The organism is Streptomyces guryensis (assembly GCF_021261325.1).
GTDB lineage: Bacteria > Actinomycetota > Actinomycetes > Streptomycetales > Streptomycetaceae > Streptomyces > Streptomyces guryensis.
Map to the genome: position 1 here is coordinate 1 of NZ_JAJSBI010000031.1, position 57,671 is coordinate 57,671.

The window sequence follows — 57,671 nt, forward strand, 5'->3', positions numbered from 1 at the left end:
GTGTTTCGGTGGTTATAGCGTGAGGGAAACGCCCGGTTACATTCCGAACCCGGAAGCTAAGCCTTACAGCGCCGATGGTACTGCAGGGGGGACCCTGTGGGAGAGTAGGACGCCGCCGAACAATCATTCAATGGGTTGGACCCCGAACTTCGGTTCGGGGTCCAACCCTTTTTTGTTCTCCGTCACTTGAAGTTCACGTTGCGCAACCACCATCCGAAGCATGGGTACTGCTGCAATGCTCAGGGCCGCCGGCGTCGGAGTCGGTGACGAGGTTGTCGTGCCGGGCTTCGGGAACTCCGAGGTCGCCGGGGCCGTCGCCCTCGCCGGCGCACAGCCGGTGTTCGCCGACATAGATCCGCTGACGTACTGCCTCGACCCGGCCGCTGTCGAGGCAGCCGTAACTCCGCGGACTGCGGCGGTCGTTGTCGTACACCGCTTCGGTCGGCCCGCCGACATCGCGCGGCTGCACGGTGTGGGGCAGCGGCACGGGCTTCTGGTGCTGGAGCAGGGGGAGTCCGAGGCGCCGTACGACGAGATCGCTCAGCGGAGGGAGCGGGCCGCCTATCTCGACGCCAAGTTGAGGGGTGTGTGGACGCCCGACGGCGGTGACGGGCACACCTATCAGCAGTACGTCGTGCGGGTGCCGGGTAACGGGCGGCCGGATCGGGATGCCTTCGCTCGGGCCGTGCGGGCCAGGGGAGTTGACTGCCGGGTGCCGGTGAAGACGCCTGTGCACCGGCTGCCGGAATTCCGCCGGTGCGTGTCGTTGCCGGAGACCGAGCGGGCCGCCGACGAGACCCTCGCGTTGCCCGTGGACGCCGCGTTGACGAAGCGGGACATGCAGCGGATCGTGGGCGCGTGCAATGCGCTGGGCGGGCTGCTTCAGCCTGCCTTCTGATCAGGCGGTAGGCACTGGGCGACGCGGTTGGGAGCACGTGTCTGTTCGGGGTATGATCTATTCCGTTGCCGAGAGGGAAAACCTCCAAGGTGACAGGCCCCTATAGCTCAGTCGGTAGAGCGTCTCCATGGTAAGGAGAAGGTCAACGGTTCGATTCCGTTTGGGGGCTCCACTCGAAAGGCCCCGCCCAATTGGGCGGGGCCTTTTTCGTATTCGTGGGTTCCTCAGTCCTTGTGGAGGCCCGGGACCCGCATCGCCAGAATGGCCATGTCATCGGACGGGGCGTCGGACGCGAAGCGTTCCACCGCGCGCATGATGCGGGCGGCCACCGCGCCGGCGGTCAGGCCCGTACAGGTGGTGAGGACGTCGGTGAGGCCGTCGTCGCCGAGCATGCGGGTGCCCTCACGGCGCTCCGTGACACCGTCTGTGACGCACAGGAGGACGTCGCCCGGGTCGAGGGTGACTGTCTGCTCGTAGAGCTCCAGGTCGTCCATGACGCCGAGGAGCGGCTGGGGCTCGGCTGCCGGTTCGACCGTGCCGTCCTGGCGCAGACGGAGCGGGAGGGGGTGTCCGGCGCAGACCACCTTCAGTTCCGCGCTGCCGTCCTCCTGCGGCCGTAGCTCGCCGTAGAGGAGCGTCAGGAAACGGCTGCGGGCGCCCTCGTCGAGAATGGCCGAGTTCAGTCGCTCCAGGACCGCGGGGCCGCTGAGGCCCTCGCGGGCCAGGAGGCGGAGTGCGTGCCGGGCGAGGCCCGTGACGGCCGCCGCGTTGGGGCCCGTACCGCAGACGTCGCCGATGGCGAAGCCGTAGGCGCCGTCGCTGATCGGGAAGAGGTCGTAGAAGTCGCCGCCGACCTCGTTGCCCTCGCCGGCCGCGCGGTAGATGACCTCGACCTCCACGCCACCGATCTCCGGGAGTTCCGGGGGCAGGAGGCTGCGCTGGAGGGCCTGGCTGATGGCCGTGCGCTCCGAGTACAGGCGGGCGTTGTCGAGGGCCAGGGCGGCCCGGCGGCTCAAGTCCTCGGCCAGTTCCAGGATTTCCTGGCGGAAGTGTTCGTCGGTGGGCTTGCCGAGGGTCAGCATGCCGATGACTCGGTTACGCGCCACCAGGGGCAGCACGACCGTCTCGCCACCGACCGCGGAGGCGGTGGCGAGCGTGGGGCCGATGCCCGAGGCGATCTGACGGGTCGGGCCGCCGCTCAGGCCGAGGCTGCGCATGGAGCTGCGTAGGGCCGCCTGGTGCGCGACCTCGCCGGGGGCCGACCAGACGCGGGCGCCGGGGGTCGGTACCGGGTCGGGCGGCGGGACCTTCGAGAGCAGCGACTTGATGCCGTCGATGAGTTCCTCGTCCTCGTGCAGGACGTACGACAGGTACGGCTCGGAGGCCTGGTCGGCGATCGTGTAGACGGCGCACCAGGTGGCGAGGGTGGGGACCGTCATCTGGGCCATCAGGGCCAGGGTCTGGTCGCGGTCCAGGGTGCCGGCCAGGAGGTCGGAGGCCTCGACGAGGAAGCTCAGCGAGCCTCGGCGCAGGCGTTCCAGTTCGCCGAGGCGGGCCGACTCGACGGCCAACGCGATCCGGTCGGCCGCGAATTGGAGGCGCAGGGCCTCTTCGTTCGAGTATCTGCCGGGGCTCTCGGCCGCCACGCCGAGGGAGCCGGTGAGGCGGCCCTCGACCTTCAGGGGGACCGTGACGACCGAGCGCATGCCCGTGCCCCTGAGGAGCGGAACGGCGCCGGGTACGGCCGTGAGGTCGTCGTGGACGGCCGGCATGCGGGCCGAGCCGTAGCGGCCGGGGCCCGCCTCGACGGGCACGCGCGCGAAGCGCTGGCGGGCGGAGGGCAGGCCCGTGGAGGCACGGACCTCCAGCTCCGTTTCGTCGTCGGTCGCGAGGAGCAGGAAGGCGGAGTCGGCGTCGAGCATGTCGCGGGCGCGTTCCACCGTGCGCTGCAGGAGGCCGTCGAGGTCGTCCGGGGCCGGAGAGCCGATGAACACCTCGAAGGGGTCGGTGCTCTGGCCGTCGGCGGTGGGTGAGGCGTCGGAAGCCGGGATGCGCATGGGGGTCTGCAGCACGGCCCGCTCATGGTCCCGGACGAGGAGGCAGACGGTGGACGGCTCGCCGCCCGTGTCACGGACGCGGAGGTGGGAGGCGTACACGGGGGTGACGCGCCCGTTGGCGCCCCTTATGCCGTAACTGCCCTCCCAGCGGGAGAGCTGGAGTGCCTCAGCGATGCCGGTGCTGGTGCCCGGGGTGTGCGGCCAGGCGGCGAGATCGGTAAGAGGCTTTCCGATCACCTGTTCGGCGGGGTAGCCGAAGAGTTCCTCCGCGTCCTCGTTCCACGAGGTGATGGAGCCGCCGCGGTCGATCTGGACCACCGCGACACGGACCCGGCCGTCGGCGAGGGGGAGGAGGTCGGCGGGCAGGGACGGGCCGGCGGCGCGGGTGCCCACCGCGCGCTCGGGGAGGTCGAGCTGGAACCAGACCTGCTTGTGGGTGGGTGTGTACTCGACGCCCCAGCGGCTTGCGAGGGCGGCGCACAGCTGGAGTCCCCGGCCGCCCTCCCGGTCGGGGCTGCCCATGTTGACGGGGTGCCCCTGGAGGGGGATCTCCCGCTCGGGATACCGGTCGGCCACCTCGATCCGTACGCCTTCGTCGCTGCGCAGGCACAGGACGTCCGCGGAGGTGCCCGCGTGCACCACGGCGTTGGTGACCAGCTCACTGGTGAGGACCACGGCGTCGTCGACGATGTCGGCGAAGCCCCAGCCCTGGAGGGTGTCGCGGACGAAGGAGCGGGCGGTCGCTACCGATCGTCCGACAGGCTCGAAGCTGGCGGCCGCGCGCGCGGTGATCACAGAACTCCTCGTCCGGTTGTCGACGGGCAGGGCTGCCTGGCCGACCGGCTCGTGCCGCTGATGCGGCAGACCGCCCGTCGGCCGGGGGTCCGGGGGCTGTTCCCCCGGGATCAGTCCGGTGGTCATGTGTGCGGCCGCCCCTCCGATGCCCGCTCGTTCTCGTGCCACCGCCCAGGCCGGACGGACCGGCGTGGCTGGACAGCCGCATGCAAGGTTACTTACCTTCGACGGCCATGCGGATGCCGGTCTGCAGTGTTTCCGCCCAGAGGGTGTGCGGACGATGTGCGAAGCTGCCGAACTGTTATGGCCGGGTTCAGGCAGGGTGAAACACTGGGCAAGCTTCTTGTGAAGGTCCGGACAGGCCGAGTGGCTTCCGCGTGCAGTGGGCAGCAGCCCGTGGTGCGGCCTGGTACATCGGGCAGAGGCAAGCAGCAGTAACTGGTACGTCCAGCGGTAGTACCGGAGCACAGCAGTAACGGTCGACCCCTGCGGGAGGGACACAGTGGAGTCTGGCGCAGCGACGCGGGGCACTAAGACGCGCGCGAAAGGCGGACAGTCCCTGAACAACCAGCGCAAACCGCGTGGCGGGACCACCGCGGTGGACACGGCGTCTTTGAACCGACTGCTGGCGGCTCTCGTGGCGATGCGCGACGGGAACTTCCGGAAGCGGCTCACGGTGTCCGGAGACGGCGTGATGTCGGAGATCGCGGCGGTTTTCAATGAGGTGGCCGACCGCAATCTGCATTTGACGGGCGAGCTGTCGCGGGTGCGGCGCATGGTGGGCCGCGAGGGCAAGCTCACCGAACGGCTGGAGACGGGTGCTTATGAGGGCTCCTGGGTGGCCGCCATCGAGGCGTCCAACGCGCTCGTGGACGACCTCGTACGGCCCGTCTCCGAGGTCGGCCGGGTGCTGTCGGCGGTCGCGGAGGGCGATCTCTCGCCGCGTATGGAGCTGCGGACGCAGGCGCCGGACGGGACCGGGCATCCGCTGCGCGGGGAGTTCCTCAAGGTCGGACGGACTGTAAACAACCTTGTCGACCAGCTGTCGACCTTCACCGACGAGGTCACGCGCGTGGCCAGCGAGGTGGGCACCGAGGGCAAGCTGGGCGGGCAGGCACGCGTGCGTGGCATGTCGGGTTCGTGGAAGGACCTCACGGACTCCGTCAACACGATGGCGTACCGGCTGACCGCCCAGGTGCGGGACATCGCGCTGGTGACGACCGCGGTGGCCAAGGGTGATCTGTCGCGGAAGGTCACGGTTCACGTCGCAGGCGAGATGCTGGAGCTCAAGAACACCGTCAACACGATGGTGGACCAGCTGTCGTCCTTCTCCTCCGAGGTGACGCGAGTCGCCCGCGAGGTGGGCACGGAGGGCGAGCTCGGCGGCCAGGCCCAGGTGCCGGGTGTGGCCGGCGTGTGGAAGGACCTCACCGATTCGGTGAACCTCATGGCCGGCAACCTGACGGCCCAGGTACGCGGGATCGCCCAGGTCACCACCGCGGTCGCCAACGGCGACCTGTCGCAGAAGGTCACCGTCTCCGCGCGGGGCGAGGTCGCTCAGCTCGCGGACACGATCAATCAGATGACGGAGACGCTGCGGATCTTCGCGGACGAGGTCACGCGCGTCGCCAACGAGGTCGGCGCCGCGGGCCAGCTGGGCGGTCAGGCGAACGTGCCGGGCGCGGCTGGTACGTGGAAGGACCTGACGGACTCCGTCAACACGGTGTTCCGGAATCTGACCATTCAGGTGAGGGACATCGCTGCCGTCACCACGGCGGTGGCCAACGGTGACCTCTCCCAGAAGGTCACCGTGGACGTGGCCGGCGAGATGCTCGAGCTGAAGAACACCGTCAACGGCATGGTGGATCAGCTGTCGTCCTTCGGTTCCGAGGTCACGCGAGTGGCGCGCGAGGTCGGTGTCGAGGGTGAGCTGGGCGGTCAGGCGCAGGTGCCGGGCGCGGCCGGTACCTGGAAGGACCTGACCGACTCGGTCAACACCGCATTCCGCAACCTCACCGGACAGGTGCGCAACATCGCCCAGGTGACGACGGCGGTGGCCAACGGCGATCTGTCGCAGAAGGTCACCGTGGACGTCTCCGGCGAGATGCTCCAGCTGAAGAACACCGTGAACACGATGGTGGACCAGCTGTCGTCCTTCGCCGATCAGGTGACGCGGATGGCCCGGGACGTGGGTACGGAGGGCCGGCTGGGCGGCCAGGCTGTCGTACCGGGTGTGGCCGGTACCTGGAAGGAACTCACCGACTCCGTCAACGGGATGGCCGGCAACCTGACCGCTCAGGTGCGCAACATCGCCCAGGTGACCACGGCGGTCGCCCGGGGTGACCTCTCGCAGAAGATCGACGTCGACGCGCGCGGCGAGATCCTGGAGCTGAAGAACACCATCAACACGATGGTCGACCAGCTCTCCGGGTTCGCCGACCAGGTGACCCGGGTGGCCCGTGAGGTGGGCACGGAGGGCCGCCTCGGCGGTCAGGCGCAGGTGCCCGGTGTGGCAGGCGTGTGGCGCGACCTGACCGACTCCGTGAACGGTATGGCAGGAAACCTTACGGCCCAGGTGCGCAACATCGCCCAGGTCGCCACCGCGGTCGCCCGCGGTGACCTCTCGCAGAAGATCACCGTGGACGCGCGCGGTGAGATTCTGGAGCTGAAGAACACGCTGAACACGATGGTGGACCAGCTGTCGTCGTTCGCGGAGGAGGTCACCAGGGTCGCCCGTGAGGTGGGCACGGAGGGGCAGCTCGGCGGGCAGGCCGAGGTCCAGGGTGTCTCCGGCACCTGGAAGGACCTCACGCAGTCCGTGAACTTCATGGCGAACAACCTGACCATCCAGGTGCGCAACATCGCCGAGGTCACGACCGCCGTCGCCAAGGGTGACCTGTCCAAGAAGATCACTGTTGACGCGAAGGGCGAGATTCTTGAGCTCGTCACGACGGTCAACACCATGGTCGACCAGCTGTCGAGCTTCGCCGAGCAGGTGACCCGGGTGGCCCGCGAGGTGGGCACCGAGGGCATCCTGGGCGGCCAGGCGCACGTTCCGGGTGTCACGGGCATCTGGAAGGACCTCAGCGGCAACGTGAACCTCATGGCCAAGAACCTGACCATGCAGGTGCGGAACATCTCCCAGGTCGCGAACGCGGTGGCCAACGGCGATCTGACGCGGACGGTGACGATCGAGGCGCGCGGCGAGGTCGCGCAGCTCGCCGACACCTTCAACACCATGGTGAAGACGCTGAGTTCGTTCGCCGACCAGGTCACCAAGGTGGCCCGCGAGGTGGGCACGGACGGCATCCTGGGCGGCCAGGCGCACGTACCCGGTGTGGCCGGTACGTGGAAGGACCTCACCGAGTCCGTGAACCAGATGGCGTCCAACCTGACCGGTCAGGTGCGCAACATCGCCATGGTCACCACGGCCATTGCCAAGGGTGACCTGACCAAGAAGATCGACATCGACGCCCGCGGCGAGATCCTCGAACTCAAGACGACGATCAACACGATGGTCGACCAGCTGTCCAGCTTCGCCGAGGAGGTCACCCGAGTGGCCCGCGAGGTGGGCACGGAAGGACAGCTCGGCGGTCAGGCACGCGTGCGTGACGTCGACGGCACCTGGCGCGACCTCACCGAGTCCGTGAACGAAATGGCAGGAAACCTTACTCGGCAGGTGCGCGCCATCGCGCGCGTGGCGACCGCGGTGACCCGCGGTGACCTGAACCTGAAGATCGACGTCGATGCGTCCGGCGAGATCCAGGAGCTCCAGGACTACATCAACAAGATGATCGCCAACCTGCGCGACACCACGATCGCCAACAAGGAGCAGGACTGGCTGAAGGGCAACCTGGCCCGTATCTCCGCTCTGATGCAGGGCCGCCGCGATCTGCAGGACGTGGCCTCGCTCATCATGAGCGAGCTGACACCGGTGGTCTCCGCACAGCACGGCGCGTTCTTCGTGGCGATGACGCCCGTGGACGGCAAGGACCTGAGCGCCGACAGCGAGGACGCGTACGAGCTGCGCATGCTGGGGTCGTACGGCTACTCGATGGGCTCCATGCCGACGTCGTTCCGGCCGGGCGAGGCGCTGATCGGGACGGCCGCCGAGGAGAAGCGCACGATCCTGGTGGAGAACGCGCCCAGCGGCTATCTGAAGATCTCCTCCGGCCTCGGCGAGGCGCCGCCCGCACAGGTGATCGTCCTTCCGGTGCTGTTCGAGGGCAAGGTGCTCGGCGTCATCGAGTTGGCCTCCTTCAACCCCTTTACGCAGATCCAGAAGGACTTCCTCAACCAGATCGCCGAAATGATCGCGACCAGCGTCAACACGATCTCCGTCAACACCAAGACGGAGCAGCTGCTGAAGCAGTCGCAGGAGCTGACCGAGCAACTCCGGGAACGGTCGGCCGAGTTGGAGAACCGGCAGAAGGCCCTCCAGGCGTCCAACGCCGAACTGGAGGAGAAGGCCGAGCTGCTGGCCCAGCAGAACCGCGACATCGAGGTCAAGAACACCGAGATCGAGGAGGCCCGGCAGGTCCTGGAGGAGCGTGCCGAGCAGCTCGCCGTGTCGATGCGCTACAAGAGCGAGTTCCTCGCCAACATGTCGCACGAGCTGCGCACTCCGCTCAACTCACTGCTGATCCTGGCCAAGTTGCTCGCCGACAACGCGGACTCCAACCTCACCCCGAAGCAGGTCGAGTTCGCCGAGACCATCCACGGCGCGGGCTCCGACCTGCTTCAGCTGATCAACGACATCCTCGACCTGTCGAAGGTCGAGGCGGGCAAGATGGACGTCTCCCCGACGCGTATCGCGCTCGTCCAGCTCGTCGACTACGTGGAGGCCACCTTCCGGCCGCTGACCGCGGAGAAGGGCCTCGACCTGTCCGTACGGGTCTCTCCGGAGCTGCCCGCCACGCTGCACACCGACGAGCAACGGCTGCTTCAGGTGCTGCGGAACCTGCTGTCCAACGCGGTGAAGTTCACCGACTCCGGGGCCGTCGAGCTGGTCATCCGGCCGGCCGGCCGGGAGGTGCCGGTGGCGATCCGGGAGCAGCTGCTCGAGGCCGGGTCGATGAGCAACCCGGACGCGGACCTGATCGCGTTCTCGGTGACCGACACCGGCATCGGTATCGCCGCCAGCAAGATGCGCGTCATCTTCGAGGCGTTCAAGCAGGCTGACGGCACGACGAGCCGCAAGTACGGCGGTACGGGCCTCGGGCTGTCGATCTCGCGGGAGATCGCGCAGCTGCTCGGCGGTGAGATCCACGCGCAGAGCGAGCCGGGACGCGGTTCGACGTTCACGCTGTATTTGCCGCTGCATCCCAGCGAACTGCCGCCGCAGGGGTACCAGCAGGCCCTGCCCGCCCTGAACGCCGGCGATCTGGTGGCCGCCGCGGACCTGGCCCATCTCTCCGAGGTGGAGATCGAGACGCCGGCGGAGGTGAAGTCGTACCGGGAGACGCAGAACGGCGCCGCCGCGCTCTTCAGGCGCCGCCGCCGGCACGGTCTCGACGCCGATCAGCGCCTGGCGGCTCAGGAGCAGTGGTCGGCCCCGGAGCAGGACGCGGCGCCGCAGGTGCACCGCGGCATCCGGTTCGGCGGCCAGAAGGTGCTGATCGTCGATGACGACATCCGTAACGTCTTCGCGTTGACCAGTGTGCTCGAGCAGCACGGGCTGTCCGTGCTGTACGCCGAGAACGGCCGCGAGGGCATCGAGGTCCTGGAACAGCACGACGACGTGGCGGTCGTCCTGATGGACATCATGATGCCCGAGATGGACGGCTACGCGACCACCACGGCGATCCGCCGGATGCCGCAGTTCGCGGGCCTGCCGATCATCGCGCTGACCGCGAAGGCGATGAAGGGCGACCGGGAGAAGGCGATCGAGTCGGGCGCCTCCGACTACGTGACCAAGCCGGTCGATCCCGATCACCTGCTGTCGGTGATGGAGCAGTGGATGCGGGGGGAGTGACAAGAACCATCGATGTTCACACGGAGTTGCTGACTCAGTGTGCCCGAAGCCGTGTAGAAGTACGGGATTCGGGGAACCTTCTGGTCTCCCGCTACGTTTCTGCTACGTGCACAGTGACATCACGGTGACAGGGTGTGGCGACGGGCGGGGTACGGCTACGATGACCGGCACAAGGACGGGCGGCGAAAGGGAGTCGTCCCCAGGGGCGGCGCCCGGTGCACATCCGGGGCGAGGAGGGCGGGCCATGGTGCAGAAGGCCAAGATCCTCCTGGTCGATGACCGGCCGGAGAATCTGCTTGCGCTGGAGGCCATCCTCTCTGCGCTCGATCAGACGCTGGTGCGGGCATCGTCCGGGGAGGAAGCGCTCAAAGCACTGCTCACGGACGACTTCGCGGTCATTCTGCTGGACGTCCAGATGCCAGGCATGGACGGTTTCGAGACAGCCGCACACATCAAGCGGCGAGAACGGACCCGGGACATCCCGATCATCTTCCTCACCGCGATCAACCACGGCCCGCATCACACCTTCCGTGGGTACGCGGCGGGTGCGGTGGACTACATCTCCAAGCCGTTCGACCCGTGGGTGCTGCGCGCCAAGGTCTCGGTGTTCGTCGAGCTGTACATGAAGAACTGCCAGCTGCGGGAGCAGGCGGCGCTGCTGCGGCTCCAGTTGGAGGGCGGCGGCAAGACCGCGGTCGGCGAGACCAAGGAGCCCGCCAGCCTGCTCGCCGAGCTGTCGGCGCGGCTCGCGGCGGTCGAGGAGCAGGCCGAGGCCCTGTCGAAACAGCTCGACGACGAGTCGGCGGACGCGGCGGCGGTGGCGACCGCGGCCCATCTCGAACGCAAACTCACGGGCTTGCGGCGGGCACTGGACGCCCTGGAGCCGGGCGCCGGCAGCGCGTCCTCCGTGTCCTCGCAGAACTGACCTCCGGGCGCGGACCAGTTACCCATGAGGACGCGTCAGTTCCGCGCCCGCTACGGGGCGACACGAACGGGTGAAGCAGTAGGCACACGTGTCCGCTGTCGCCTCCACCGGTAACCTCACACCTATGGCCTCACGTCCCTCCGCTGCCAAGAAGCAGCCCGCGAAGAAGGCGGCGGCTCCGGCGAAGAAGGCCGCTGCGAAAAAGGCTCCGGCGAAGAAGGCGCCGGCCAAGAAAGCCGCGGCGAAGAAGTCGGCGCCCCCGCCGAAGCCTGCGCCGAACCCGACAGGTGGTATCTACAAGCTTGTCCGCGCCCTGTGGCTGGGTGTCGCGCACACTGTCGGCGCCGTCTTCCGCGGCATAGGGAACGGCGCCAAGAACCTCGACCCGGCACACCGCAAGGACGGTATCGCCCTGCTGCTGCTCGCCATCGCGCTGATCGTGGCCGCAGGCACCTGGGCCGATCTGCGCGGGCCCGTAGGTGACCTCGTCGAGATCCTGGTGACCGGCTCCTTCGGCCGCCTCGACCTGCTCGTGCCGATACTGCTCGCGGTGATCGCCGTGCGCTTCATCCGGCACCCCGAGCAGCCCGAGGCCAACGGCCGCATCGTGATCGGGCTGTCCGCGCTCGTCATCGGTGTGCTCGGCCAGGTCCACATCGCCTGCGGGGCGCCCGCCCGCAGCGACGGCATGCAGGCGATAAGGGACGCCGGCGGCCTCATCGGCTGGGCGGCGGCGACCCCGCTGAGATATGCGATGGGCGACGTCCTGGCCGTACCTCTGCTCGTGCTGCTGACGATCTTCGGGCTGCTCGTCGTCACGGCCACCCCGGTCAACGCGATCCCGCAGCGGCTGCGGCTGCTCGGTGTGAAGCTCGGCGTCCTTCACGATCCGGAGGAGGACGAGTTCACCGAGGACGAGCAGCGTTACGACGAGCAGTGGCGCGAGGCGCTGCCGGCGCGCACGCGCAGGCGCGGTCCGGCCCCGGAGGCCTACAACCCCGACAGCGCGGAGCAGGAGGCCCTCTCGCGGCGTCGTGGCCGCCCGCGGAGGTCCGCCGTCCCACAGCCCGACATGCAGCGCCCCATGGACGCCGTGGACGTCGCAGCGGCAGCTGCCGCCGCGCTCGACGGCGCCGTCATGCACGGCATGCCGCCTTCCCCGATCGTCGCGGACCTCACCCAGGGGGTGAGCGTCGGGGACCGCGAGGAGAGCACACCGACACCCACGCCGGCGCCGAAGGCCGTGCCGGCCGCCCGCCCGAAGCAGGAGAAGCTGAAGGTCGAGGTCGCGGATCTCACCAAGCCCGCGCCCGAGGCGCCGGGCGACCTGCCCGCCCGCGCCGAGCAGCTTCAGCTCGCCGGCGACATCACCTACTCCCTGCCGTCGCTCGACCTCCTCACGCGTGGCGGTCCCGGCAAGGCACGCAGCGCGGCCAACGACGCGGTGGTCGCGTCACTCACCAACGTCTTCACCGAGTTCAAGGTGGACGCTGCCGTCACCGGCTTCACCCGCGGACCGACGGTCACGCGGTACGAGGTGGAGCTCGGCCCCGCCGTCAAGGTCGAGCGGATCACCGCGCTGACCAAGAACATCGCGTACGCCGTCGCCAGCCCGGACGTGCGGATCATCAGCCCGATCCCCGGCAAGTCCGCGGTCGGCATCGAAATCCCGAACACCGACCGCGAGATGGTCAACCTGGGTGACGTGCTGCGCCTGGCGGCAGCCGCCGAGGACGACCATCCGATGCTGGTCGCGCTCGGCAAGGACGTCGAGGGCGGCTATGTGATGGCCAACCTCGCGAAGATGCCGCACGTCCTCGTGGCCGGGGCCACCGGTTCCGGTAAATCGTCGTGCATCAACTGCCTGATCACGTCGATCATGGTCCGCGCGACACCCGAGGACGTCCGTATGGTCCTCGTCGACCCCAAGCGGGTCGAGCTGACCGCCTACGAGGGCATCCCGCACCTGATCACACCGATCATCACCAACCCGAAGCGGGCCGCCGAGGCGCTCCAGTGGGTCGTACGGGAGATGGACCTCAGGTACGACGACCTGGCCGCGTTCGGATTCCGGCACATCGACGACTTCAACGAGGCCATCCGCAACGGCAAGGTGAAGCTGCCCGAAGGCAGCGAGCGGGAGCTGCAGCCGTACCCGTATCTGCTGGTGATCGTCGACGAGCTCGCCGACCTGATGATGGTCGCGCCGCGGGACGTCGAGGACGCGATCGTGCGCATCACTCAGCTCGCGCGCGCGGCCGGCATTCACCTGGTGCTTGCCACGCAGCGGCCCTCGGTCGACGTCGTCACCGGTCTGATCAAGGCGAACGTGCCCTCGCGGCTCGCCTTCGCCACCTCCTCGCTCGCCGACAGCCGCGTCATCCTCGACCAGCCGGGTGCCGAGAAGCTGATCGGCAAGGGCGACGGGCTGTTCCTGCCGATGGGGGCCAACAAGCCGACCCGTATGCAGGGCGCCTTCGTGACCGAGGACGAGGTCGCGGCCATCGTCCAGCACTGCAAGGACCAGATGGCGCCCGTCTTCCGGGACGACGTCACCGTGGGCACCAAGCAGAAGAAGGAGATCGACGAGGAGATCGGCGACGACCTCGACCTGCTGTGCCAGGCGGCCGAGCTGGTGGTGTCCACACAGTTCGGGTCGACATCCATGCTCCAGCGCAAGCTGCGCGTCGGTTTCGCCAAGGCCGGGCGGCTCATGGACCTCATGGAGTCCAGGGGCATCGTCGGACCGAGTGAAGGGTCGAAAGCTCGTGACGTTCTTGTGAAGGCTGACGAGCTGGACGGAGTGCTCGCGGTGATCCGCGGGGAGGCTTGAGAAAGAGGCTCGCGCAGGTGGGCCACCGATGTCCGATCGTGACTCACCCGTAAGGGATCATTGAGCAACCGTTTCCCTTCCCCGTACGTCAAGTTGAGGGAAGCGACAATCGCGCACCCCGCCATCGGCGTGTCCGGCCATTCCGATGGGCTACAAAGTCCGACCGCCCGGTTGCCCCACCCTTTCGCACCCCCCATAGACTGAACCTCCAGCACAGGTGGCTTAAACGCTCGAAAGGCGCCCCCGTGTCCATCGGCAACTCCCCTGAAGACGAGCGTCCGTTCGAAGACGATCGCGAGGCAGCCCGCTTCTCCGTCGGCCATGCCCTCCGGCAGGCACGCATCGCGGCCGGGTTGACCGTCGACGACGTCACCAATGCCACCCGGGTCCGCATCGCCATCGTGCACGCCATCGAGGCGGACGACTTCGCCCCCTGCGGCGGCGACGTCTACGCCCGAGGCCACATCCGGACCCTGGCCAAGGCTGTCCACCTCGATCCGGCCCCGCTGCTCGCGCGGTACGACGCCGAGCACGGCGGCCGCCCGGCCCCGACCCCGGCAGCCCCCCTCTTCGAGGCGGAACGCATCCGACCCGAGCGGCGCGGGCCCAACTGGACCGCGGCCATGGTCGCCGCGATCGTCGCCGTGGTCGGCTTCGTCGGCTTCACCGCCTTCAAGGGGAGCGACGACGGCGGCACGAAGACGCAGGTCGCCGAGGGATCCACGCCCTCGACCAGCAAGTCTGCCTCGCCCGCGCCCAAGAGCAGCAAGTCCGACAACCCGAAGTCCAACCCCTCGGACAGCGCCATCGCGGCCGCGCCCCAGGACAAGGTGACCGTCCAGGTCAGCGCTGCCGACGGGCGCAGCTGGATCTCGGCCAAGGACCACAACGGCCGGCTCCTCTTCGACGGACTCCTCAAGCAGGGTGACTCCAAGACCTTCCAGGACAGCGAGAAGATCAACCTCGTCCTCGGCGACGCGGGCGCGATCCAGCTCTACGTCAACGGAAAGAAGATCGACGGCAACTTCCAGCCCGGCGCGGTTGAGCGCCTGACATACACGAAGGGCGACCCCCAGGCCGGGTGACGCCGACCGGCAGGTACGCAGGTCCATACGGGGTTGGCCAAGATCGGCCAACCCCGTCGACGTGGGCTGTCAGTGAGACAAAGTAGTCTTGAGCGCATGCCTGAACGCCGTACCGTCGCACTCGTCACCCTTGGTTGCGCCCGTAACGAGGTGGACTCGGAGGAGCTCGCAGGCCGCTTGGAGGCGGACGGCTGGGACCTCGTGGAGGATGCCGCGGAAGCGGACGTCGCCGTCGTCAACACCTGTGGCTTCGTCGAGGCCGCCAAGAAGGACTCCGTCGACGCCCTCCTGGAGGCCAACGACCTCAAGGGCCACAGCAGAACCCAGGCCGTCGTGGCGGTGGGCTGCATGGCCGAGCGGTACGGCAAGGAGCTCGCCGAAGCCCTCCCCGAGGCCGACGGCGTACTCGGCTTCGACGACTACGCGGACATCTCCGACCGTCTGCAGACCATCCTGAACGGCGGCATCCACGCCTCCCACACCCCGCGCGACCGGCGCAAGCTGCTGCCGATCAGCCCCGCGGAGCGCCAGGAGTCCGCGACCGAGGTCGCACTGCCCGGCCACGCTCCGGTGGATCTGCCGGACGGGCTGGCGCCCGCTTCCGGCCCCCGTGCGCCCCTGCGCCGCCGGCTGGACGGTGCCCCGGTCGCCTCGGTGAAGCTCGCCTCCGGCTGTGACCGGCGCTGCTCCTTCTGCGCCATCCCGTCCTTCCGAGGCTCGTTCATCTCCCGCCGCCCGAGCGACGTGCTGAACGAGACCCGGTGGCTGGCCGAGCAGGGCGTGAAGGAGATCATGCTGGTCTCCGAGAACAACACCTCGTACGGCAAGGACCTCGGCGACATCCGCCTGCTGGAGTCGCTCCTGCCGGAGCTTGCCGAGGTCGACGGCCTGGAACGCGTGCGCGTGAGCTACCTCCAGCCGGCCGAGATGCGCCCCGGGCTGATCGACGTCCTGACCTCGACGCCGAAGATCGCCCCGTACTTCGACCTGTCCTTCCAGCACTCCGCCCCCGGCGTGCTGCGCGCGATGCGCCGCTTCGGCGACACGGACCGCTTCCTGGAGCTGCTCGACACCATCCGGAGCAAGGCACCCCAGGCGGGCGTGCGCTCGAACTTCATCGTGGGCTTCCCGGGCGAGAGCGCGGACGACCTGGCGGAGCTGGAGCGGTTCCTGGACGGTGCACGGCTGGATGCCATCGGCGTCTTCGGCTACTCCGACGAGGAGGGCACCGAGGCGGCGACGTACGAGAACAAGCTGGCCGAGGACGTCGTCGCGGAGCGGCTGGCACGTGTCTCCCGGCTGGCCGAGGAACTCGTCTCCCAGCGTGCCGAGGAGCGCCTGGGCGAGACCGTCCACGTGCTCGTGGAGTCCGTGGACGAGGACGGCGTGTACGGCCGTGGGGCGCACCAGGCGCCGGAGACGGACGGCCAGGTGCTGCTCACGAGCGGCGAAGGTCTGAGCGTCGGCCGTATGGTCGAGGCGAAGGTGGTCGGTACCGAAGGTGTCGACCTGGTGGCCGAGCCGCTGACGGGCTCGCTCGGGTGTAGTGAGGAGGCGGGCAGATGACCGGAGTACCGGCATCGGCGGCGAACGGCTCCTCCCAGGCGGATTCCTCGCCGGCTGGCCCCCCCGCTTCCGACCGGCAGACAGGGGCGAAGTCCCCGAGGGGCGGGAAGCTGGCCGCCGTGGCCGTCAACCAGGCCAGCGTCTGGAACGTCGCCAACCTGCTCACCATGCTCCGGCTGCTCCTCGTGCCCGGTTTCGTCGCGCTGATGCTGGCCGACGGCGGGTACGACCCGGCATGGCGCTCTTTCGCCTGGGCTGCCTTCGCCATCGCCATGATCACCGACCTCTTCGACGGTCATCTGGCGCGCACCTACGACCTCGTCACCGACTTCGGCAAGATCGCCGACCCCATCGCCGACAAGGCGATCATGGGGGCGGCGCTGATCTGTCTCTCCTCGCTGGGCGACCTGCCGTGGTGGGTGACCATCGTCATCCTGGGCCGGGAACTGGGGATCACGCTGCTGCGTTTTCTTGTCATCCGGTACGGCGTCATCCCGGCGAGCCGCGGCGGCAAGCTGAAAACGCTCACGCAGGGCGTGGCGGTGGGGATGTACGTCCTGGCACTGACCGGCTGGCTGGCCACCCTGAGGTTCTGGGTGATGGCGGCGGCGGTCGTCCTGACCGTGGCGACCGGACTCGACTATGTAAGACAGGCCATTGTGCTGCGCAGGCAGGGAATCGCCGAGCGCAAGGCCGCGTTGGAGGAGACGGAAGCGTGAATTCACGGGCCGCCGACGTCGTGCGACTACTGACGGTGAGGGGCGAGACCCTCGCAGTCGCCGAGTCCCTCACCGGCGGGCTGGTAGCGGCGGAAGTCACAGCCGCCCCAGGTGCGTCCAAGGCGTTCCGTGGCTCGGTGACCGCCTACGCCACCGAGCTGAAGCACGAGCTGCTGGATGTCGACGCCACCCTGCTGGCACAGCGCGGAGCGGTGGATCCGCAGGTCGCGGCCCAGATGGCGGTCGGCGTGCGCAAGGCGCTGGGCGCCGACTGGGGCCTTGCGACGACCGGTGTCGCGGGCCCGGAACCGCAGGACGGGAAGCCCGTCGGGACGGTTTTCGTGGCCGTGGCAGGCCCCTTCGCGGCGGATTCCGGTTCCGCCGGTGGCGGAAAAGTCGAGGCGCTGCGGTTGAACGGCGACCGCGCGGAAATTCGTATGGAGAGTGTACGGAGCGTACTCGCACTGCTCCTGAAGGAGCTTGCGAGCGAACAGTCCGGGAATGAGCTGGCACAGGATACGGAACAGAACGGGGGGTTTTGATGTTTGCAGCCCTGAGTGAACACGACATCGCTCCCCGCACGGCCGCAGCGCAAGGCGGTACGGTGGGGCGTGAAGGATGCGGCTACGCGGTCCGAGGAGGGAGCCACCGATGATTCTGCTCCGTCGCCTGCTGGGTGACGTGCTGCGTCGGCAGCGCCAGCGCCAGGGCCGTACTCTGCGCGAAGTCTCCTCGTCCGCCCGAGTCTCACTCGGCTATCTCTCCGAGGTGGAGCGGGGGCAGAAGGAGGCTTCCTCCGAGCTGCTCTCCGCCATCTGCGACGCGCTGGACGTACGGATGTCCGAGCTCATGCGAGAAGTGAGCGACGAGCTCGCCCTCGCCGAGCTGGCCCGGTCTGCTGCGGCCACCGAGCCTGTGCCCGCGCCGGTTCGTCCGATGCTGGGTTCCGTGTCGGTGACCGGTGTGCCACCGGAACGGGTGACCATCAAGGCGCCCGCCGAGGCGGTGGACGTGGTCGCCGCGTGACTTTCACGCGCGTGGCTTCGTGAGCCGACGTGCACGTGCAAGGCCCCGGCCGGGGCTTCTCCAGGGAGAACTGGGGAGGTGCGGTCGGGGTTTTCGTGTTGTCGGGCCGCTTTGTACGCCTGTGCGGGTCCGTTTGCCGGTGCGGCTCGGGGCGGTCATGGTGGATGCCTGCGATGCGTTGCGCCCATGTGCCGTCGGTGCGCCCTCCCTGGGGGTGAAGGCGGCGGTCTAGCTTCGGGGCCGGAGGTGGCGTCCATGGCACGGCCGATAGTGCGCCGGGGGGCGGTTCTCGGGCTCGGGGCGCTGTGGTGGTGGGCCGTACTGCGGCTTGCGCTCGCGCCCGGTGCCGGGGTGCTGGAGGGGGCGGTCGCGGCCGGGGGATGGGGGCTGGGTCTGCTGCCGGTGCACTGTGTGCCCAAGACGCGGGCGTCGGGTGCCGTGGGGGCAGGGCGCTGGCGGGGGGCCTGGCGGACGGCCCGTGTCACCACGGCATCGCCACCCCGCCGTTCGGACGCAGGATCTGGCCCGTCGTGAACGACGAGGCGTCGCAGGCCAGATACAGCACGGTGTGAGCGACGTCCTCCGGTTCGCCGACCCGGCCCAGCGGTGACATCCGGGCCATCACTGTCTCGGTCTGCGCCTGCGCCTCGGCTTCATGGCGGTCGGTCATGGGGGTGCGGATCCAGCCCGGTGCCACCGCGTTGACCCGGATCCCGTGCCGGCCGACCTCGTTCGCCAGGGTCTTCGTCAGCTGGACCACGGCCGCCTTGGCCGCGCCGTAGCAGAGCAGGCCGGGACGGCCGGTGTCGACGGCGCCCGAGGCCATGGTGATGATGCTGCCGCCACTCTTCCGGTCCAGCATCAGGCGGGCGGCCTCCTGGCAGGCGTACAGCACCCCCTTGAAGTTCACGCTCAGGACCCGGTCGAGGTCCTCGTCCCGGGTCTCCAGGACCGGGCTGCTGTGCATGATCCCGGCGACCGCGGCCATCACGTCCAGGCGGTCACAGGACTCGACGGCCTGTCTGAGCTGCCCCCGGTCGGTGACGTCCAGGTGGTGGACACGGGCGGTGCCGCCGCCGTCCTTGATCAGGGTCGCCGTCTCGTGCAGGCCCAGTGCGTCGCGGTCGGCGCAGTGGACCGTGGCGCCGGCTTCGGCGAGCAGCACGGCCGAGGCGCGGCCGATGCCGCCGGCCGCTCCGGTGACGAATGCGGTACGTCCGGTGAGTTCGTACGCCTTGACGGGCATGAAGGGACGGTACGAGGGTTTCTGACGGGTCGTCAATTAGTCGTACGGCGTGGAGTTGTACGGGGTGGGGCGGCACTCGGCGCCGGTCCCATCTGGCAGTTCGGGCACCAGTACGTGGGGCGTTCGCGGGAGCCGTCGCCCTGGTCGGCCACGCGCACGGAGGTGTGGCAGCGCAGGCACGGGCGGGGCGCGCGGCCGTACACGAACAGGTCCTGTCCGCGACGGCCCGTCGTGGTGCGGACCGGGCGGTCGCGGTTCGCCTCCAGGAGCTTCTTGGCGAGCGCGGGCAGCTTCGCCGCGCGGTCGGCGGGCAGTGCGCCGATGGGGAGCCAGGGGGTGGCGCCGAGCAGGAAGCAGAGCTCGCTCTTGTAGACATTGCCGATGCCGGCGAGGTTGCGCTGGTCCAGGAGGGCCTCGCCGAGGGGGCGGGAGGGGTCGGCGAGGAGGTGGGCGAGCGCCTGCTCGGGGTTCCAGTCCGGGCCGAGGAGGTCGGGGCCGAGGTGGCCGACGGTGCGCTGTTCGTCGGTGGTGCGGAGGAGGTCGAGAACGGGCAGGCGGTAGCCGACCGCTGTGCGGTCCGCGGTGCCCAGGACCACGCGGATCTGGTGGGCGGGGCCGCCGCTCCAGCGTTGGCCGCTCGCGTACACCTTCCAGGAGCCGTCCATCCTCAGGTGGGAGTGGAGCGTCAGGCCCCCCTCGATACGGGTCAGCAGGTGTTTGCCGCGCGGGGTGACGTCCAGGATGGTACGGCCCGTGAGGTCGGTCGTGGCGTACTTGGGCACCCGGAAGTCGCTACGGGTCAGCACCTTCCCGGCGAGCGCGGTGTGCAGGCGCTTCGCGGTCTGCCAGACCGTGTCTCCTTCGGGCATGGGTCAAGGGTGGCACGGACGGGCGCTCGCGGGCGCGGAGAGCGGGGGCACTTGCGGTTCAGGCCCGCAGCCGCAGCCCCCGCGGGGTTGCGATGAAGCCTGCTCCTTCCAGAAGGGTGCCGATGGGGGACGTCAGGGCCGAGGCGCCGTTGACCCGCTCCACCGTGACGGTGCCGAGGGAGCCCGCTCGGGCGGCCGCGGCCAGGGCCTGGGCGGCTGCCTGCAGGCGTGGGTCGCCGGTGGGTGTGCCTTCCGGTTCGGCGGGCCAGGCCAGCACAGTCTTGCCGCCGCGTTCCATGTAGAGCGTCAGCTCACCGTCTACGAGAACCACCAGGGACCCCGCCTTTCGGCCCGCCTTGTGCCCCGCTCCGGTCGGGGGATCCGGCCAGGGAAGCGCCGCGCCGTACGCGTTCGCCGGATCGGCGGCGGCGAGGACGACGGCCCGGGAGTCGGGAGTGGGACGGGCCCGGCGATCCGGGAAGACGGAGCCGTACGAGCCGGGTGTAGAGCCGGGGCCGCTTCGGGGGCCGCCTGAGCCGGGGGACGCGAGGTCGCGGGGTGAGATGTATTCGTCGCGCGAGGCGCGAGTGGGCGGGAGGCCGAAGTCGTCCTCGAAGCCGGTGATGTCGAACTCGGGCCGGTCTCGGCGGGAGCGGTCCCCGCTGCGGGCGGTGCCGCTCCCCGACTCGAAGCCGTCCGTCCAGTCGAAGGTGTCGGGATCGTCGGCGCCCGGGGGCGTGTGGCCGTGGGGCGTTCCGGCGTTGTGGTCGCCAGGCGCGGTGAAGGCGTGGGACGAGCCGAAGGAGCCGGACGGGAAGCCGCTCGGCGTGCCATCGGCGGTCGGCTGCGGCAGGGTTTCGCCGCGGTCTCGGGCGTTGGACACCGCGCGCAGGCGGTCCACCGCGCCGTCCATCGCGAACTGTGCCGCGCCGAGCCCCTCCACCACATAGCCGCGCCGTGCCTGGCCGCTCTCCTCGAAGGCGGACAGGATGCGGTACGTCGCTGAGAAGCCGCCCTCGATGCCCTCCGCGGAGACGGCGCCCCGGGTGACCACGCCGTGCCGGTCGAGGAGCGTGCGGGCGACGGCGTGTGCGCGCACTGTCGGGTCGGCCTCGCGTGCCGGGAGCACGGACCAGCGGCCGGCGACGGTGGGCGGACCGCTGCGGGAGGCGGGCCGGGCTGCGGCGGTCAGGGAGCCGTAGCGCCCGCGAGGGACGCTGCGCTTGGCGCGGTGGGCTGTCGAGCCGGCGGTGCGGCCCGAGCCCAGCAGGGAGCGCATGGGGGTCAGCGTGTCGTTCGTGAGGTGGCCGGACCAGGCCAGGTCCCAGACAACGTCGGCCAGTTGGGGATCGGTGACCTCGGGATGGGTGGTAGCGCGGACCTGGTCGGCGATCTGGCGGAAGAACAGGCCGTAGCCCCCGGAGAGGGCGTCCAGCACGGACTGGTGGAGCGCGGTCAGTTCCAGGGGGTGCGGCGGGGGCAGGAGCAGGGGAGCAGCGTCCGCCAGGTAGAGGGAGACCCAGCCGTCCTTGCCGGGGAGGGCTCCCGCGCCGGCCCAGACGACCTCTCCGGCGGCGGTGAGCTCGTCCAGCATCGCAGGCGTGTAGTTGACGACGCGGGACGGCAGCACCAGCTTCTCCAGGGCCGACGCGGGCACGGACGCGCCCTGCAACTGCTCGACGGCACGCACCAGTCCGTCGCTACCGCGCAGCGCGTGCCCCTTGCCGATGTGCTGCCACTGCGGCAGGAACTGGGCGAGCGCGGCCGGTGCCACCGGCTCCAGTTCGTGCCGCAGCGCGGCCAGGGAACGACGGCGCAGCCGGCGCAGCACTGCCGCGTCGCACCACTCCTGGCCGATGCCCGCCGGATGGAACTCACCCTGTACGACACGACCGTTCGCAGCGAGGCGTTGCAGTGCGCCTTCGGTGACGGCCACGCCCAGGCCGAAGCGGGCCGCAGCCGAGGCCGAGGTGAAGGGGCCGTGAGTACGGGCGTAACGGGCGAGGAGGTCGCCGAGGGGGTCCTTCACCGGCTCTGTGAAAGCCTCCGGGACGCCGACCGGCAGGGCGGTGCCGAGGGCGTCGCGCAGGCGGCCCGCGTCCTCGATCGCCGCCCAGTGGTCCGCGCCGGCGATGCGGACCTTGATCGCGCGGCGGGCACCGGCCAGCTCCTGGGCCCACTGCGGCCCGGCGCACCGCTCGGCCAGCTCGGCGTCGGTCAGCGGGCCGAGCAGACGCAGGAGGTCGGCGACACCCTCGGCGTCCTTGACGCGCCGGTCCTCGGTGAGCCACTGGAGTTCCCGCTCCAGCTCGGTCAGCACCTCGGCGTCGAGCAGTTCGCGCAGCTCCGCCTGGCCCAGCAGCTCTGCCAGCAGCCGCGAGTCAAGGGAGAGCGCGGCGGCGCGGCGCTCGGCGAGGGGTGAGTCTCCCTCGTAGAGGAACTGGGCGACGTACCCGAAGAGGAGAGAGCGGGCGAAGGGGGAGGGCTCGGGGGTGGTGACCTCGACCAGGCGCACCTTCCGGGACTCCAGGTCGCCCATCAGCTCGACCAGGCCGGGGACGTCGAACACGTCCTGGAGGCACTCGCGGACCGCTTCCAGGACGATCGGGAACGAGCCGAACTCGCTGGCCACCTGGAGCAGTTGGGAGGCGCGCTGGCGCTGTTGCCACAACGGGGTGCGCTTGCCCGGGTTGCGACGCGGCAGCAGCAGCGCGCGGGCCGCGCACTCGCGGAAGCGGGAGGCGAACAGGGCGGAGCTGCCCACCTGGTCGGTGACGACCTGCGCGACCTCGCCCTTGTCGAAGACGACGTCCGCAGCGCCGACGGGTGCCTGGTCGGCGTCGTACTCCGTGCCCGCCTTGGTCGGTTCCTGGTCGAGCAGGTCCAGGCCCATGAGGTCGGCGTCCGGGAGGCGCAGCACGACGCCGTCGTCGGCGTGCATGACCTGGGCGTCCATGCCGTACCGCTCCGAGAGCTTGGCGCCGAGGGCCAGTGCCCAGGGGGCGTGTACCTGGGCGCCGAAGGGAGAGTGGACGACGACCCGCCAGTCGCCGAGCTCGTCGCGGAAGCGCTCCACGACGATGGTGCGGTCGTCGGGGACGTGGCCGCATGCCTCGCGCTGCTCGTCCAGGTAGGACAGAACGTTGTCCGCGGCCCAGGCGTCCAGGCCGGCCGCAAGGAGGCGCAGGCGGGCGTCCTCCTTGGGCAGCGAGCCGACCTCGCGGAGGAACTGGCCCACCGCGCGGCCCAGTTCGAGCGGGCGGCCCAGCTGGTCGCCCTTCCAGAAGGGGAGCCGGCCCGGTACGCCCGGCGCGGGGGAGACCAGGACGCGGTCGCGCGTGATGTCCTCGATGCGCCAGGAGCTGGTGCCGAGTGTGAAGACATCGCCCACGCGTGATTCGTAGACCATCTCCTCGTCGAGCTCGCCGACCCGGCCGCCGCCCTTCTTGGGGTCGGATCCGGCGAGGAAGACTCCGAAGAGCCCGCGGTCGGGGATGGTGCCACCCGAGGTGACGGCGAGGCGCTGCGCGCCTGGGCGGCCGGTGACCGTGCCGGTCACGCGGTCCCACACCACGCGCGGGCGCAGCTCGGCGAACGCGTCGGACGGATAGCGCCCCGCGAGCATGTCGAGGACCGCCGTGAAAGCCGACTCCGGGAGCGAGGCGAAGGGGGCGGCACGGCGGACCGTGGCGAGCAGGTCGTCGACCTGCCAGGTGTCCAGGGCCGTCATCGCCACCAGCTGCTGTGCCAGCACGTCCAGGGGATTGGCGGGCACCTTCAGGGATTCGATGGAGCCGGTGCGCATGCGCTCGGTGACCACCGCCGCCTGGACGAGGTCGCCGCGGTACTTGGGGAAGACCACGCCTGTGGAGACCGCACCCACCTGGTGTCCCGCGCGGCCCACGCGCTGCAGGCCGGAGGCGACGGAGGGCGGGGACTCGACCTGGACGACGAGGTCGACCGCGCCCATGTCGATGCCGAGTTCGAGGCTCGATGTCGCGACCACGGCGGGGAGGCGGCCCGCCTTCAGGTCCTCCTCGACGAGGGCGCGCTGCTCCTTGGAGACCGAGCCGTGGTGGGCACGGGCGATGACGGGTGGTGCGCCCTGAGCCGCTCCGGATCCGCCCATGAGCTCGGCCGGGCCGTGGTGCTCGTCCAGGGTTTCGCCGGTTGCCCGCTCGTACGCGATCTCGTTGAGCCTGTTGCACAGGCGCTCGGCGAGGCGACGGGAGTTGGCGAACACGATGGTGGAGCGGTGGGCCTGGACGAGGTCGGTGATCCGCTCCTCGACGTGCGGCCAGATCGACGGGCGCTCTGTGCCCTCCGATCCGTCGGCGACCGGGGAACCGCCCAGCTCGCCCAGGTCCTCGACCGGGACGACGACCGAGAGGTCGAACTCCTTGCCCGACTTCGGCTGGACGATCTCCACCTTGCGGCGCGGTGAGAGGTACCGCGCCACCTCGTCGACCGGGCGGACCGTCGCCGAGAGGCCGATGCGGCGGGCCGGCTTCGGCAGGATCTCGTCCAGCCGCTCCAGGGAGAGCGCGAGATGCGCACCTCGCTTGGTGCCCGCCACCGCGTGCACCTCGTCGAGGATCACCGTCTCGATGCCGGTCAGCGCGTCGCGCGTGGCCGAGGTCAGCATCAGGAAAAGCGACTCAGGGGTGGTGATCAGGATGTCCGGGGGCCGGGTGGACAGGGCGCGGCGCTCGGCGGCGGGTGTGTCGCCGGAGCGGATGCCCACCTTCACCTCGGGCTCGGGCAGGCCCAGGCGTACGGATTCCTGGCGGATACCCGTCAAGGGGCTGCGCAGGTTGCGCTCCACGTCGACGGCGAGGGCTTTGAGTGGCGACACGTACAGGACGCGGCAGCGCTTCCTGGGGTCGGCGGGCGGTGGTGTGGAGGCCAGCTGGTCCAGGGCGGCGAGGAACGCGGCCAGCGTCTTCCCGGAACCGGTGGGGGCGACCACCAGCACGTCCGAGCCCGCACCGATGGCCTGCCACGCGCCAGCCTGGGCCGCGGTGGGCGCGGAGAAGGCCCCCGTGAACCAGCCGCGGGTCGCGGGGGAGAAGCCGTCGAGGGCTCGGTGTGTGGAGCTGACCATGCGTCCATCCTGCACCCGGCCACTGACAATGGCTCTGGCCTGCGGGTTCGCGGCGCTGGGCTTGGGCGGCCGCGATGTGGTTCGTCGTGGGTCGGGGCGCGGCGGCGCGGCGAGCCCGCCGCCGCGCGGGGAGCCGCCCGCTGCCGAAGGGGGGCTGTGGTGGTGCCAGGTACGCGGCGGGCTGCGCCGCACCGCCGCGCCCCGCTCCTGTCCGTCGGCGGCTGCGGGTGGATAGGGGGTGGGAGGGGCGTGGGTCGGTGGGGAATGGGGGTATGGCGGGTTCGGAAGGAATTGGCTCGGCACTGGCAGTACGCCGAGTTGCCCGGGGTTGATCTGCTGCGTGCCCGGTATGTGCGCAAGGAGTTTGTGCGGCATACGCACGAGAACTTCGCCATCGCCGCCATCGCCGCCATCGCCGCCATCGCCGCCATCGCCGACGGGGTCGAGGTCTTTCACCATCGTGGGGTCGATCAGTACGCGGGGGCGGGGGCGCTCGCGCTGGTCAATCCGGACACCCCGCACACCGGGCGGGCCGGTGTACCCGAGGGGTGGCGGTACGGGGCCGTGTATCCGTCGCCGGAGGTGGTGGCCGAGATCGCGGCCGAGACCACCTTCATTCGGGGGACGGCCGGGTTCGTCAGTCCGGTGCTCGACGATCCGTACGCCGTGGGGCTCGTACATTAGGTGCTGCGGGCCGCGGAGGACGGCAACGCGCCGGCCCGGACACGCTGCTGCGGGTCGCTGTGACGAGGCTGCTGCGGCTCAACGGGGGGTCGTTGCCGCAGCGGGAGGTGCGGACGGCGGGCGTCGGGATCGCCGCACGCGCGCGTGCGGTGCTGGAGGAGCGGCTCGCCGAGCCTCCGACCCTGGAGAGGCTTGCGGCCGATCTCGGCACCAGTCCGTTCGCCTTGCTGCGGGCGTTCCGGGACGCCTACGGGATGCCGCCGCGCGCCTGGCCCACGGACGGCCCGGTGCGGCAGGCGCGGCGGCTGCTGGACGTCGGAACGACGCCCGCAGAGGCTGCCGTCGCCGTCGGGTTCACCAATCAGCCGCACCTCAACCGGCACTTCACCCGGATCGTCGGCGTGCCGCCGGGCGCGTACGGGCGCCCTGCTCGCCGCCCTGACAGCCCAGCAGACCTTCGCCGACGGACACCCCTGGTCCTCGACGCGCGCGTTGCAGGGCTCGCCGCAGCCGCCGTGGCGCTGGCCCTGCGCGCCCCGTTCCTGCTCGTGGTGGCGGTGCCCGTCGTGGTGGCCGCCGGGGTACGCGCCATGGGCGGGTGACGACGCCCGGGCTCAGCCGATGGGGCGCCCGTGTGCCCTGAGGGTGCGCAGCGCCTCGATGGTCACTACGGGGCGTGCTTCCAGGGCGGTGCCAGGTGCCCACTGGCGCCAGCGGACAGGCCAGCCGCCGTCCTCGTGCTGCGCGTCCGCGAGGAAGTCGAGGGAGCGCGTCATCTCGGCGTCTGTGAACCACGCGCGCGCCAGAGAGCTCGGCGTCTTCGCGTAGTCGTGCGGGAAGTGGTGCTCGCCGGGCGCGTAGCCCGGGGCGACCGGATACGCGTCGAGGCGTTCGGGTTCCAGCACCGCGAGCCGGTACTCCCGCACCAGGCGACCGAGGCGGGCGGCGGCGGCCTCCGCGCGCGGGCGGTCGGGAGCGGAGTCCAGGAAGGCCACGGCGGCCTCGATCTCGTAGGGGTGGGACTTCTCCAGCGACTCGACCGCATGCCAGCAGAAGTCCGTGGCCCTGAACAGCCAGGCGTGCCACACCTCGTTGCGGTGCAGCAGACCCACCACCGGTCCCGTGGCGAGGAGTTCGCTGGGCGGGTCGTCCATGATCGGCATGAAAGGGGCCACCGGATAGCCGCGCTGGCTGGGATGGATGGCCGGCAGGGCGCCGTCCGTCGTGGACACGGCGGTCAGATAGCGGCACACGCGTTCCACCCGCTGTCCGCCACAGCGCCCGATGGCGTCCAGGACACGCAGTGCGTGCCCTGTGTGCAGCGGCTGGCTGACCGGGCCGCGCAGATCGGGCTCCAGCGCGTGGCCGTACCCGCCGTCCTCGTTGCGGTACGCGTCCAGCGCGATCTCCACCTGGTCGGCGCCCCCGTTCAGGAAATGGTGGGCGAAGAGGCGCTGTTCCAGCACGCGCGCGGTGAGCCAGACGAAGTGCTCGGCGCGGAAGAGCGGTGAGCGTGCCGGGGGTGTGGCGGGGAGTGGGGAAGCTCCTGTTTCGGACATGCGTCAGACCGTAGGGCGGAAAGCGGTCTCGGCAAGGGGTCCCGGCTCAGGCCCACCCTCAGGGGCGGGATACTGGAGTCATGCGGTTGACGGTCTTCTGGCAGTGGAAGGGCCGCCGACCTGCGGAGATCTTCGCGAGTTAGTGCGATGACCTGCACTGTTGTGCGGAATCGAAAGCCCTCCACGTCCCGGCCCGTCCCGCGCTGAAACTCCCTGAAAACTCCCTGGATTCGTACTCGAACTCCCTGGAAACCCCCTGGGGTGAGGGTGCGACCGGGGAGTTTTGTGCTGCCGCCCTGGCCTGATGGTGACCACTCTCCGTGACTGTCTATGCGTTTGTCCTTCTGGCGCTGGCCCACCGCCAGGAACCTGGATGACGTGGTGAGGCGACGACCCGACGAGCTTCTCGGGGCAGACGGGGTCGTGGGCCCGAAGTCAGTGGCGGCTGCGTGGACCGGAACATGCACAAAGCCATGGCGCTCCACGACGGGCGGGGGTCAGGAACTTGCGTGAACTTGCACAACTGTCCGCAATCCCCTCCGGGCCAGCGGCTGCCAGACTCTGCCGCATGGATGCAGGGGTGGCAGCAGTGTTGGGTGCGTTGGCGGGGGCGGTAGCCACGACGGGGGCGGCATTCGCTACGGGATGGTCCGCACGGGAACAAGCGAAGATTGCGGCGCGGGGTGAGCACCGGCGACAGCGCCGTGACTCACGACAGGTGGTCTACGAGGAGTTCATAGCCACGGCAACGACGCAGGAGGCGCACGCTGCCCGTTTCTTCCTCGCCCCGGTCCCGACAGATCAAGAGACCTTCGATCTCGCCCTTCGGGGATCTGGAAACGCCGATGCTGAAGCTCTATGGAACGAATGCCACCGGCGATGGACAGAGCTACTGAAGCTCTCAACACGGGTAAAGCTGGCTGGGCCTCGAATGATGAGCGAAGCGGCAAGCGCTGTGTGCGATTGCTCTCACGACGTCATGGAATCAACCATGACCGTCGATCACGGACTTATTGGCGGCGAGCCCATCTCGGTGAGGTTCGAGCAGGGCCGCGAACACTGGATCAAGTTGGACCACGCGATAGACGAGTTCATCGAAAAGGCCCGCATCTCACTGGACGATGACGGCACTGACTGATCAGTTCTGGAACGCGTCCAGCAGCATGCCAACACGGCGGAGGGCGCGCTTCTCCTTGAGTTCGTCCAGACGCTGGTAGGAGACGGGCTGCTCGACTCAGCGAGGACGTCCAAGGGCGCTCTCAGCTCACCAACTATGACGCCAAGACTCCAGACCAGGACCGGGTTCAGGCCCCAGCGAGGCGTAAAGCGCACTTGGACAGCACGTCACGGGCGCGCCGGTGTCGCTCTCGGGTGGTGCGCCGACGTAGTCACGGACAGCGGCCGTGACCGTGGTCGTGTCGCCGTCGTCAGGGACGGTGTCGATGCGGGACTCCCAGCAGCGTCGTTAACGGGGGACCTGGGCGGCCAGCCGACCTTTTCGACACCATTCGCCAGTGCCGCCTTGGCGGCGGAGTGTCCCCCAATCTCGTTGCCGATCATGGACCTGCGTCGCGACCGTCCACTTCACGGATGGCGCAACGTGGCTCTCGTTCCCGTTGCCCAAGTGGCTCCCGTTCACCCTGTCGAAGACAGTCATGTTCTTCCCAGGGGGTTGGTTGTCACCAGAGACTGAGGGGGCGGCCTGCTGCGATCGCCACTCGAATCCGTGCTGTGATCTCGGCTTCGGACTCCCCGCGTTCCTGGCCGGCCCGGATGGCGGCGCCGATCGCGCGGGAGCGTCCGGCGGGGCCGCGGAGGTCGGCAAGGGGGCTGCCCGGGTCTCTGCGGCGGGCCAGCCATTCGGCCCGGTTCTCCGCCGCTGTGCCCAGTCGGAGGTGCGTGGGCTGCTGGCAGTTGTCGCAGGTGTGACAGACGGTCGGACTGTCGGTCCCCCACCCGAGGCGAGGGATGGCGCCGTGCGCGAGCTGATACCCGTACAGGTGGCCCGGTACTGTGCCACGCCGAGTCCTGCCCGGTCGGGAGGCCGCCCTGAAGCTGGCATGGCCGGTGCTGGAGATCCCGCCGAGGAAGAACCAGCAGTCCTCAGTGGAGCCGGTGCGGTAGACCTTGGCCCAGTAGCGTGCTCGAACGGACTCGTTGGCCAGCCAGCTGGCCCACTCAACGGCCGGTATGCGTACGGGCGTTGGTTCACCGATGAGGGCAAGCTGTTCGTCAACGGGATCGGGCCCGGACCCGTTTACCGCTGCGAGCGGGAAGAGTCCGGGCCCGAAGTCGTTCTCAGGCGGCATCAGCCCGGCCGTCGTCCGGCGCCGAGACCGGGGCCGGAGCGTCGAAGGCCGGAGGGGGCTGAGGCGATGCCTCTGCCCGAGACTTAGGGGCTCGGCGGGAGCGCGGCGGACGTTCCGCGCGGGCGCGCAGGGCCTCGATTACCTCCTTGGCACGAGCGGCGGTAACAGGCTTCGCTTCACGTTCCAGTTCCTCTGCCGGCACACCCAACAGATCTGCGACCAGATCCGCGTCGTTGTCGAACAGCCGCAGGACGACCGCGGCGGCCTCCCGTGCCGCAACGTCGGCCTCGTCCTTCGCTCGCGCCGCCTTCACCGCGGCCTCGCGCGTCGTCAGCACGTTCGCCGCGGCCATCTCCCTCGTCTTCGCTTGGAGTGCTTCGACAGCGCGAACCCGCCGCCGTAGCTCTGCCGCGCTCAGTGATGCAGCCGGAGTCGTGCTCACCCGAGCCCCCAGTCTTGTTCGAAATTGCTGCTCATCGCGCGCACCGTAGGCACAGGTCCGCGGACATCTCGAACCACAGGCGCCTCTCCATATCGGCAGCGTGCAGTGTTCGTGAGCCCTAAGCTGCGCGCCATGACCACCACCGCACCCGCACGGTCCAGCCGCATAGCCCGATGGCGCACCGTGCGTGTCCAACGTGCTGAGCGTCTACGAAGGATGGGCAGGCTCACCACGCGAACCCGCGCAGCGCTTATGACTCTTGGCACCGCCATGGTCGCTGCCGGTGGCTGGGCCGTCTTCAAGACAAAAGTCGAGGCTGGCCCAACTGCTCTCATCACCATTGGCGCCCTCCTCGTGGTTCTGGGTGCGATGGGACGACAGATCGCCTCCATGAACCTCAAGGACGGCAGCATGACCATGCAGGAGGTTAAAGATGAGATGAACCAGGCCGAAAGTCCTGAACAGGTCGTAGACGCCATCGTCAACGCCCCGGCCCCCGTGCAGAGTCAGCTTCAACGCGACCAAGACATCACCACGATGAGCGAAGCCGCCTACGAGAAATCGGTTGCGAGCGTACTGACTGAGTACTTCGGCGACGCAGTCCAGCGCGACGTTCTGATCGGATCCACCCGCGCCGACATCGTCGTGACCCTCGACGGCAAGCGGGCAGTGGTCGAAACCCGGCTCGGCAACCCCTCAAAGGCCATGCCGCCCGACGTACTGCGCCGGCTTGTACGCCCGGACTACCTCAACGATGATGACGTGCACGCCATCGTCATCGTCAGCGCTAGCGAGGCCGGCCTATACCTCCTCGGTGAGGCGCGCGAACGTGCTGTCCAGGCTGGCAAGAACTTCACGTTCACATCGTGGGCGGGTGCTGTGCACAACCGGTCCCTCAAGCAGGCCGTCGAGGATCAACTTCGAGGCTGACCCCAACCAGCACCCACGGCGGACATTTCCAACAAGAGACTAGGCCACGTCAAGCCCCAGCTCGGTGTCCGGCCGGCAGAAATTGCAGGGTTCGATGTTCGGGCCAGTGAGCGCGGCTCGCGCCTCGTCGGCCCTGATCCGGTGCGGAGTGCCCGAGATCATCGTGCAGTCGTTGGTGTGGATTACTGCTGGCTCAGGTCCTGTGGGTGTGCGCTTCTGCTGGACGACGAACCCGACTTGGGGTTGCGCCTGGGCCAGGGCCGGGAGTCCCTTGGCTCCCTTGACCGGCCGACTAGGACGCCGTGGGGCCAGGGTCTCAGCTTGGGCCAGCGCAGCCTGCACCTCGTTCCGCTGGAGCAGCAGATAGGTGCCGACGGTCTTGTTGTCGGCGAGCTCCTCGTCCAGGTGCGCGGCGGCGGCGGCATTGGCGGCAAGCTGCCTGTCGAGGGGCGCGAGGATTGCCCGGAGCCGGCGGAGATCAGGCGGCAGCTCGGACATGGCGTACACCGTGCAGCGCTGCCCAGCCGGCCGACCGCTGCCCCTGCCAGTGGGGGTGAAACAGCACTACCGAGGACAGGTGGATCAGGCGCCGCCGGACCGCAGTGCGCGGGCATACAGCGAGCAGGTGGTATGTGGCGTGCCACTCCGCCTGCGCCTGGGCCAGGTCATTGGGAATCTGTCGCATGCTTCAATTCAACCATTTGTTCGATTTTTCCTGTCACTCGGCTACACCGGAGAATCCAGAGCAGCGCGGGCGCACGCCTCGAACTCACGAATCCGCTCCCAAGTCAGCTTGGACAGGCCGTCGACGTCCGTTGGCCCGTCACGAAGCACGGTCTGCACGGAACGAGAGGTTGAACTCGAAGGTCGGCGCAACAGGTGAAGTTGACGCGGCAGCGCGCGTCCAGCCGGAGGTGCCGGCTGTAGAAAAGGCATGCCTCCGGCGGGTCCTACTCGGAGGGGGAGGGGGCTGGTCGTTCGGCTGCCGCGCCGTCGTGGTTGCGGAGAGAGGGCGGGGTTCCCTCCTCGATCGGCCGCCCCAGCTTCGCGCACCGCGCCGCAGGGGTGCGAAGTCGTTCGTCCGGGTCCGGGACTTTCCTCGTGCCTCAGAAAGTCCCGGCTTCCGGGCGCTCCACTCCGCACCCCTGCACCACGGCACGCCGGGCAGTGCCGTCCGACCGAGGAGGGAACGCCGCCCCAGGCCCGTTGTGGCCGAGCCGTGCGGGCAGGTGGCGCGGGAAAACCGCAGGCCAGAGGACGTATCCGGGTTGCCTCAATCCGAATAATGTGGTTTAATTAGTGGTGTCGGAAGGGGAGGGTAACCCCCGACCGGCACCCGGTAGGCCGACCGGCCGCCGACAACCTCTCTCACCAGGAGAATGAACGTGAGCACCATGAAGGCCCCCGCGAAGCTCGAAACCATCCGCGCTCTGCTCGCTAAGGCGGAGGACCCCCGTACGCCGGAGTCCGAGGCGGAGCTTGCCCGGAAGCGGGCGTTCGAGATGATGGCGAAGTATGGCGTCGAACAGGCGATGCTCAACGACGCCAACCCGGCCAGCGACGCCCCGACGGACCGCAAGATCGTTCTGGACAACCCGTGGGCGATGGAGCGGGTCCGCCTCATCCACCGCATCGCGGTCGCGCTGGGCTGTGAGCTGATCCACCTTGGCCGGGATGGCAGCGGCCCCGCCCGCCAGGTGCACATCTTCGGGTACGCGAGCGACCTTCAGCGCGTTGAACTCCTCTACACCTCTCTTCTGCTCCAGATGAACAGCGGACTTGCCGCTCAGTCGGTCCCGCCGGGCCAGGGTGCGCGTGCCTGGCGGCGGTCGTGGCTCCTCGGTTTCATCCACCGGGTGGGCGACCGCATCGAGGAGGCCGAGCGCGGCGCACGCGAGGAGGCCAGGGAGGAGACCAGCGCGACCGGCCGCAGCGCGGCCCTCGTGCTCGCGGATCGCAAGGCCGTCGTCTCGCGCAACTACAAGCAGGCGTACCCGCGTTCGCGGAAGGGCGGCACCACGACCGTGACCGGCAACGGGTACGGGGCCGGATGGAGGGCGGGAAGCCGCGCCGACATCGGCGGTAAGCGGATCGGCCGCACCACGGCCGGGTCCATAGCCGCGTAGCCCCGTCAGGGCCGGGGGCGGCTGTCTGTCGCCCCCGGCCACCGTCTCACCCACCGAGGAGCCCCGCATGTACATGGAATGGGCCCGATTCCACAAAGCTGACGAGAACGGCCGCCACTACTTCCAGGTCTACAGCTTCCCCCAGGAGTGGGCCGCCGCGACCCCGAAGGAGCCTGGCACCGGCCGGATCAGCGAAGCTGCCGCCCTTGCTTACTCGATCATCTGCGGGTCCGGGTGGCAGTGGCGGACGCCGTGTCACTGCGTCGAGTGCACCATCACGGCTGAGTCCGCCCAGCGCAGCAGCGCTTGACCGTCACCAACCACCGCCAGGAGGAAACGATGCCGTCCCGGAAGCCGCACGCCACCCCCGCCCGCATCCTCACGGCCGCCGCCGACCACATCGAACGAGTCGGGCTCTACCAGGGTGACCACCTCTGGCAGCCCGGCCGGATGGGCGACACCGCCCCGTGCACCGTGCTGCACGCGTGGGAGCGCGGCGTGCGCTCTGTCCGGCCCCGTTGGTCCGTACGTGGTGAACCGTGGGACATCTTCCAGCGCGCCCTATTCGACTCCCTTGTGGTGCTCAGCAACCACATCAACGCCCGTCCAGTGTCCGGCGTCCGGTGGCGCAAGCTGAAGCTCACGGAGGACGCCTACCGGCGCACCCTCCTGTGGTGCTGGGGGGACGAGCCCGAGCGGACCACCGCCGAGGCCGTTGCGATGATCCGCGCCGCCGCAGCCCTGCACCCGAGTGACGGCGATCACAGCATCCCTGGTTGCCACACCCTCAAGAACATGGTTTAATTAATGGTATCGGAAGGGGGAGGGCAACCCCCCGACCGACACCGTCACCGGGCCGAACGGCCCGACGAACTCTCACCAGGAAGAGAAAGACCGATGACGAACACCAAGACCCAGGCCGGCGTCCAGACCGTCCCTGCCCCGTGGCCGACCCTCACGGTCGCCGAACTCGCCGCGCACCCCGGCAACGTCCGCGAGATCGAGGCCCCTGCCGATCTGCTGGCCGACGTGAAGGACAACGGCGTCGTGGAGCCGCTGTACGTCGTGCGGACCCACGGCGACGTGCCGCAGGTCATTGACGGGTTCCAGCGGCTGGCCGCCGCCGTCGCCGCAGGGCTGGAGACCGTTCCGGTCACGCCCCGCCCCGTGATCCGGATTGACGCGCTCACCCCGCACCCGAAGAACGCCCGTGAAGACCTTGACCTCGGCGCGCCGTTCGTGGAATCGCTCCGCGCCGAGGGGTGCCGCATCCCCGTCAAGATCCAGCGGCTCGACGGCGGAGTACTTCAGGTCAACGACGGGAACCGTCGCTACCACGCAGCGAAGGACGCGGGTCTTACCCACCTGCCGTACGAGTGGGAGGACGACGACCGCGACGCGGCGGGCCAGTTCCTGGACATGATCACGACCGCCCAGCACCGCAAGAGCCTCACGGCGTCCGAGATGAATCAGGCCATGTTCAGCGCCGCCGAGGCGGGCGCGCAGGTCGGCCGCATCGCCAAGGCCGCAGGCGTGCGGCAGAAGGATGTCAGGACCCTGGTCAAGGTCCGGTCCGACGAGAAGCTGTCGGCCGCCGTCAGCGGTGCGAGCAGCTACGAGTGGACCTTTGAGCACCTGGCCGCGCTCTCGGAGTTCGCGGACGACCCCGAAGCGCTCGCCGCGATCAGCGAGGCCGCCGCCGAGGACGCCGCCGACGCCGGAGACGTGGACTGGGCCATCGCGATCGAGCGGACCAAGCGTGACAAGCGGACCAAGGCCGAGGCTCACCGCGCCGAGCTGGAGACGGCCGGGCAGAAGATCCGGGACGCTGAGGAGCTGTCCGAGCGAGCCATGCCCGTGTGGCGACTGCGCGGCATCAGCACCGAGGAGCACGCCGAGTGCAAGGGTCTGGTGTGGGTGTTCGACGAGCGGCGGGCAGACCGGTACGAGCCCTACTGCTCCGCCCCCGGCCTGTATGGGCACACGGTGCCCGAGGGCAGCGGCGGCACCGGCGGCACGAAGTCCGCCGCCCAGGTGGAGGCCGAGCGCGCCGCCCGCGCGGCCGTCAAGAAGGGGAACATCGACTGGGACGCGGCCGAGGCCCTGCGCCGGAAGTGGATCACCGACCTGATCAAGCGGCGCAACCTCCCGAAGACCACGACCAACACCCTGATCGGTCACGTGAACAACGCTCTGCTGAACGGCAGTTGGGGAATCTGTGACGATCTGAACAAGGAGCCGACGACCGAGATCCTGGCCGCCTTCCTGGGCCTGAACACCGAACAGGCCAAGGACCGGGGCAGCTTCGCCGGACACGTCGCCAAGGACCCCCGCAGGGCCCCGCAGCTCCAGTTCGCCGCCATCGCCGCCGTCCGGGAGAAGTGCGCGAACCGGTCAGCGTGGAGGACGGACAGTCAGCGCGCCCCGTGGACGCGGACGCCCACCGGCCGGTGGTTCCAGGTGCTCGCGTCCCTCGGGTACCCGCTCACGCCCATTGAGCAGTCGGTCGTGGACGACGAGCCGTACGACCCGTCGAAGAGGAAGCCCCGCGCGATCACGTCCGGCAGCGAACCGGAGACCGAGCAGGAGCCCGGCACCGACGAGGAGACGGGCGAGCCGGAGGCCGAGGAGACCGACGACCCGGCCAGCGACGACGAAGCCGCCGCCTAACCGCCTCAGCCGTCCGACGCCGGGGGGCGGGAACCCTCCCGCCCCCCGGCCGCCCCAGGAGCCCCGCAGTGACCCGTACAGCTCTGTTCGAGACCCACGCCGACGACCACGGTTGCGGATGCGTTCCCGCACCCGCCGAGCCCGACCCCGGCACCACCGCCGACATCATGCAGGCTCGCGCCATCGCGGGCGGACTCGCGGAGTTCGGCATCGGGCCCCGCCGCTGGTCTGCCGCCTACGACCACCAGGCCGCCGCCGTAGTCCTGCGCGTGGACACCTCGCGCGGACTGTACGCGCTCGCCATCCCGGCCCCTGGCCAGCCGTTCCCCGTCCGCCACAGGGGCGAGCGCATAGGCGCGCTGGACTGCCGCCGAACGTACGGCACCGCCGATAGCTACACCGCCGCCCTGTTCGCCGCGTTCCTGCGCGACCGCGCCGCACTCGACATCCCCGGATGGGATGCTTGCCCCGCACCGCAAAACATGGTTTAATTAATGGTATCGGAGGGGGAGGGCAACCCTCCTCCGACACCACGGGCCGCAAGTCGGCCCCGACCCCGGCCGCACGCGGAGGGCAACCCGCCCGGCCGGGCCCTCGATTCCTCTCTCACCAGCAGGAGCACCCACGATGACCAGCGCAGCCATGCGGTTTTCCATCCCCGCCACGGCCCAGTCCCGCGTCCGTCAGCTTGTCGAGGCCACCAACGCCCGCGCCGCCGTCCACCAGCTCACCGCGTACGCGCTCGACATCTCCAAGCCGTTCCTTGCCGACTATCACGACATCGACGGCCGCCTGATCGGCCAGCGCCCCACCGTCACCGTGACGATCTCCGGTGACATCCCCCGTCACCATGGCTGGACCGTTATCGCCCGCCTGGACCACGACGAGGAGGGCGAGACGATCACCAGCCTGTTCCCCGGTCTGCCCGAGCAGGACGCCGAGGCAGCCCGCCAGTACCGCGCCATCGAGAACTTCTGCCACGGGTGCGCCGTCGCCCGCCACCGCACTGCCACCTACCTTGCCCGCCACGAGAACGGCGAGATGCGGCAGTTGGGCACCACGTGCGTGGAGCCGTACACCGGTCTGCCGATCAAGGGGCTTGAGGCCCTGTGGCGGTTCGGCACGCTGAAGGACTCCGATTGGGACGGCGAAGAGGGCGGCATCCCGGCCGATCTCCGCGTCCCGGTGATCGAGGTCCTGCGGGTGACCGCCGCCATCGTCAAGACGGAGGGCCGCTTCTACAGCCGGTCCGAGCAGTGGAAGAACAAAATGCCGACCGCCGACGGCGTCGAAGCGTACTTCTTCGACCGCAAGGCCCCGATGGAGTGGCGGGCCGCCATCGACGCCGACCCCGACGCGCCGACCACCGCCGCCGCCGTCAGGGCATGGGCCGTGCAGGGATACGGCAGCCTCTCCGACTACCACCACAAGGTCGGCCAGCTGGCGAAGGGCGAGACCGTCGACCCCCGTCACCTGCCGACGCTGGTGTCCGCCATCGCGGGTTGGTACCGCGTCCAGGAGAAGGAAGCCACCGAGCGCGCCGCCCAGAACAGCAAGCCGCAGGGCACCCTGGGCGAGCGCATCACCACCAACGCCACCGTCACCACCGTGATCGAGCTCGAAGGCCGGACGTACGGCTACCACACCCAGCGACGCCGACTGGTGAAGTTCCAGGACCTGAGCGGCAACGTGTTCGTCTGGTTCAGCTCCGCCGCCGATGTCCCCGACCAGGGCGACGAGGTCGAGCTGACCGGCACGGTCAAGGACCACAGCATCTACGGCGAGACCGCGCAGACCGTGCTCACCCGGTGCCGCGTCGCCGCACGCGAACCGGTCGCCGCGTAGCCGGTCCCGGCCGGGCGGCCGTGGTGTGGGCGGCATCGAGCCGCCCACACCACGCTTCGCCCACCCGCCGACCGCGCCGCCCATGTCGGCGGCTGGCCCCGCTCGCCGGCCCCCGTACGAAGGGCGTCCCTCCGGGACGGCTCAGCCTGGCCCGGCTCGCAGCCGGCCGGAACGTCCGGACTGCAGGCGGCCCTCCCGCCCCGTCCGGACGCCGGGCTGACGGGCGCGCCCTGCGGGCACAACGGCCCTGTCCATCGCGCTCCGCGCGACCACGAGCGGCACCTCGCCGACGTCGGAACGGCACGCCGCCGACCGCACCGCCGAGATCCTGAGGAACACCCCCATGCCCAAGAACGCGTCTGCCGTCCAACATCAGGTTGCCCCCGCGGGAGACCCGTCTCCGCAGATCTGTCTCCAGGTCGCCAGGCAGGCCGCGATCCTCGCCGTCACCGCAGCCGACGACGCCATGACTGCCGTCTGCCGCAGCCGATCCGGCGCCACCGCCCGCCTGGAGGCGGCCATGCACGCGGCCCACAAGGAAGCCGTCGAAGCCGAGGGTCACGCCGACCGCGCCGAGCAATACGCCGACGACCCCACCGTGCCGAGCAGTGCCCCCTTGTACTGCGCCCGTGCGGCCGTCGACCACGCTGTTCGGGCGCAGTCGGCCGCCGGAGTCGAGACGACGGCCGCCGACCTGCGGGCCGAGCTGGAGCGGAAGTTGACGGCGGCCGAGTACGCCGAGCGGGAGCCCGAACGCCGCCGGGAAGAAGCCGAGCAGGAGGCCGAGGAGCGCGCGGTCACCGGCATGGACGCGGACAACCGGGACCGGGCGGCGAGGAACCGCTATCTCGCCGAAGGGCACGTTGCCGAACTCGGTTGGACGGTAGGACACGTCCGTGTGCTGGAGGCCGCCGCGTCCGGGCGCCTGTACTGGCGAGACGGGCGGGCCCGGCAGGCAGCGCGGCAAGGCGTGTGGAACGGTGGCCGGCGGATCAGTCGCGAGCGAACCCAGGCACTGTTCGCCGCGCGGTTCCTCGTCGCCGTCCGTCAGGACGACGGCACCCGCCTACTGACGCCCAGCCCGATCGGCCAAGTCGCCCTTGAACTAGCCCGGCTCCATCCCGCCGGGCTCCACGGCAGCGACAAGGCCGCCTACGAGGCACGGTTCGCCCGGGTCCGGCGACGCCACAAGCGCCGCGACGACCAGAAGGCCGCCGCCCGCGTGCTCCCGCCGCTCGATTCCAGCGCGCGGAAGTTGTACCGGCCGGTCACCCTCACCGAGCAGCAGGCCCGCGCCGAGCGCGACGCCGTCGACCGGTGGGAGGACGAGGGCGGCTACTGCCCCGGCGCGGACACACCGTGCCCCGCAGCAGGCGCCCCCGCGAACCCGCCCGTCCGGATCATCCTGCCCCTGCACCGGCACACCGCCGTGCAACCCGCCTTGTGGTGACGGTGATGCATCCGAGGAGCCCTCCGCACCACCCGCGGACCCCTGCCGCACAGGCGCCGCGTCCGACCAACAGCGACTCCGGCGAACAGAATCGTTGGGTGCCGGCCAGAGCGAAAGGCAGCCTCCGGCGGGTCCTCCTCGGAGGGGGAGGGGGATGGTCGGTCGGGTGCCGCGCCGTCGTGGTGCGGGTGGTGAAGGCGGGGTTCCCTCCTCGGCCGGACACCCGGGGGCGTATCAGGAACCCGGACACGGCGTCCAGGCCAAGCCGCTACGCGGTCGCTGCGCGAGCCAGGACACCGCGCCCGGAACCCTGATACGGCGGAGCTGTCCGACCGAGGAGGGAACCCCGCCCAGGCCCGTTGTGGCCGGGCCCGGCCGGGCGGGTGCGGGTCGATGCGGCGGGAAAAGAGCAGGTCAGAGCGTGTATCCGGGTTGACCCAACCCTGAGAACATGGTTTAATTAGTGATGTCGGAAGGGGAGGGCAACCCCCGACCGGCACCCGGTAGGCCGACCGGCCTCCGACAACCTCTCTCACTAGGAGATGGACGATGAACACGCCTCTCACCGTCGCGGAACTGTCCCACCCGATCGCCCTCGAACTCGGCGGAAACTGGCGACCGCAGCCCGCGCGCCACGGCGTCCAGGAGCTGGACCACGCCGCCACGTTCACCCACCTGGACGGCCGACAGCTCCACCTCTCCGAGCGGTTCGATGACCCCGGACATCTGCACATCCGGGGCGCGTTCCCCACTACCGACTATCCGTTCCGCAGGGGCGAGCGTGACACGGTCCGAGTTGCCATGAGCGAGGACCCGGCGGACATTGCGGCCCGGATCGCCGCCGATCTCATCCCCGTGCACCGCGAGGTTCACGAGCGGGTGAAGGAGCACAACCGCGCACAGGCCGCAATGCGCCGGGGTGTTGATGAAGCCGCACGCGATCTCTCCGCCCGACTTCCCGGAGCGCGAACCCGAATCGACGGCACAACCGCCTTTGTCTACATGGATCTTGAACCGGGCGAAGTCCGTATCGGACTCGACGGCGACACGGTGAGTCTTGTACTCAACGACGTACCCCGGATCATCGCTGACGCCGTCGTATTCGCGGTGAGCCGATTCCTTCCCCATGTTCAGACCCCCGAGGGAGAGCGCGGCGAATACGTCGACGGATACGCCCTCTAATTCCCACGCGTCACGGCGGCGCGCTACCCCAGCGCGCCGCCCCCCCCTAGAAAGGCCCCAGGATGAGCGCCGATGTATTCACGATCGAGCCGCAATGGATCGTGCAGGCCCCGCACCTCCGGTGCACCCTCAAACGCGCTCTCGCGCTCCAGGCCACACAGAATGTGTGGTCCGGTACCGAGCACATCAACAACGCCGTGGCGATGGCCTACGGCGATCAACTCCCGGACTCCGGCCGATGGGAACTGACCCGTTCCCAACTCCGCACACTCAAAATCGCCATTGAGTGGCGCAGGGCCAAGCGCGCGGCCAGCGACAACAAGACCGCCCCCGATATCCTCGAACCCTGGACGCAGATAGAGGATGAGGTCATAGCCGCATACCGGGCCGTGAGCAACGAAGCAGGGTTGTACTGGATTTAAGGGTTGCCGATCACCCTAGAACATGGTTTAATTAATGGTGCCGGAAGGGGGAGGGCGACCCCCCAATCGACACCGTGGGGCCAGCCGGCCCCGGACGATCTCTCACCAGGAGGACCGCGACATGCCCCGTAAGCCGAAGATGACCGACGAAGGGCGCCGGGCCTACTCCGCCAAGATGCGCGGTGAACTCGAAGCCGTCATGGATCGCGCGTACGGCGCGATGGTCGCCAGTGAAGACTTCTGGGCCACCGTCATGCGCACGGCCGCGAACCTGACCCACCCGGACCGCGACGACCGCAGCCCCACCAACTGCATCGCCATCGCCGCCCAACACCCCAACGCCACCCACGTACTCAGCTCCGGAGACTGGCGAAAGACCGGACGCTTCCCGGTCAAGGGCTCCACATCCCTCCGCATCTGGACGCCGATCAAGCGGCGGCCCGAGGAGGGCCAGGAGGCCACGGCCGCAGCCGCCGACGGCGGGCAGCGCGAGGCCACCGGCGAGACCGCCGGGGGTGAGACGCGCAAGGTGTCCGGCTTCAAGGCCGGGCCGGTTTTCGACATCAGCCAGACCGACGGCGACGCCTACGAGCCGCCCGCCGCCGCCCCGCTCGCCGCCGAGGTCATCCGCGATGTCCTGGTGAACCAGTACCGCGACCAGTACCAGGAGGACCCCGAGCAGGCCGGAGGGTTCGACTTCACCCAGGAAGCCCCCGACAACGCCGTCCGCATCCTGCTGTACGGCCACGCGTGGCGACGCATCACCGAGGCGGACGCCCCCCTTCCCGGCCAGCACGCCGCCGAAGTCGCCTCAGCCGCCCACGTCGCCGCGCTCATCCTGAACATTACTCCCGGCCTCGCCGTCATGCCGCCGCTCGCGGGCATCATCACCCAGGACAAGAAGCCCCCGATTCACGAGTCCGCCGTCCGGGCCATCGGGACCGGCCGCGCCATCGCCCGCGCCGTCACGATGGCCGCCGAGCACCGCCGCGAACTTGCCGTGGCTGGTTGACCCAGACTCAAGAACATGGTTTAATTAATGGTATCGGAAGGGGGAGGGCAACCCCCCGACCGACACCCCCGCCGGGGCCAACCGGCCCCGGCGGAACCTCTCACCAGACAGGACACGACATGCTCACAACCGACCAGAAGCCCACCGTCCAGGACTTCCCCACCGCAACGCTCGTGATCGGCGGACCCTGGTTCCGGGGCCACCAGCTCGACACCCGCCCCGCCATCGTCGTCGGCCCATTTGGCGGACCGGAGTTCACGGACGCCACCATGTCCGTGGTCTGGTTCTTCACCCTTGGTGCCCCGCAGCCCGGCGACAGCGTCCAGGCGATGTTCCCGCACGAGCTGACGCCTGTGGACGCCACGCTGACCACGATGAACCAGGACACGTTCCGCGACATCGTCCGCAGCCTGCGCCGGGGCCGGTTCGCCTACGACGACGGGGACGCGCTCCGCGCCGCCGTACGCCAGGCATGGCGCGAACGGGCCGGACTGGCCGACGCCGACCCGGCCGCCCGCCACACGCTCCACCGCAGCTGACCACGGCCCCGCTGGTCCGGGGGAGGGCAACACCTCCGGACCGGCAGGCCCCCAGCACCCCAGCGGACACCCCTTTGGGGCGGCAGGACAGGTCCGGTGCGTTCACCGCCGCCGGCCGACTCCGCCGCCGGCCGACTCCGCCGCCGGCGGCTCCGCCGACCGACGACGGGCACCGGACCGCAGCGGACGCGCCCCGCGGGGGCGCGGCAGCCCCTGCCATCGCGCAGGGCGCGACGGCCCGCGAGCCGATCGTCCCTCACGGCCCGCGCCCGTGGTGCGGACCGCTTTCAACGCAAGGTCCGCCCTGAGGCCGGACCACAAACTCTCACCAGAAAAGAAAAGTTCAGTGACTATCAAGATCACCCACACCCGCCGAGAAGGAACCCTGGTCGAGGGGACCGAGAAGGGCGACGAGGCCGGGAAGATCCTCATGCGCAAGGAGTACGGGCGCCGAGGCGGCCTGGCCTTCCGCTGGGGGTATGACCTTCAGTGCTGGTACCTGCGCCACTCCCGGGATCACGCGGCCGACCGGTGGACGGTCAACAAGGTGCGCGGCTACCTCGAAAAGGCCGGGTACACAGTCGTCGTCAGCATCGACGACCACAAGCGGCGCAGCTACGCCGAAGCGGAGGCCGAGCGGATCGAGCGCGCCGGGGCCCGCGCCGAGCGCTACGACGGCTACGCCGGGAACGCCGCCTCCCGGGCCGAGGCCGCGCACCGGTCCGCTGACGCCATCTCGGAACACATGACCGGCGAGCCGATCAAGGTCGGTCACCACTCGGAGCGCAGGCACCGCCGCGACATCGAGCGCATGGACAACCACATGCGGCGCGGTATCGAGGAGAGCCGGAAGGCTTCCTACTGGGCTGACCGTGCGGCGGCAGCCGAGCACTTCGAGGCGTTCCGCCGGGACCCCAACCGGACTTTGCGGCGCCTGGAGAAGCTGCGTAAGGAGCTGCGCGACATCGAGAAGTGGCAGCGCGGAGAGTCCGCGTGCGGCTTCCCCCGCTCGACCACGCCGGAGGGTCTGGCAACGCTGGCCACTGAGCGGGACGTGGTCCTGGAGAAGATCGCGTTTGAGGAAGCGGTGATCGCTGGGGCTGAGGCCCGGGGCTTCAAGGTGTGGGGGCCCGACGACTTCACGAAGGGCGATTTCGTGAACGCGGGCGGCACCTGGCGCGAGGTGCTGCGGGTGAACAAGAAGAGCGTGACCGTGCCACACCTGGTGACCCGTACCGGTATGGCGGTGATGCGGTCCAGAGACCGCGAGTGCACGGCCGGAACGGTGTACTACGGGCACCCGTCGCCGTGTAAGGGCGGGAAGCGGTGCACCTGCGACACCCAGACCCTTCCGTATGACGTGGTGCGCGGATGGGCCAGCGGCGCCGACATCGCGCGCCTTGAAGCGACGGAGCCCGAGCCCGAGGCAGAGCGGACCGTGTGCCCGCACTGCAAGCGCGTGGCGAAGGGCGAGAAGCGGTTCAGCACGGCGCGCGGCATGTGCACCGTGTGCGGGTACGCCAAGCCGCAGAACTTTGAGGCCGGGCCCGCACCCGCCCCGGAGGCCGCCGAACACCAGGAGCAGGCCGAGCAGGCCCCGCCGGTCGAGGAGCTGGCACCGGTGGCCGAGACGTGCCCCATGTGCCACTCCAGCCAGTGGCACGCGGAAGTACGCCGGTGCGCTCACTGCCACCACGCTCCCGAAGGGAAGCCGACCCCCGCTCGGCCCCCGCCGCGGTGGAGAACAGGCAGGAGGACATGGCGCTGGTGCTCATCGCGCTCATCGCCTCGAAGAACTCCCGCCGCTCCCGCAAGCGCGCCTTGTGGGCGATGACCCGTCGCGAGGCACAGGCCGTGTGCGGTGACCCCCGCACCTCCGGTCGCTCCTACATGCTCACCTGGACCGACCGGCCCGGCGTCGAAGGTGCCGACTGGGAATGGGTGCCCGACAACGGGAGTCTCGACCCGGTCCTTTCGGACCTGGGCATCACCCCGCGCCGTGAATGGAGCGCCGCCCCTCAGGCCCCCGCCGAGGCCGCGTAATCAGGCCCCCGCCCGCCCCGGCGGCCGAGCGCGCCGGGGCGGGCCCCTCTCTCACCAGAACAGGGCACCACCATGACCACGCAACTCCTCGAACGACCCGCGACCGTCACCGTCCCCGACACCGAAGCGGGCAGGCTCATCGTCCCCGCGACCGAGGGCAGCACGACCGTCCCGACGTACCGCGTCGGCGCCCCCGACATCCAGTGCCGATACCCCGTGATCGTTGGCGAAGACCAGGTCATCGGCCGCGCCTACAGGTGGCACCGGGACTGGTTCGTCCTCACCACCGCGGGCGAACACAACCTCCGTCGCCCGCCGAAGGGGACACCCGGCACCGACATGGCCGCCGCCCATCTCGCGCAGCAGTACGCCGCTGGTCGGATCGGCGCCGTCCCCCTGGACCAGGTGCTCGCCGAGGCCCCCACGCCGTTGTGCGGGCCGGTGCCTCTCCTGCACCCGCGGATGCCGGTCAACGATCGCAACATCGAGGGCGCGCAGATCGCGTTTGCGGGACTCCGGGCCCACCACTGGCGGGCAGTCCTCACCGGGTTTCCCGGCAGCGATAACCACTGGTTCCTCAGCTGTGAATTGTGCCCGTGGGAAGGCCCGAAGTTCTGGAGCCACCTGCGCGGTCGCAACGGAGAGCCGCCGAGCGCGCGCCGTCACAAGGGCGGGTGCATCGGAGAGGACAAGGTCCGCCGGTTGATCACCGCCTACCACTAGCAGTCCCACCGGGGGCGGCGGCAGCGCGCCGCCGCCCCCCGCTTCCCCGAAGGACATCACCGTGCCGACCCGCCACACCCCCGAAAGCATCGTCATCGCGGACACCCCCGCCGCGATCCTGCGATGGGCCGCGCTTCACATCGAACACGTCGGCATCCACCAGGGCCCCCGTCTGTTCGCCGGTCCCGGCCGTACGGCCACGTTGCCGTGCTGGCCGCGCGGCGCCCTCGAAGTCGCAGCCGGCCACGGGCGGGGAGCCGCCGGCCGGACGTACGACTGGGACCGCATCGACCGCGCCCGCGACCAGGCGTTCGGCATCCTCGCGGAAACCCTCACCGGTCACCCCGTCGACGCCGACGACCCCGCCGCCGCCAAAGCCCTGCACCGCGAGGCCATCGACCGGTGGAGCGCCGAGCCCGGCCGCACCGCCGCCGACGCCGCCCACGCGTTCCGCACCGCCGCCGTGCGCGCCGAACACGCCCTGTTCTGACACCCGACGCCCGCCAGCATCCCGAGTCATCGAAGGCCAGCACGATGGACGAGACGACCGAAGCCCGCAGCACCACCAGGACGCCGAGCCGCCGAGGAGCCGCCACCCCCAGCCGGGACGGCGTCCACCGAGTCGGCGTCCCCCTTCAACCCCGGCTCACCGCGGCCGAGCTGATCCGCGTACTCCTCGCGGCCCCGGGGGAAACCGACCTCACCGCCCTCGACCCGGTACGGGTCCGGTCGCTCATCGCCGACGTGCTCACCCAGCACGGCTATGACGTGCTCGACCGATCGCCGTACTACCCGGAGCTTGACCGTCACCAGGACGCCCGCCGGGCCGTGCGCCGCGCGTACGGGTCCCGGTTCCTCGACGCCCCGGACGAACAGGCCGTACTCGCTGATCCTCTGCGCGAAGTGCTCGCCGCCGCCGGGGGTGGGCCATCATGACCGCGACCGTCGCCGAGCCGACCGGAGCACGGGCACGGCAGACGTACTACTGGCGGGTGCGCAACGCGCGGACGCGCCAGTCACCAGGGAGCGCCGGGCAGGCGTGGCACATTCAGCCCGGACACCCCGGCGGCGCGTACTGCGACCTCGGCCATGAGCTGGACCCGCCCGAACACCACGCCCCGACCCTGCTCTCTCGCAGCCGGCCGACCGGCTGCCGGGGGGACGAGCAGGAGTTCCGGGGCGGGTGCCTGGCGTGCGAGTGGGAAGGCCCCGTGCACTCCGGCAACGGGTTCGGGGACGGTGACAACGAGGCGGTGGAGGACGCGCACGACCACTGTTTCCCCGGCTGGCGGGCGCTGCCGCCGATCACCACGGTCGAGGACCGGTGGGCCGTCCCGCGGAGCCGGAGCCGCTGGGCTCAACTCATCGCCCGATACCCGGCGGGCTGGATCGACCAGGGTGCCCCCGTCGTGGCGTGGCGCCGCTACCGCTGCGAAGCTCACGCCCCGCCGTACACGGGACGCCCCCGCTACGAACTCCGCGTCACCCGGCCACCCATCGACCGGGGCCGACGCCCTACAGATCAAGGGGCTCTCTTCTGATGACCGCCGTCCTCCGGATCAGGGCCCCGCCCCGCTCAACCCAAAGGTGGTTTAATTACTCCGCCGTCAGCGGAGCGGGCAACCTCCGACCGGCCGTGCGTCCCACGGGCGCCACGCACCCCAGACAACAGATGACGGCCAGCGCACAAGGGCAACAAGGCGCTGGCCGTCGATGTTCTCTCACCAGAAAGAACCCCACCATGCTATGCGACCGACACCCCGACTGTCCCCAGCCCGGCGACATCGCCCAGCTCACGAGGGGTAACAGCATCGGCGCTGATCCCACCGACAGCTTCGTCATCGTCGAGGACTTCCCGCCTACCGGCCGGCACCTCGTGCTCAACCTGCCCGTCGACCACCCCGGCCGTGCCGACTGGGCCGCCGCCGTCCCCCTGGCCGACATAGCCACCCTCACCCGGCTCGAACCGGCGGGCAGCCGTACGTGGGCGCCGGCCCCGGACCCGGACGACATCCAGTGACCGTGCCGAGCGGTCACGACCCCGACCAAGAACAGGAGGCGACCGTGTCCCGCAAGACCGGCCGCACGCTCTACTCACGCGCGGACCTGCGGAAGGTCCACGGCATCAGCGAGCCGACGCTTCAGAACCTCTGGACCGACCGGGAGAACAACGGGCACCCGCCCGTCGCGGACACCATCGACGGCGTCATGCACTGGGACGGCGACGTATGGGTGACGTGGCACCACGAGCTTCAGCGGCAGCGCGCCGCAGCCAGCACCACCAACCCGCCGAAGCTCGACGGCGACCCCGAAGAGATGGTCGGCCCCGCCGAAGCCGCGAAGGTCTGCGGGTTCGCCGATTCCACCACCGTCTCCCACTACGTCAAGAACCCGCCGGAAGGGTGGCCCGACCCCGACGGCTGGGACGAGCTCCCGACCCGGCGACGCCCGAAGTGGAAGCGCTGGCGGCTGTGGCAGTACGTCGCGGAGCGGAAGGGCCGCGGGCACGCCGGCGGACGGCCCAAGGGCCGCCGCGGACTGGCCTACCCCTACCAGGGAGACCAACGGCTCACGCTCGCGCGGCAAGCACTCGCCGCCAACCCGGGGGCCAAGAACGCCGACCTCATCGCCGACCTTCAGGGGCAGACGGAGAAGACGTACTCCCGTACGGTCTGGAATCTGATCCTGAAGTCAGCCCGCGAACACCCCGAGGAGTAATCCGTGCCCGACACGCGCTGTTCGCGCTGCGGCGGCCCACTTGGTGAACGGCCCGCGCGTTCCCGGCTGACCCTTGATCGCGAGGTCTTCATCTGCACCCTGTGCGGTACGGAGGAAGCCGTACGTGAGGCAACCGGCCAGGCGCCCGTTCCTTTCGGTGAATGGCCAATCGCGTCGTAGCAGTTCTGGTCCCCACCCCACTCCTTGAATGTGGGGACCACGTGTATTCCTATGCGATCCGCTAGGCCAGCGTGTCGGTCCCGCCAGCACATGCGATCCGGATCATGCGCAGCTTTGCGATCACGGACCGGTGTGCCGCGAAGTCGGAACCCGCAGCCCGCTGAGCACGGTGTACATCGTCACGCAGCTCTCGGAGCGCAGCCTGCGGAAGGACGAACACTCCAGAGATACTGAACCCGGTGTCGATCTTGTTCACCAGGACCCGGCGAAGGTCTCTCCAGGCGCTCTCGACAGCGATCTGCTGCTCGGCACGCTTCTCCTGGGGGAGAGTGCGCAGCTTCTCCAGTTCGATGACCAACTTGTCCGTGTGCAGATCGAGGCTCGTGGAGAGCCGCCGGACCCGGGTGAACACCTTCAGCGACGCGGCGATGCCCGCCAGGCTCAACGTGACCATGGTTCCGAAGACCACGGTCTTGTACTCGCTTCGCTCCCTCAACCCCTGGAGCAGGAAGAACAACCCCGCCATTCCGCACCAGATGACCGCGACCCGTACTGGAGCAGCTCGACGCAGCCTCCCGCGGAGGCGTTCATACGCGAATCCCGACGGTTCGAAAGCTGACCCGTACAAGGAGTGGTAGGTCCAGACGAGGAACAGGAGCATTGAGGCCACACCGCGCTCTTGGGGTGCCAGCCACAGGCAGCAGAAGACGAACAAGGTGACCATGCCCAGGTACCCGAAGAGCGGAACCGTCGTGATCCGTCGTTGTTCCTTGCGCGGTAGCCCCTCGAACCAAGGACGCATCAGCCAGCCAGCTGCGACGCAGGCGACGCTGGACAGCACCAGGCAGATCACGGCGCCCACCCCGGAGCCAATCATCACCATGACCAACTGAAGGCTCACAAAGGGGAAGGCCAGCGCGTGTCCAACGGCGAATTGCCACGTCTCGGAGTGGCCTCGCACCCAACTCTGGAGCCGGGCCTTGATGACGGCAAGGCGTGAGCCCAGCCGTGGGTGCCCAATGCTCGTCATGCTGTCCCCCTGAGAATCGTTCGGTATCGGAGCCAGCAGCGTACGAACTCACCTGTCCGCGCTGCGGCAGCCCCCTCGGCGAACGGCCCGCACGTACCCGGCTGACGATCGAACGTGAAGTTCGGATCTGCCCTGAGTGCGGAAGGGACGAGGCCGTCAGGGAGGCGGCGGGCCGGGCCCCGGTCCCCCTCGGCGAGTGGCCCCTCGGCCGATAGCAGATTGCCGCTGATCTGCTGCCGGGCCGGCCTCCAGAGTTGGGGCCGACCCGGCTATTCACTAATTGCTTGGGCGGGAGACCTGCTGCCTCATGACAGCAGGATGGCCAGCACGCCCAGGGTGATCGTCATCGATCCCGCGAAGGTGCCAGCGCCCCAGCCCGCGGCCTGGTGCCCGCCTCCGCCTGTGGCGTAGGCGAGGAGCGCCGCAGACAGCGACGCGGTGAGCGAGAGAAGAACCGCGACCACCACGAGTAGCACCCTCGTGCGAAAGTCCCAGCGCATGAAACCGTCCTCTACAGGGCTGCCGCCCCGATGAGGGCTAAGCAGCTAGGGTCATGGTCATTTCGTGAGGCCATGACCGGAGGCTCGGCGCACCGGGAACGATCGGTGCGGCCAGCCGGAGAACACCGCACGGCGACGTCTCGTTTGGTGGGATGTTCCCGGCGAAGCTGTATGTCGGGCCGATCAGCAGCCCAAGAGCCGCCAGAGCAATGTCTCTGATGGCCAGAAATTGCTTCGTGACTTCCGCAAGTGCTGCTTCGGCAAGCCAGCGCGGGTCTTCTTCAATCCAGGGGCGTTCGTGACTGAAGCGAAGGGCACAGTGGGCAGCGCCGTCCTCAGCGACGTACTCCAGGACGTCTGACGCGTGTCGGGCCCAGGCCCACCCCGGCCGAGTTGAGGAACACGGCCGGTCCTCCGGGGCGAAGACAATGCTCGGGAGCCCCGTGTCCTGCTCGGCGGTGGCAAGCAAGCGAGTTCGAAGACGCCGACTCTGAACCGCGTCTTCAGTGATCTCTTTGGTCAGTGCCCGGAGGTCAGCGAGGCGACGATCGGTCGCTAGGAGAGTCGAAAGTGCTCGGGACTGCCCATCGATCCCGGCTAGCTGGGACAGCCCGTCCCATCGGCTGCGGGCGACGACGGAGACGGCGCGTCCCTCGACCTCATCGGCGAAGAAGCTCAGCTTCAGTGAATCTGCGGCTCCCGCGACGGCGAACACGTGATCCACCAGGGGGTGTTGCCCCCGGGTCCTGGTGTCCCACATATCCATGGCCGCAGGCTACAACACACCTGATCAACGAGGCGCTCTTTCTCGCGAAGCCGAGGTAACAGCCTCCGAGCAGTCGCTGTCTTCAGCCGCGAGAGCCCACAGCTTCGTAGCGCGTCCCACGCAGAAATCCCTCTACTCAGCGCGCCAGTCTGAAATTAGAGGACCAAGGTATCGTCACTTCGTGACGATACGAGACCTGAAATGACAGGTTCCGGCTGAGTCTGACTGAAGGGGGTGGGCGGGCCGGTGGGTTGGGTGACGATGATCGGCCCGTCCGACGAGCAGGTTGAGTACCGCCTTACCGGCGGTCACGGCTGCGGGAAGTCCGTCACGGTCGACGCGGCCCCCCTCGTCGCCGCCGTTGAGGCCAAGGCCGAAGCGGCAGGTGCCCCCGTCGCCTCTCTGCTCAGCTCCCGCGAGGCCAAGCGCGCCTTCTTCCGCGCCCGCGGACTCATCCGCAGCAAGGGCACCGCGCGGTTCACCGGGTTCGACGCCGTCGAAATCGCAGCCGCCGCCGGTCTCGACGCCCGCGACCTCTACGGCGAACAGGCCCTTCCTCGCCCGGCCTCCGACGGACAGGTGGACTACCACCTGGACGCCAGTGAGCGCCCGCTCGTGTGGATCGGTGGCGGGCTCACCGAGTTCGACATCACCCCTGGCAGCGTGCTCGCCCCCGAGCACTTCCAGGCCGCCCGCCGCCTCATGCACGGTGAGGACCCCCGGACCGGGCAGACCCTCGTGGAGCCCAAACTCGCCATCGCGCCGGCCGCGAAGCTTCCCGCCGCCCCACTGGCCCGTGCCATCCGGCGTGCCGCCGCCGAACGCAGTGTGAACCCTGTGAGGTTGTTGGACTCCAAGCGGAAGCAGGATGCCTTCCGCAGGATGGAGAGCCAGCTCAAGCGGTTCGGTGAATCGCACCGCGTCCCGGCCTCCATCCTGCTCAAGCTCGCCGACGCCGTCGGCATCGACGCCGTCGACTTGTACGGCGAAGACGCGTTGGAGAAGGTCGTGGCCGCCGAGGCGGGCGGCCACCTGGACGCCCGCGAACTCCTGCGTGCCGTAGAGGCCCGCGCCGCCGAGACCGGGCAGCAGCCCGCCGACCTGTTCACCACCGCGTCCATGAAGCGCCGGTACGCCCAGACCGCGCGCGAGGGCGAACGCCGCCTTCGGGACTTGCCGATGGACGTACGCGAAGCCGTGGCCATGGCCAAGGCAGCAGGGCTTGCGCCCGAGGACGTGTGGGACGCCGAGGAGATCAAGGCGGCTCTGCTCGAAGGACGCGTGCAGGTCGGCAACTTCGGTGCCGACGCCACCTTGGACCTCGCGAAGTCGAAGTCCGCGTTCCTCGCCTACGCGCCCGAGGAGATCGCCCCCAAGGTGGAGGGCATCTACACCTCCGCCGGCCGCGAGTCCATCAGTGCCCTGGAGCGCTGGACTGCGTACGCCATGCGTGGTCACCACGGTGACGGTGACGAAGCGGAGACCGTGCAGACGAGCGGCTTCTCCGGCTGGATGATGGTGCACCGGGCCGCCCGGCCCGTGGACGGCGCCCCATACGGCGACCCTCACTTCCACCTGCACTTCACCCTGGCCAACATGGTCAAGGGCACCGACGGCAAGTGGTCCACCATGGCCAGCGGGGGCCGCGACCTCCACCGGCACATTCGCGCGACCCAGTCCCTCATGAACGCTCGCATCCGCAGGGAGTTGACCAATGAGTTCGGCATCAGCTTTCGCCGCGAGGAGCGGACCGGCGCGTGGGAGATCGCGGCGATTCCCGAGGCCACGATTCGCCTGTTCAGCAAGCGCGACAGTCAGGTCCGGGACCTGCTGACGAAGCTGGGCATCGGCTACGACAGCGCTACGACCCGCGAGCGCGCTGCCGCGTCCACCGCATCCAAGGCCGCGAAGAATGGAGAGGCCGCGGGAGTCGCGGACGATGTCCTGCGCGACTACTGGCAGGCCGAAGGCCGCGCCGCCGGTGACAACCCCGATGCCATCGTGGCCAGCGCCATGGGGCAGGACAGCCCGAAGCAGAACCCGGGCCTGGACGAGCTGTGTGCCACGATCTTCGACCCGAAAACCGGCCTGACCAGCCACTCCAAGGACTTCACCCACGCCGCCGCCATCTCCGCCGTCCTGGACGCCCTCCCGTACGGCGTCGCAGACGTCGAGGAAGCCGAACACCTCACCAACTCAGTCCTCCGGCACGCGGGGTACGCGGTCAAGCTGAACCCGAAGGGCGCCCAGCACTTCACGCACGCCGACCGCTACACCACGGCGGACGTCGTCGCTGCGGAAACGCTCATCGTCTCCGAGGCAACTAGCCGTCTCGACACACAGAGCGCCGTCGTCAGCCGTGACACGGTCGACATGACCCTGTCCACCGTCGAAGCCCAGCACGGCGGTACCTTCAAGTTCTCCGACGAACAGCGTGCGGTCCTCGAACGGCTGCTGACCGTCGGACACGGGATCGACGCTGTGGTGGGCATTGCCGGATCGGGCAAGACCACCATCATGGACACCGCCCGGCAGGCGTGGGAGGCTCACGGACTCGTCATCGCCGGAGCCAGCACGGCTGCCGTCGCCGCCGCGAACCTCAAAGCCGAAGCGGGGATCACCTCACGCACCCTCGCGTCCTGGCTCACCGGCATCCATACCGGCGGCGCCGGCCTCAACGGCGTTGACGTGCTGGTCGTGGACGAGGCGGCGATGTGCGACGACCGTGACATCGCTGAACTCCTCGCCCACGCGGCGAAGACCGGGACGAAGGTCGTCGGCATCGGAGACCCGAAGCAGCTGCACTCGCCCGGCATCGGCGGCAGCTTCGCCGCCGTGCAGCACCTTGTTGGCGGGCTCACCCTCAACCAGAACTTCCGGCAGAAAAACGCGATCGAGCGCCGGGCTCTGGAGCTGTGGCGCGACGACAACCGAGTGGAAGCGCTCCGTGCCTTCGTCGGTACCGGCCGCGTGCACGCCCTCGCGGACAAGGACGCCACCCTCGCCGCGATGCTCACCATCTGGGCCGACAAGCGGGCCGTGCATACCGACGACCACACCGCCGTGCAGCAGCTCCTCATGATGGCCGCCACCAACGAGATCGTGGAGGAACTGAATCTCGGGGCCCGCGCCCTGCGGAAGGCGAACGGCGACCTCACCGGGCAGGAACACGTCTATGCCCTCCCTGGCGGTGGCGAATTGACGCTGTCCGTCGGGGACCAGGTCCTCCTTCGGACCAACGACTACCGGGGCAAGCGAAGCCGTGGTGAGCACGAGGACGTACTGAACGGGTACCGCGGAATCGTGCGCGCCGTCGATGAGGAGCGCCGCGTCCTGGTCGAGTGGCGCGAGAAGACCCCCGACGGCCAACGAGACGTAGCCGAATGGGTCGACGCCGACTACATCGCGCAAGGAGGACTCAGCCTTGGATACGCGATCACCGGCCACAAGTCCCAGGGGCTGAGCGTCCAAGAGGCCCTGGTCTATGGGCCCGGGGCACAGGCGAATGCGCTCTACACGATGATGAGCCGCGACAAGCAGGAGTCCCACCTCTTCCTGCCGCTGTCCGTCTACGAAACCGACGCCGACCGTGCCCGCCAAGGCGACGCGCTCACCGAACAGGAACAGCTTGACCGCGCTGTCGCGGGCCTCATCCGTGAGATCGAGAGCGGCACCGAGGAACGCATGATCCTCACCGAACTCCCGAAGGCCGCAGTCCCCGCCCACGTACGGCAGGCCGTAGCCGATCTGCCGACCCCGCGCGCTCCCGGAGCCGGTAACCCGCACGAGACGGACGGCCCCGAGGACGCGCCGGAGCCCGAAGAAACGCATACCCCTCGTATCACGGAGCGGCCCACGGCGCCGGCCTCAGCACCGGAGCCTGCGCCGACGGCCGACCGTCCGTACGCACACCTCAGCAAAGCGTCTTTGCGCGACGCTGCGCGCAAAGCTGCCACGGCCGCCCGAGCCACCAGGACGGCAGCCGAGAAGGCAGAGGCGGCAGCCGACCGCGCCGAACAACAAGCCGCCGCTGGAACCGGCCCGAGCATGCTCGCGCTCGACCGTCGCCAACAGGACATCGCCCACCGCGCTGCCGCGATCGGTGAAGTTCAGGCGCTGAGGGGGGCTGTCACCGAACGGACCGCTGATCTATTCGGCGTCGAGGAACGTCTTGAAAGGCTCCAACAGCAGCTGAATACCACCGGTCGATTCGGGCGACCAGTGTTGCGCGGGGATGCCCGGAGCACAGCCGAAGCCGACCGTGGCGAACTCCTTCACAGGTACGAAGAGGCCACGCGTGAGCTGGAGCAGTTGAACATGCGGCTCCGCGAGGCATACAAATCCGCAGGTCCCGCCGATGAGTTCGACGCCGTGCTCATCGAGGCTCACATGTCCGAGCCAGACAAGATCGCGCTCCGGCGACGAGCCCAGGAGAGTGACGCCCAAAGCGCCAAGCGCCTCCGAGCGGAGGCAGGCACGGTGCGAAACACCGCTCGCGGTGCAGAACACCGAGTGTCCGGTCTTCAAGAGGAAGAAACGCAGCGGACTCGGGATGATCATCTGTGGGGGGATGCTGGAGAGCCTCCGACGCAGTACGCCGCGAAACCGGAATCTCCGTACGCCAACCGCACGACGGCGGAGTTCTCGCACCCTGATCAGTCTCCGGAAGCTGCCCCCGACACGCCAATGTTGTAGAAGTGGTCTCCATTCGAGCGGGGTTGGGGCTGGAATGTCTTCCGACGGCCACGGCCGCAAGTTCCCTACGTACGGGAGGGTCGGCGGGCGCGGATGAGCTGCACGACAAAGGGGTTGCCGGCCTCCGGAGCCTGGAGCAGATCGATTGCTTCCAAGCGGAAGCCGTAGTCGACAAGCAGGTCCCATAGCTGTGGAGTAAGTGGCTGTTGTCGTTCCGATCTTGAGGGCCGACCCGCCCCTCGAACGGGAGTCTCGATCGGGTGATCGCTGCTGGCCGCGGGCATGACGGGCCTCTTGGTAGTTCGGGGTTGCGAAGCCAACCGAGATCCAGGAGACCCGGTTGCCGCAGTTGTACGTGCTCGCTCCGGTGGAGTTCAACTCGGTTGCACCGACGTGATTGTGTCGCTCACCGGTTCGGGAATGCGGCCGATCGCCAGGAACGTGTTCGGCAGTATCCGTCGTGATGACGCTCTTTGAATTCCAAAGAGTCTCATCAGTCGGACATGACGGACGCGGAGTGGGCCCAGGTCCGGCGGCTGCTGCTGGTGCCGGCCTGGCTGCGCGGCCGGGGCGGGCAGCCGGAGGCGTACGGCCACACTGTGCAGACCGACACCGGTAGGCCCGCTTCACAGTGCAAACAGATCCTTCGCCCCGCCCGCAACCCGCCGTAACGTTCTGGGGCGTCCAGCAGGCGAACCTTAAAGCCCCCCGTCACCGCTGGATGCCCACGCAGCAGTCCGAAGCGTCTAACTAACGTCAGGTCAACGTCACTCTCCGGCATGCCCGTTCACCGACAGGATTGGCGCAGCACAGTCTGTTAACCCACAAACACCAGGGGGACCACATGAACCTCGCACGGAAACTGGCAACTGGAGTCATCGCCGCAGGGCTGGCCACCGCCGGCCTCGTCGCCGCCACACCCGCCAGTGCGACTGTCTACAACAACAACTGCCCGACCGGCGGAGTCGAAATCGACAGCTACAACGCCCCGAGCTACTGCTACACCTGGGACGGCACGAGGGGCGGCAACAACCAAATCGGCTGGATGGACCTCCCGAACACCAAGCAGGTCTGCTCGGGGGCGAACCGCGGCTATGTCCAGGACGTCGCCGGCGGGACCCGCGACTTCTACCCTCACCAGTGCACGGCCACCGGCGGAGCGCACCTCCAATACATCGTCTTCTATAGCTAGGACTCCGCACGCCTGTCAGCAACGTATGGCAGTACCGAGCCGATCCGGCTCCCGTGTGTTGAGCTGGCCCGGTCCGTCGCGCCCTAGCGGCATGATGAGGGCGCCAGGGCCCCATCCCGGGACATCGCCGCACGGGGGCGCGTGGCGCCAACATGCTGGTGGAGACCTCAGTGTGAACCCGGCGTGATATAGCCGTTGTTGATGTTCAGCGTGACCACCGTCCGGACCGGACCCGTCAGACGTCACGCTCTCATCAGGGGGATACGGCGCAGCCACCCGTTCCCCCAGCTTTCTGATAGCCGGGATTACCGACACTCACACGCTCGAACGCGTGCCCGGGTCGGGGTCGGGTGCCGAGGCCGGCGATTCACCGGTCTTCTCGGGGAGGTCGAGGCTGCTGCGCAGGTTGACCGGCTTGAGGAGGAGGGCGGCGACGATAGCGAGGACGGCCGCAGCGGCCGAGAGGAGGAAGATCTGCGCGGTCGCGTCACCGTACGCGATGCGGATGATCTCCCGCGTTGCGGGGGACTGTGCGGCGGCCTCCGAGGGCAGGCCCGCGCCGGACATCCCGGCTGAGGCCATACCGTTCGCGATCCCGTCATGGACTTGGCGGGCCAGCACGGCGCCGAGGACGGAGACGCCGATAGTGCCGCCGAGGGAGCGGAAGAAGGACACCGTGGAGCTCGCCGCTCCGACATCCTTCAGCGGCACGGTGTTCTGGACGACGAGCACGAAGTTCTGCAACGTCAGGCCGACGCCCATGCCCACGCACAGCATCGCCGCGCCCAGGAAGAGCATGGGCGTCTTGTGGTTAATGGCGCCGAGGCCCGCGGACCCGGCGGTGAGGAGCACGGCGCCGGTGATGACGTACGGCTTGATCTTTCCGCTTCGGCTGATCAGTCGGCCGGCGACGATGGAGGCGATCAGGGTGCCGGCCATCATCGGAATGGTCAGCAGCCCCGCTTCGGTGGGGGTGTTGCCGCGGCTCAGCTGGAAGTACTGGCTCAGGAACACCGCGGTGCCGAACATGGCCGTACCGACGGCCAGGCTGCCGAGAATCGCCAGAGCTGTGGTGCGCTGCTTCACGATGCCGAGTGGGACCACGGGCTCGGCGGCGCGCTTCTCCACCCACAGGGCCGCGGCGAGCAGGGCCAGCGCGCCGGACACCATGGCGGCGGTCTGCCAGGAGACCCAGGCGAAGGAGTTGTCGACGAACGACACCCAGATGAGCAGAACACTGACCCCGGAGGCGATCAGGGTGGCCCCCAGATAGTCGATCTTCACGTTCTCGCGGCTGATGACCGGAAGGTTCAGCGTTCGCTGGAGCAGGAGAAACGCGACTGCGGCGAGCGGGACGGCTATGAAGAAGCACCACCGCCAGCCCAGCCACGAGGTGTCGACGATGATGCCGCCGAGGAGTGGCCCGCCGATGGTCGAGGTTGACGTGACGCCGCTGACGTAACCGCTGTAACGGCCACGCTCCCGAGGCGGGATCATCGCCGCGATGGCGATCTGGACGAGCGCCTGTGCACCTCCCACGCCGACGCCCTGCAGGGC

46 protein-coding genes, 1 tRNA gene, 1 rRNA gene and 1 pseudogene (1 of these 49 running past the window's edge) are annotated in these 57,671 nt (G+C 69.3%); 37 read left to right on the plus strand and 12 right to left on the minus strand.

The annotated features are described in order from the left end of the window. The first annotated feature begins 4 nt into the window (after positions 1–4). The 3 genes from rrf to LJ657_RS40040 all read left to right on the plus strand — a co-directional run bounded on the left by rrf (position 5) and on the right by LJ657_RS40040 (position 1,070). Positions 5–121 (plus strand): 5S ribosomal RNA (rrf, locus tag LJ657_RS40030). A 114-nt stretch (positions 122–235) separates the two neighbouring features. Further along, positions 236–898 (plus strand): DegT/DnrJ/EryC1/StrS family aminotransferase, encoded by a 663-nt coding sequence (locus LJ657_RS40035; protein WP_232654694.1) that lies wholly within the window; start codon positions 236–238, stop codon positions 896–898. Positions 899–994: 96 nt separating this feature from the next. Continuing rightward, positions 995–1,070 (plus strand) — tRNA-Thr (locus LJ657_RS40040). Positions 1,071–1,122: 52 nt separating this feature from the next. On the opposite strand, the gene LJ657_RS40045 is transcribed toward LJ657_RS40040, so the two are convergent. Continuing rightward, positions 1,123–3,876, minus strand: a complete 2,754-nt coding sequence (locus LJ657_RS40045) for a SpoIIE family protein phosphatase (RefSeq protein ID WP_232654608.1) — start codon at positions 3,874–3,876, stop codon at positions 1,123–1,125. Positions 3,877–4,252: 376 nt separating this feature from the next. On the opposite strand from LJ657_RS40045, the gene LJ657_RS40050 reads away from it, so the two are divergent. From LJ657_RS40050 to LJ657_RS40090, 9 genes are all read left to right on the plus strand, one after another. After that, a complete protein-coding gene (locus tag LJ657_RS40050; protein ID WP_232654609.1) occupies positions 4,253–9,724 on the plus strand; it encodes a HAMP domain-containing protein in 5,472 nt (1,823 codons plus the stop codon). Positions 9,725–9,968: 244 nt separating this feature from the next. Continuing rightward, positions 9,969–10,649 carry a response regulator gene (locus tag LJ657_RS40055; protein ID WP_232654610.1) on the plus strand — a complete coding sequence of 227 codons (681 nt, stop codon included), beginning with the start codon at positions 9,969–9,971 and terminating at the stop codon, positions 10,647–10,649. A gap of 124 nt (positions 10,650–10,773) precedes the next feature. Then, positions 10,774–13,482 (plus strand): DNA translocase FtsK, encoded by a 2,709-nt coding sequence (locus LJ657_RS40060; protein ID WP_232654611.1) that lies wholly within the window; start codon positions 10,774–10,776, stop codon positions 13,480–13,482. A 245-nt stretch (positions 13,483–13,727) separates the two neighbouring features. Then, positions 13,728–14,567: a helix-turn-helix domain-containing protein gene (locus LJ657_RS40065; protein WP_232654612.1), complete on the plus strand. Its 840-nt coding sequence runs from the start codon at positions 13,728–13,730 to the stop codon at positions 14,565–14,567. Positions 14,568–14,663: 96 nt separating this feature from the next. After that, positions 14,664–16,133 carry a 30S ribosomal protein S12 methylthiotransferase RimO gene (rimO, locus tag LJ657_RS40070; RefSeq protein WP_232654613.1) on the plus strand — a complete coding sequence of 490 codons (1,470 nt, stop codon included), beginning with the start codon at positions 14,664–14,666 and terminating at the stop codon, positions 16,131–16,133. Then, positions 16,130–16,852, plus strand: a complete 723-nt coding sequence (gene pgsA, locus LJ657_RS40075; protein ID WP_232654614.1) for a CDP-diacylglycerol--glycerol-3-phosphate 3-phosphatidyltransferase — start codon at positions 16,130–16,132, stop codon at positions 16,850–16,852. The genes rimO and pgsA overlap by 4 nt, the downstream gene beginning before the upstream one ends. After that, positions 16,849–17,394, plus strand: coding sequence for a CinA family protein (locus tag LJ657_RS40080; protein ID WP_232654615.1), 546 nt, complete (start codon positions 16,849–16,851; stop codon positions 17,392–17,394). The genes pgsA and LJ657_RS40080 overlap by 4 nt, the downstream gene beginning before the upstream one ends. A 109-nt stretch (positions 17,395–17,503) precedes the next feature. Next, positions 17,504–17,878 (plus strand): helix-turn-helix domain-containing protein, encoded by a 375-nt coding sequence (locus LJ657_RS40085; RefSeq protein ID WP_232654616.1) that lies wholly within the window; start codon positions 17,504–17,506, stop codon positions 17,876–17,878. Between the two features lie 255 nt (positions 17,879–18,133). Beyond that, complete coding sequence (locus LJ657_RS40090) at positions 18,134–18,412, plus strand: hypothetical protein (protein WP_232654617.1); 279 nt, start codon at positions 18,134–18,136, stop codon at positions 18,410–18,412. On the opposite strand, the gene LJ657_RS40095 is transcribed toward LJ657_RS40090, so the two are convergent. From LJ657_RS40095 to LJ657_RS40105, 3 genes are read right to left on the minus strand one after another with little or no spacing between them, the layout of a single operon-like run. Next, positions 18,360–19,124: an SDR family NAD(P)-dependent oxidoreductase gene (locus LJ657_RS40095; RefSeq protein ID WP_232654618.1), complete on the minus strand. Its 765-nt coding sequence runs from the start codon at positions 19,122–19,124 to the stop codon at positions 18,360–18,362. The genes LJ657_RS40090 and LJ657_RS40095 overlap by 53 nt on opposite strands. Positions 19,125–19,156: 32 nt before the next feature. Further along, the gene (locus LJ657_RS40100) at positions 19,157–19,993 is read right to left on the minus strand and encodes an Fpg/Nei family DNA glycosylase (protein ID WP_232654619.1); all 837 of its coding nucleotides are present in this window, start codon (positions 19,991–19,993) and stop codon (positions 19,157–19,159) included. A 58-nt stretch (positions 19,994–20,051) separates the two neighbouring features. Continuing rightward, on the minus strand, positions 20,052–25,097 hold the full coding sequence (locus LJ657_RS40105; protein ID WP_232654620.1) for an ATP-dependent helicase: 5,046 nt from the start codon (positions 25,095–25,097) through the stop codon (positions 20,052–20,054). A gap of 264 nt (positions 25,098–25,361) precedes the next feature. Between LJ657_RS40105 and LJ657_RS40110 the strand changes: the two are divergent. Next, positions 25,362–26,383: pseudogene (locus tag LJ657_RS40110) on the plus strand (helix-turn-helix transcriptional regulator). Between the two features lie 12 nt (positions 26,384–26,395). Here LJ657_RS40110 and LJ657_RS40115 read toward each other — a convergent pair. After that, a complete protein-coding gene (locus tag LJ657_RS40115; RefSeq protein ID WP_232654621.1) occupies positions 26,396–27,340 on the minus strand; it encodes a hypothetical protein in 945 nt (314 codons plus the stop codon). 568 nt (positions 27,341–27,908) lie between these two features. Between LJ657_RS40115 and LJ657_RS40120 the strand changes: the two genes are divergently transcribed. Beyond that, positions 27,909–28,478, plus strand: coding sequence for a hypothetical protein (locus LJ657_RS40120; RefSeq protein ID WP_232654622.1), 570 nt, complete (start codon positions 27,909–27,911; stop codon positions 28,476–28,478). 1,160 nt (positions 28,479–29,638) lie between these two features. Here the strand turns inward: LJ657_RS40120 and LJ657_RS40125 are convergent. Then, positions 29,639–30,001 (minus strand): hypothetical protein, encoded by a 363-nt coding sequence (locus tag LJ657_RS40125; protein WP_232654623.1) that lies wholly within the window; start codon positions 29,999–30,001, stop codon positions 29,639–29,641. Positions 30,002–30,223: 222 nt separating this feature from the next. On the opposite strand from LJ657_RS40125, the gene LJ657_RS40130 reads away from it, so the two are divergent. Beyond that, complete coding sequence (locus LJ657_RS40130; RefSeq protein WP_232654624.1) at positions 30,224–31,021, plus strand: hypothetical protein; 798 nt, start codon at positions 30,224–30,226, stop codon at positions 31,019–31,021. 39 nt (positions 31,022–31,060) lie between these two features. Here LJ657_RS40130 and LJ657_RS40135 read toward each other — a convergent pair whose 3' ends face one another. Both LJ657_RS40135 and LJ657_RS49535 read right to left on the minus strand, forming a co-directional pair. Beyond that, a complete protein-coding gene (locus tag LJ657_RS40135) occupies positions 31,061–31,519 on the minus strand; it encodes a DUF6233 domain-containing protein (RefSeq protein ID WP_232654625.1) in 459 nt (152 codons plus the stop codon). Next, entirely contained in the window at positions 31,500–31,706 is a 207-nt protein-coding gene (locus LJ657_RS49535) for a DUF8825 domain-containing protein (protein ID WP_505016529.1), read from the minus strand. Before LJ657_RS49535 ends, LJ657_RS40135 begins: the two co-directional genes overlap by 20 nt. Before the next feature lie 709 nt (positions 31,707–32,415). Here LJ657_RS49535 and LJ657_RS40140 point away from each other — a divergent pair. From LJ657_RS40140 to LJ657_RS40230, 19 genes are all read left to right on the plus strand, one after another. Continuing rightward, on the plus strand, positions 32,416–33,147 hold the full coding sequence (locus LJ657_RS40140; RefSeq protein ID WP_232654695.1) for a DUF2786 domain-containing protein: 732 nt from the start codon (positions 32,416–32,418) through the stop codon (positions 33,145–33,147). A 67-nt stretch (positions 33,148–33,214) separates the two neighbouring features. Then, the gene (locus tag LJ657_RS40145; protein ID WP_232654626.1) at positions 33,215–33,457 is read left to right on the plus strand and encodes a hypothetical protein; all 243 of its coding nucleotides are present in this window, start codon (positions 33,215–33,217) and stop codon (positions 33,455–33,457) included. Positions 33,458–33,486: 29 nt separating this feature from the next. Continuing rightward, entirely contained in the window at positions 33,487–33,951 is a 465-nt protein-coding gene (locus LJ657_RS40150; RefSeq protein ID WP_232654627.1) for a DUF6197 family protein, read from the plus strand. A gap of 93 nt (positions 33,952–34,044) precedes the next feature. Continuing rightward, positions 34,045–35,817, plus strand: coding sequence for a ParB/RepB/Spo0J family partition protein (locus tag LJ657_RS40155; RefSeq protein ID WP_232654628.1), 1,773 nt, complete (start codon positions 34,045–34,047; stop codon positions 35,815–35,817). A gap of 68 nt (positions 35,818–35,885) precedes the next feature. Further along, entirely contained in the window at positions 35,886–36,308 is a 423-nt protein-coding gene (locus LJ657_RS40160; RefSeq protein ID WP_232654629.1) for a hypothetical protein, read from the plus strand. A gap of 136 nt (positions 36,309–36,444) precedes the next feature. Continuing rightward, entirely contained in the window at positions 36,445–37,662 is a 1,218-nt protein-coding gene (locus LJ657_RS40165) for a hypothetical protein (protein ID WP_232654630.1), read from the plus strand. 343 nt (positions 37,663–38,005) lie between these two features. After that, positions 38,006–39,112, plus strand: a complete 1,107-nt coding sequence (locus LJ657_RS40170) for a hypothetical protein (protein WP_232654631.1) — start codon at positions 38,006–38,008, stop codon at positions 39,110–39,112. A 549-nt stretch (positions 39,113–39,661) separates the two neighbouring features. Beyond that, complete coding sequence (locus tag LJ657_RS40175) at positions 39,662–40,294, plus strand: hypothetical protein (RefSeq protein WP_232654632.1); 633 nt, start codon at positions 39,662–39,664, stop codon at positions 40,292–40,294. 62 nt (positions 40,295–40,356) lie between these two features. Then, complete coding sequence (locus LJ657_RS40180) at positions 40,357–40,716, plus strand: hypothetical protein (RefSeq protein ID WP_232654633.1); 360 nt, start codon at positions 40,357–40,359, stop codon at positions 40,714–40,716. 121 nt (positions 40,717–40,837) lie between these two features. Then, positions 40,838–41,728, plus strand: a complete 891-nt coding sequence (locus LJ657_RS40185) for a hypothetical protein (protein ID WP_232654634.1) — start codon at positions 40,838–40,840, stop codon at positions 41,726–41,728. 119 nt (positions 41,729–41,847) lie between these two features. Then, positions 41,848–42,267, plus strand: coding sequence for a DUF6409 family protein (locus LJ657_RS40190; RefSeq protein ID WP_232654635.1), 420 nt, complete (start codon positions 41,848–41,850; stop codon positions 42,265–42,267). Positions 42,268–42,613: 346 nt separating this feature from the next. Then, positions 42,614–44,101 carry a DUF3560 domain-containing protein gene (locus tag LJ657_RS40195; protein WP_232654636.1) on the plus strand — a complete coding sequence of 496 codons (1,488 nt, stop codon included), beginning with the start codon at positions 42,614–42,616 and terminating at the stop codon, positions 44,099–44,101. Further along, complete coding sequence (locus LJ657_RS40200) at positions 44,098–44,310, plus strand: hypothetical protein (RefSeq protein ID WP_232654637.1); 213 nt, start codon at positions 44,098–44,100, stop codon at positions 44,308–44,310. The genes LJ657_RS40195 and LJ657_RS40200 overlap by 4 nt, the downstream gene beginning before the upstream one ends. A gap of 72 nt (positions 44,311–44,382) precedes the next feature. Continuing rightward, the gene (locus LJ657_RS40205; protein ID WP_232654638.1) at positions 44,383–45,033 is read left to right on the plus strand and encodes a hypothetical protein; all 651 of its coding nucleotides are present in this window, start codon (positions 44,383–44,385) and stop codon (positions 45,031–45,033) included. Positions 45,034–45,094: 61 nt separating this feature from the next. Continuing rightward, the gene (locus tag LJ657_RS40210) at positions 45,095–45,523 is read left to right on the plus strand and encodes a DUF6197 family protein (RefSeq protein ID WP_232654639.1); all 429 of its coding nucleotides are present in this window, start codon (positions 45,095–45,097) and stop codon (positions 45,521–45,523) included. A gap of 44 nt (positions 45,524–45,567) precedes the next feature. Continuing rightward, the gene (locus tag LJ657_RS40215; protein WP_071370504.1) at positions 45,568–45,969 is read left to right on the plus strand and encodes a DUF6181 family protein; all 402 of its coding nucleotides are present in this window, start codon (positions 45,568–45,570) and stop codon (positions 45,967–45,969) included. Further along, positions 45,966–46,574 (plus strand): DUF6349 family protein, encoded by a 609-nt coding sequence (locus LJ657_RS40220; RefSeq protein WP_232654640.1) that lies wholly within the window; start codon positions 45,966–45,968, stop codon positions 46,572–46,574. The genes LJ657_RS40215 and LJ657_RS40220 overlap by 4 nt, the downstream gene beginning before the upstream one ends. 200 nt (positions 46,575–46,774) lie before the next feature. Beyond that, positions 46,775–47,053, plus strand: a complete 279-nt coding sequence (locus LJ657_RS40225) for a DUF6211 family protein (RefSeq protein WP_232654641.1) — start codon at positions 46,775–46,777, stop codon at positions 47,051–47,053. Between the two features lie 44 nt (positions 47,054–47,097). Next, the gene (locus LJ657_RS40230; protein ID WP_232654642.1) at positions 47,098–47,751 is read left to right on the plus strand and encodes a hypothetical protein; all 654 of its coding nucleotides are present in this window, start codon (positions 47,098–47,100) and stop codon (positions 47,749–47,751) included. 241 nt (positions 47,752–47,992) lie between these two features. On the opposite strand, the gene LJ657_RS40235 is transcribed toward LJ657_RS40230, so the two are convergent. From LJ657_RS40235 to LJ657_RS40245, 3 genes are all read right to left on the minus strand, one after another. After that, positions 47,993–48,961: a hypothetical protein gene (locus LJ657_RS40235; RefSeq protein WP_232654643.1), complete on the minus strand. Its 969-nt coding sequence runs from the start codon at positions 48,959–48,961 to the stop codon at positions 47,993–47,995. Between the two features lie 305 nt (positions 48,962–49,266). Next, a complete protein-coding gene (locus LJ657_RS40240; RefSeq protein WP_232654644.1) occupies positions 49,267–49,461 on the minus strand; it encodes a hypothetical protein in 195 nt (64 codons plus the stop codon). A 37-nt stretch (positions 49,462–49,498) separates the two neighbouring features. After that, positions 49,499–50,227, minus strand: a complete 729-nt coding sequence (locus LJ657_RS40245) for a hypothetical protein (RefSeq protein WP_232654645.1) — start codon at positions 50,225–50,227, stop codon at positions 49,499–49,501. Positions 50,228–50,488: 261 nt separating this feature from the next. On the opposite strand from LJ657_RS40245, the gene LJ657_RS40250 reads away from it, so the two are divergent. From LJ657_RS40250 to LJ657_RS40260, 3 genes are all read left to right on the plus strand, one after another. Beyond that, the gene (locus tag LJ657_RS40250; RefSeq protein WP_232654696.1) at positions 50,489–54,922 is read left to right on the plus strand and encodes an AAA family ATPase; all 4,434 of its coding nucleotides are present in this window, start codon (positions 50,489–50,491) and stop codon (positions 54,920–54,922) included. A gap of 503 nt (positions 54,923–55,425) precedes the next feature. After that, the gene (locus LJ657_RS40255) at positions 55,426–55,593 is read left to right on the plus strand and encodes a hypothetical protein (protein ID WP_232654646.1); all 168 of its coding nucleotides are present in this window, start codon (positions 55,426–55,428) and stop codon (positions 55,591–55,593) included. Between the two features lie 173 nt (positions 55,594–55,766). Then, complete coding sequence (locus LJ657_RS40260) at positions 55,767–56,114, plus strand: hypothetical protein (RefSeq protein ID WP_232654647.1); 348 nt, start codon at positions 55,767–55,769, stop codon at positions 56,112–56,114. Between the two features lie 315 nt (positions 56,115–56,429). Here the strand turns inward: LJ657_RS40260 and LJ657_RS40265 are convergent, their stop codons facing one another. Then, a protein-coding gene (locus LJ657_RS40265) for an MFS transporter (RefSeq protein ID WP_232654648.1) crosses the window boundary here: on the minus strand, positions 56,430–57,671 show its 3' portion. Its footprint extends 342 nt past the window's final position; only the last 1,242 of its 1,584 coding nucleotides appear in the window; its start codon lies beyond the right edge, outside the window; it ends in the stop codon at positions 56,430–56,432.

Coding starts and splice junctions, on each gene's coding strand:
- LJ657_RS40035 (WP_232654694.1), top strand. CDS start 236: ATGCTCAGGGCCGCCGGCGTCGGAGTCGGTGACGAGGTTGTCGTGCCG.
- LJ657_RS40045 (WP_232654608.1), bottom strand. CDS start 3,876: ATGACCACCGGACTGATCCCGGGGGAACAGCCCCCGGACCCCCGGCCG.
- LJ657_RS40055 (WP_232654610.1), top strand. CDS start 9,969: ATGGTGCAGAAGGCCAAGATCCTCCTGGTCGATGACCGGCCGGAGAAT.
- LJ657_RS40060 (WP_232654611.1), top strand. CDS start 10,774: ATGGCCTCACGTCCCTCCGCTGCCAAGAAGCAGCCCGCGAAGAAGGCG.
- rimO (WP_232654613.1), top strand. CDS start 14,664: ATGCCTGAACGCCGTACCGTCGCACTCGTCACCCTTGGTTGCGCCCGT.
- pgsA (WP_232654614.1), top strand. CDS start 16,130: ATGACCGGAGTACCGGCATCGGCGGCGAACGGCTCCTCCCAGGCGGAT.
- LJ657_RS40085 (WP_232654616.1), top strand. CDS start 17,504: ATGATTCTGCTCCGTCGCCTGCTGGGTGACGTGCTGCGTCGGCAGCGC.
- LJ657_RS40090 (WP_232654617.1), top strand. CDS start 18,134: ATGGCACGGCCGATAGTGCGCCGGGGGGCGGTTCTCGGGCTCGGGGCG.
- LJ657_RS40095 (WP_232654618.1), bottom strand. CDS start 19,124: ATGCCCGTCAAGGCGTACGAACTCACCGGACGTACCGCATTCGTCACC.
- LJ657_RS40100 (WP_232654619.1), bottom strand. CDS start 19,993: ATGCCCGAAGGAGACACGGTCTGGCAGACCGCGAAGCGCCTGCACACC.
- LJ657_RS40105 (WP_232654620.1), bottom strand. CDS start 25,097: ATGGTCAGCTCCACACACCGAGCCCTCGACGGCTTCTCCCCCGCGACC.
- LJ657_RS40115 (WP_232654621.1), bottom strand. CDS start 27,340: ATGTCCGAAACAGGAGCTTCCCCACTCCCCGCCACACCCCCGGCACGC.
- LJ657_RS40120 (WP_232654622.1), top strand. CDS start 27,909: ATGGATGCAGGGGTGGCAGCAGTGTTGGGTGCGTTGGCGGGGGCGGTA.
- LJ657_RS40125 (WP_232654623.1), bottom strand. CDS start 30,001: ATGGCCGCGGCGAACGTGCTGACGACGCGCGAGGCCGCGGTGAAGGCG.
- LJ657_RS40130 (WP_232654624.1), top strand. CDS start 30,224: ATGACCACCACCGCACCCGCACGGTCCAGCCGCATAGCCCGATGGCGC.
- LJ657_RS40135 (WP_232654625.1), bottom strand. CDS start 31,519: ATGTCCGAGCTGCCGCCTGATCTCCGCCGGCTCCGGGCAATCCTCGCG.
- LJ657_RS49535 (WP_505016529.1), bottom strand. CDS start 31,706: ATGCGACAGATTCCCAATGACCTGGCCCAGGCGCAGGCGGAGTGGCAC.
- LJ657_RS40140 (WP_232654695.1), top strand. CDS start 32,416: ATGAAGGCCCCCGCGAAGCTCGAAACCATCCGCGCTCTGCTCGCTAAG.
- LJ657_RS40145 (WP_232654626.1), top strand. CDS start 33,215: ATGTACATGGAATGGGCCCGATTCCACAAAGCTGACGAGAACGGCCGC.
- LJ657_RS40150 (WP_232654627.1), top strand. CDS start 33,487: ATGCCGTCCCGGAAGCCGCACGCCACCCCCGCCCGCATCCTCACGGCC.
- LJ657_RS40155 (WP_232654628.1), top strand. CDS start 34,045: ATGACGAACACCAAGACCCAGGCCGGCGTCCAGACCGTCCCTGCCCCG.
- LJ657_RS40165 (WP_232654630.1), top strand. CDS start 36,445: ATGACCAGCGCAGCCATGCGGTTTTCCATCCCCGCCACGGCCCAGTCC.
- LJ657_RS40170 (WP_232654631.1), top strand. CDS start 38,006: ATGCCCAAGAACGCGTCTGCCGTCCAACATCAGGTTGCCCCCGCGGGA.
- LJ657_RS40175 (WP_232654632.1), top strand. CDS start 39,662: ATGAACACGCCTCTCACCGTCGCGGAACTGTCCCACCCGATCGCCCTC.
- LJ657_RS40180 (WP_232654633.1), top strand. CDS start 40,357: ATGAGCGCCGATGTATTCACGATCGAGCCGCAATGGATCGTGCAGGCC.
- LJ657_RS40185 (WP_232654634.1), top strand. CDS start 40,838: ATGCCCCGTAAGCCGAAGATGACCGACGAAGGGCGCCGGGCCTACTCC.
- LJ657_RS40190 (WP_232654635.1), top strand. CDS start 41,848: ATGCTCACAACCGACCAGAAGCCCACCGTCCAGGACTTCCCCACCGCA.
- LJ657_RS40200 (WP_232654637.1), top strand. CDS start 44,098: ATGACCCGTCGCGAGGCACAGGCCGTGTGCGGTGACCCCCGCACCTCC.
- LJ657_RS40205 (WP_232654638.1), top strand. CDS start 44,383: ATGACCACGCAACTCCTCGAACGACCCGCGACCGTCACCGTCCCCGAC.
- LJ657_RS40215 (WP_071370504.1), top strand. CDS start 45,568: ATGGACGAGACGACCGAAGCCCGCAGCACCACCAGGACGCCGAGCCGC.
- LJ657_RS40220 (WP_232654640.1), top strand. CDS start 45,966: ATGACCGCGACCGTCGCCGAGCCGACCGGAGCACGGGCACGGCAGACG.
- LJ657_RS40225 (WP_232654641.1), top strand. CDS start 46,775: ATGCTATGCGACCGACACCCCGACTGTCCCCAGCCCGGCGACATCGCC.
- LJ657_RS40235 (WP_232654643.1), bottom strand. CDS start 48,961: ATGACGAGCATTGGGCACCCACGGCTGGGCTCACGCCTTGCCGTCATC.
- LJ657_RS40240 (WP_232654644.1), bottom strand. CDS start 49,461: ATGCGCTGGGACTTTCGCACGAGGGTGCTACTCGTGGTGGTCGCGGTT.
- LJ657_RS40245 (WP_232654645.1), bottom strand. CDS start 50,227: ATGGATATGTGGGACACCAGGACCCGGGGGCAACACCCCCTGGTGGAT.
- LJ657_RS40250 (WP_232654696.1), top strand. CDS start 50,489: ATGATCGGCCCGTCCGACGAGCAGGTTGAGTACCGCCTTACCGGCGGT.
- LJ657_RS40255 (WP_232654646.1), top strand. CDS start 55,426: ATGACGGACGCGGAGTGGGCCCAGGTCCGGCGGCTGCTGCTGGTGCCG.
- LJ657_RS40260 (WP_232654647.1), top strand. CDS start 55,767: ATGAACCTCGCACGGAAACTGGCAACTGGAGTCATCGCCGCAGGGCTG.